The organism is Acidimicrobiia bacterium (assembly GCA_035651955.1).
Taxonomy (GTDB): domain Bacteria; phylum Actinomycetota; class Acidimicrobiia; order IMCC26256; family JAMXLJ01; genus JAMXLJ01.
Genome location: DASRES010000040.1, coordinates 1 through 56,027, shown reverse-complemented (window position 1 = coordinate 56,027; position 56,027 = coordinate 1). Strand labels below are relative to the sequence as shown.

The window sequence follows — 56,027 nt, the reverse complement described above, 5'->3', positions numbered from 1 at the left end:
ACTACGTCGTGGACGGCGACACGGTCGTCTTCCGCACGGTGCCCGGCACCAAGCTCGACGCCGCGCTCACGAACGCGGTGGTCGCGTTCGAGGCCGACAGCTTCGACGGGGAGCGCGAGTCCGGTTGGAGCGTCCTCGTGCGTGGCGTCGCGCGCGAGATCACCGACGAGACCGCGCTCGCGCGCGTCCGACGCCTCCCGCTGCGCTCGTGGGCGTTCGACGGCGACGCCGACCGGTTCGTCAGCGTCGACACCGAGCTCGTCACCGGACGCCGCGTCCTCGCCGCAGCCGCGCACGACGGCTGAGCCGACCCGAGCCCGTCCTCAGCCGACGAGCTCGACCACACGACGGCCGCGGTGCTGCTCCAGCGCGCGTTCGACCTCGTCGAGGGAGCGTCCGAGCGGCACGTGCGCGACCAGCTCGAGCAGCGCCTCCCGGTCCACCGCCTCGCCCGGGACGTCGCGGACGGTCGCCGAGAACGACACGACCGGCGGTCCCGACGCGATCCGGTGGACGGCCGCGGTCACCCGCGCGCCGTCGCGCACGTCGCGCAGCTCGTCGTCGCCGAAGCAGTAGAGGCGCTCGCCCGCGGTCGCGTACCGGACCGCGACGGGCTCGCGCCCGGGCGACGTCACCCAGACCGTGTGATAGCTCGACACCTGCTCGGGCAGCGACACGGGGAGGACTGTGTCATGTCCGCCTCATCCGGTGCCGAGCTGGCGGGCACGCCGCTCGAGCTCCTCGGGGCTCACGTCCTCGATGTGCGTGCTCAGCATCCACTGGTGGCCGAAGGGGTCGCGCAGACGCCCGCCGCGGTCGCCGTAGAACTGGTCGGCGAGCGGGAAGACGACCTCGGCGCCGGCCGCGGTCGCACGCGCCCACAACGCGTCGACGTCGGGCACGGTGATCGCCAGGATCGTCGTCACCTGGCCGTCGTTGCGGTCGGGTGCGATGCCGTTCCCGTCACGGCTGTCCTCGGTCAGGCGCACGACCGAGTCGCCGATCGTGATCTCGGCGTGCACGACGCGGCCGGACGGATCCGCGAAGCGCGCGTCGGTCTCCTCGGCGCCGAACGCCGCCTCGTAGAACTCGATCGCGGCGCCCGCATCGCTCACCACCAGGCGCGGCGTGACGGTGTGCAGGCCTTCGGGGACGGGTTGCGGGTGTGACGGCATGGGCACCTCCGGGTCGCGTGGTCGGACGTCGACGGAGATCGTCCCGCACGACCGGCGGTGCGGCCTTGGACGAATGAGAGGGACCGGCACGACCGCGCCCGCGTGGGCGTGCTCGACCGCGCGCCACGGCGTCGGTGCGCGAGGCTCCTGCGATGCAGGTCCATCTCGTCGACGGCACCTACGAGCTGTTCCGGCACCACTTCGCGCTGCCGTCGCACCGGGACGCCGAGGGTGTCGAGGTCGCCGCGACGCGCGGCGTCGTGTACTCGGTCCTCACGCTGCTCGAGGAGGGCGCGACGCACGTCGGCGTCGCCAACGACCACGTCATCGAGTCGTTCCGCAACGATCTCTGGCCGGGCTACAAGACGGGCGAGGGGGTCGATCCCGCGTTGCGCGGCCAGTTCCCGATCCTGGACGACGCGCTCGCCGCGCTGGGCGTGGCCGTCTGGCCGATGGTCGAGCAGGAGGCCGACGACGCGCTCGCGGCCGCGGCGCGCGTCGCGGACCTCGACGCGCGTGTCGAACGCGTCGTCATCTGCACGCCGGACAAGGATCTCGCGCAGTGCGTCGTCGACCAGCGGGTCGTGCAGCTCGACCGGCGCAAGCGGCAACTCCGCGACGAGGCGGGTGTGATCGAGAAGTTCGGCGTCCGGCCCGAGTCGATCCCCGACTGGCTCGCGCTCGTCGGTGACAGCGCGGACGGCTTCCCGGGCATCCCCGGCTTCGGCGCCAAGAGCGCCGCCGCGGTGCTGAGGCGCTACGGCCACGTGGGCGACATCCCACGCTTCGGGCACGAGTGGGACGTCCCCGTGCGTGGCGCGACGGCGCTCGCGACCGCGCTCGAGGACAACCGCGAGCTCGCCGATCTGTTCCTCGTGCTCGCGACGCTGCGGACGGACGCGGCGGTCGGCACGGTCGACGACTGGGAGTGGGCGGGCCCACGGCCCGAGCTGCACGAATGGGCGGACCGGCTCGACGCGAAGCGGCTCGTCGAGCGGGCGGAGGACCTCGCCGAGAAGCGCGGGCACTGAGCACGGGAGCACACGGCATGGCAGGTCTCGACGGACGGGTCGCGCTCGTCACCGGCGGGGGTCGCGGGATCGGGCGCGCGATCGCGATCGCGCTCGCGCGCGACGGCGCGGACGTCGCGGTGAACTACCGGCGCGACGAGGACGCGGCCCGCGACACCGTGAAGGAGATCGCGGCGCTCGGGCGACGCGGCGCGACGTACAAGGCGTCGGTCGACTCCGTCGAGGACGACGAGGCGATGGCGCGCGCGGTCCTGGACGACTTCGGCGGGGTCGACATCCTCGTCCACAACGCGGGGATCGCGAGCCGCGGGCTGTCCGTCGCCGACACCGACCCGGCCGAGATCGAGCGCGTGTGGCGCACGCACGCGTTCGGCGCGTTCGTCCTCAGCAAGCTGCTCGTCCCGGCGATGCGATCGCGTCCACGCGGCGACGTCGTGATGATCTCGAGCTACGCGACGAGCGCATGGGGGCCCAACTCGTCGCCCTACAACATGGCCAAGGCGTCCCTCGAGGCGCTCGCCTGGACGCTCGCCAAGGAGGAGCGCCGCCACGGGATCCACGTGAACGTCGTCGCGCCCGGCCTCGTGGAGACCGAGATGGGACGGCGCCTCGTGAAGGGCGCGATGGGGGTCGCGGACATTCACACGCTCGACGCCCGCTCACCGTTCGGGCACGTCTGCCGGCCCGAGGAGGTCGCCAGCGTCGTCGCGTTCCTCGTGTCCGACGCCGCGGGCTACGTCACCGGCCAGAAGATCCAGGTCGACGGGGGCGGCGCATAACGGACGTTCCCGGCCACTGCCGGCCGGCGACCGGGCGTCGCCCCAGGTCAGCGAGCATCCCGTTCACTGTCACACCCCCCCGTCACAATCCTGGGCATGGTGATCGTCGCAGTGATCCTCGCCCTCCTCGCCGGTGCCGGCCTCGCCGCGGCCGGCGTCACGGCCGCCGCCCGGCGCCGCGAGGCCGACCTCCTCGCCGAGCACGACGAGCTCGCCGCCGAGCTGGCCGCCGTCCGCGAGCAGCTCGCCCGGGCCGGGGCCGAGCTCGAGCGGGAGCGCGCCGTGAGCGCGGAGCGGCTCGCGGCCCGTGAGGAGGCCGAGGCGCGGCTGGCCGAGCGGTTCACCGCGCTGTCGACCGAGGTCCTCGAGCGCAACAACCGGTCGTTCCTCACGCTCGCGCAGCAGCAGCTCGCGGGCGCGCAGCAGCGGGCCGCGCACGAGCTGGAGGGCAAGAAGTCGCTGATCGACCAGCAGCTGGAGTCCATGGTCGGCGAGCTCGGCAAGGTGCGCGACCTCGTCGGCGAGCTCGAGCGCGACCGCCACGCCAAGTTCGGTGCGCTCGCCGCACAACTGCAGCGCAGCAACGAGGGGATGGCCGCGCTGCAGGAGGTCACCCAGGGCCTGCGCCAGGCGCTGTCGAGCACGAAGGCACGCGGTCAGTGGGGCGAGCGCATGGCGGAGGACGTGCTGCGCCTCGCCGGGTTCATCGAGAACGTCAACTACCGCAAGCAGCGCGCCATCGACGGTGGCGGCATCCCCGACTTCACGTTCCTGCTGCCGCAGGACCAGTCGCTGTTCATGGACGTCAAGTTCCCGCTCGACAACTACCTGCGCTTCCTGGAGGCGGAGTCCGAGCTCGACCGCAAGCGCTACCGCGACGAGTTCCTGCGCGACGTCCGCCACCGCGTCAAGGAGCTCGCGGCCCGTGACTACGCGAGCCGGACGGGCGCCGCGCTCGACTGCGTGCTCCTGTTCATCCCGAACGAGGCGCTCTACGCGTTCATCCAGGAGCACGACGCGTCGATCCTGGAAGAGGCGCTGCGCCACAAGATCGTGTGCTGCTCGCCGTTGACGCTGTTCGCGGTGCTCGCCGTGATCCGCCAGGCCGCCGACAACTTCCGTCTCGAGCGCACCTCGAACGAGATCCTCGGCCTCCTCGGCGCGTTCGACAAGCAGTGGCACGCGTTCGTCGACAAGATGGACAAGCTGGACCGGTCGCTCACGACCGCGCGGAAGGACTACGAGGAGCTCGTCGGGACTCGGCGCCGCCAGTTGGAGCGCCCGCTCGAGCAGATCAAGGCGTTGCGACGCGAGCACTCGCTCTCGGCCGCCGACGACCACGACGACGGCGACGGCGGCATGGGCCGGCTCGCGTTGGAGGCCTGAGCGTGTCGCGCTCGGTCCACCGCTAGCCTGGAGCAGTGATCGCGCTCCTCGTCGTCGTGTTCATCGCGATCCCGATCGCCGAGATCGCGGTGATCATCAAGATCGGGTCGCTGCTCGGGATCGGCGAGACGATCGCGCTGCTCCTGCTCGTCTCGGTCTGCGGCGCGTGGCTCGTGAAGCACCAGGGGCTCGGCGTGCTGCGCCGCATCCGCGAGCAGATGAACCTCGGGCGCGTGCCTGGCGCGGAGCTGGTCGACGGCGCGCTCATCCTCGTCGCCGGCGTGCTGCTGTTGACGCCGGGCTTCATCACCGATGCCGCGGGACTGCTGCTCCTCGTCCCACCGGTGCGGACCGGGATCCGGCGGCTCACGCGGCGGCGGCTGGCACGGCAGGTGACCCGTCGAATCGAGATCCGGCGCTGGAACGCCTGACCGCGCGACCGCCGTCAGCCCACACGTAACAGCTCGGGTGCGACCGGGCACTCGGCGTGCCGGGTCGCCAGGGACGGCGCCTCCAGGCCGGCCGGGCCCGCCACCGCGTCGAGGAGGCCGAGCGTGACCGTCTCGACCGCGGCGTCGTCCTCACCCGCGTCGACGAACGGGTCGGGACGCGCCCGCATGCGCTCCACCATCGCGTCGAACAACCGGTCGGGGAGGACCCGTCCGAGGCCGGCGACGAGCCAGACCTGCGCCGCGCTCTTCGACAGCGCGTGCAGCACGGGCGGCGCCCCGACGGGCACGAACGCCTCGCTGTGTCCCACCGCGACCGCCTCGACGAGGAGGTGGGTCACGCCGAGCGCGTTCGCCTCGAAGTCGGGGACGAGGCGGACGGGGCGATCGGCCCGTCGGATCCGCGACGTGATCGACCGGTTGCCGGGCAGCCGAACCGCGACGACGTCGAGGTCGGCGCGGGTGGCGACCGCGTCCGCGATCGCGTCGCTCCACCCGACGACCGCGATCGGCTCGTCGTGCGGGAACGGGAGCGCGTCCGCGAGCCGCGCGCCGGTGCGGTCGTCCTGCAACAGCTGGACGGCCTCCCACGCGGCGTCGGCCGCGTCCGACGCGCACAGCACGCGCGAGCACAGCCACCACAGCGGACCCGACCCGGGATGATGCGCGAGCAGGCGCCGGCACGCGACCACGAGGCCGGCCGGGTCGTCGGCGAACCCCGCGAGGCAGTCGGCCGCCTCCGCGACCAGCGCGTCGTCGTCACCGGCCCACCGGGCCAGGTACCGCAAGCGCTCGAACGGCTGCACCACTTCACGGTAACGCGGCGCACGCGTCAGTCGTACGTGGTCGTCTCGCGCACCGCGTCGAAGCCGTGCTCGAGCGCGGCGAGCGCGCGCGCGGCAGCCGTGAGCCGATCCACGCGACCGCCGACCTTGAGCCCGCCGGACGCGAACGCACGCTGCGCGTTCGTCTCGCCGCGAGCCAGGGCGCGCGCGATCGGGTAGTCCGCGGTCAGCACGACGTCCGCGTGACCGGCGTGCGGTCCCGCGGTCACGCGGACGTCACCGTTCTCGACCGTGACGACATAGACGACGTCGCCGCCGGGCACGCCGACGACGCGCTGCTCGACGACCAGCGTCACACCCGCGAGGTCGCGACCGAGCTCGCTCGAGCGTTCACGCGCGGCGTCGTCGAGCGCGGCGATCCACTCCGGCGAGAGGTAGCGCGGCACCGCTGCACGATAGAAGCCTCTGCCGCGCACACCGGCTCCCGCGTGCCCGCATGGGGAAACGGCGCGCACCCCGCGTACGCTCGGTCCGTGACCCCCGACGCGACCGCGGCAACCGGCGCACGTCCCGCGCTCGCCGACGCGCTGACCGACGCCCCGGGCGACACGAGCGCGCCGGCGAGCCTCGCCGTCGTCGGCGACCGGGTGGCCGCTCGCGTCACGGAGATCCTCGACGCCGAGGTCGAGCGGTGGACGCCCGTCGATCCCGCCCTGCGCGAACCGCTCCTCGCGCTCCGTGACCTCGTCGTCGCGGGTGGCAAGCGGCTGCGTCCCGCGTTCTGCCACTGGGCGTACGTCGGTGCGGGCGGTGACGCGACCTCCGAGGTGATCGTCGACGCCAGCGCGGCGCTCGAGCTGCTGCACACGTTCGCGCTCGTGCACGACGACGTCATGGACGGCAGCGACCGTCGACGGGGCGTGCCGTCGATCCATCACGACTTCGTGACGCGTCACCGGGACCGGAGCTGGCACGGCGAGCCACGCCGCTTCGGCGAAGGCGTCGCGATCCTCGTCGGCGACTTCGCGTTCGTGTACTCGGACATCGTGTTCCCGTCGACCTCGGCGGCAGCGCGTCGCGTGTTCGACGAGCTGCGCATCGAGCTGTCGGTCGGTCAGTACCTCGACCTCGTCGGCACGGCGGGCGGCAGCCGCGACGCCGCGGCCGCGCGCCGGATCGAGCGCTACAAGTCCGGCAAGTACACGGTCGAGCGGCCCTTGCACCTCGGCGCGGCGCTCGCAGGACGGCTCGACGAGCTCGACGAGTCGCTGAGCCGCTTCGGACTCCCGCTCGGGGAGGCGTTCCAGCTGCGCGACGACCTGCTCGGCGTGTTCGGCGACCCGGAGGTCACCGGCAAGCCGGTCGGCGACGACCTGCGCGAAGGCAAGCTCACGCCGCTCGTCGCGGCCGCCGCGGCGCGGGCGCGAGGCGCGGACGCCCGGCTGCTCGCGCGCCTGGGTGACCCGTCGTTGCGCGACGAAGACGTCGCTGCGCTCCAGGGCGTGCTCGTGGCGACGGGCGCGCGCGCCGAGATCGAGGAGACGATCGAGCGGCTGGTCGATGACGCGCTGCGCGCGCTCGCAGACGTCCCCGTCACCGCGGAGGCGCGGCACGCGCTCCAGCAGCTCGGCACGTTCGTCGCATGGCGCGACCGATGACGCGCGCGACACGCGCGACGCGACCGGCGGGGACGACCGTTCCCGCTCCGGTCGGTGCGGAAGGCCTCCGCTATCGTCCGGCCGCGATGGGAGGCACGTCCGGCCCGGCGATCGAGGTCATCGACCTCCACAAGCGCTACGGCTCCATCCGGGCGGTCGACGGCCTGTCGATGACGGTCCGGCGCGGCGAGGTCTTCGGTCTCCTCGGCCCGAACGGCGCGGGCAAGACGACGACCGTCGAGACGCTCGAGGGCTACCGCGAGCCGGACTCGGGGACCGTGCGCGTGCTCGGGCTCGACCCGTGGCGTGACGGGCCGCGCCTGCGTCCCCGCATCGGCGTGATGCTGCAGGAGGGCGGCCTGTACCCCGGCGTGAAGCCGCTCGAGGCGCTGCGCCTGTTCGCGTCGTACTACGACGACCCCAACGATCCCGACTGGTTGCTCGACCTCGTCGGCCTGCGCGAGGTCGAGCACACGATGGTGCGCCGCCTCTCGGGCGGGCAGACGCAACGGCTGTCGCTCGCGCTCGCGCTCGTCGGCCGTCCCCAGCTCGTCTTCCTCGACGAGCCGACGGCAGGCATGGACCCGCGTGCGCGCGTTACGACCTGGCAGCTCATCCGCGACATGCGCACGTCCGGCGTGACCGTCGTGCTGACGACGCACGCGATGGACGAGGCCGAGCACCTCTGCGATCGCCTCGCGATCGTCGACCACGGCCGGATCGTCGCGTCCGGCACTCCGGCCGAGCTGACCGCGCTCGACACCGACGAGGAGCTCCGGTTCCACGCACCCGCCGGTCTGGACCACGACGCGCTCGCGCTCGCGTTGCGCGTGGACATCGGCGCGCTCCGCGAGCCGCGACCCGGCGAGTACGTGGTGCGCGCGCAGGCGACACCCGAGCGGATCGCCGACCTGACCGCGTGGCTGCGCGATCGCGGCGCGGCGCTCGGCGAGCTGAGCACGGGCCGCCGGTCGCTCGAGGACGTGTTCCTCCGCCTCACCGGCGAAGGGCGCGCGTGACGATGTCCGCACGTGCGCTCGTGGCCCAGGCTCGCGTCGAGCTGGTGCTCACGTTGCGGCGCTCCGAGAGCCTGCTCGTCACGCTCGGGATCCCGATCGGGATCCTCGTGTTCTTCGCGAAGGTGAACGGCATCAGCGACCTGAAGGACCCGGTGCAGTTCCTCGTCCCCGGGATCCTCGCGCTCGCGGTCATGTCGACCGCGATGGTGAGCCTCGGCATCGCGACGGGCTACGAGCGCCACTACGGCGTCCTGAAGCGCCTGGGCGCGACCCCACTGTCGCGCTCGGGGCTGCTGGCCGCGAAGACGCTGAACGTCCTCGCGATCGAGGTGATCCAGGCCGTCGTCATCATCGTCACTGGGCTCGCGCTCGGGTGGGACATCACGACCGGCGTGCTGCCCGCGCTCGGCCTGCTGCTGTTGGGAACGGTCGCGTTCGCGGGCATCGGCATGCTCATGGCGGGGACGTTGCGCGCCGAGGCGAACCTTGCGCTGTCGAACGGCCTCTTCCTCGTGCTGCTATTCCTCGGCGGGATGGCCTACCCCCTCGTGAAGCTCCCCGGGTTCCTGCAGGGCGTCGCGAAGGCTCTGCCTGCGGCGCCGCTCGCGGAGACCGTGCGCGACGTCGTCGAGAAGGGACACAGCTTCCCGGTGGGCCTGCTCGCGGTGCTGATCGCGTGGGCCGTCGTCGCCCCGCTCGCCGCGGCCCGCTGGTTCCGCTGGGAAGAGGAGTAGCCGGCGAACCGTGCCGAACCGGCCGCGAAATGCGGCATCCACGTACGGATTCCGTACGTGGATGCCGCATGTTCAGTGCAGGATCAGGCTCAGGCCGGTCTGCAGCGTGGCCGACGTGAGCTGCGACAGCTCGCGGCGCGCGATGGTCCCGTCGCGACGGATGAACATCGTCTGCGGCAGACCCCGCACGCCGTACGCGGTCTGGGCGGCGCGGTCGCCGTCGACGGCCATCGGCCACGACGCGTGCTCCTGCTCGACGAACTGCCGCGCGTCGGACGGGATGTCCTGCGACACGACGCCGATCATGACGAGCCCGTCCTTGTGGTGTCGCGCGTACGCGCTGCGCAGCAGCGGGAACTCCTGGCGGCACGGGTAGCACCAGGACGCCCAGAAGTTCACGACGACGGGATGCCCCGCGAACTGGCGGAGCGAGATCGTCTTGCCGTCGAGCGTCGTCAGCCGGAAGTTCGGCGCGGCCGTCCCGCCGCTGATCGCGCCGGGCAGGGTCATCTGCGTGACGCGCGGGTCGACCTGCTTCGTGCTGCTCCCGCTCGACGACGTGACGGCGACGGCGAGGATGCCCGCGACGGCGAGCAGGACGACGAGCGCCATCGCGCCGATGAGGACGCCCCGGCGGCGCGACGCGCTCATGGCCTCAGATGCGCGCGTGGACGAGCGTGTCGACCGCGATCGCGGCGAACAGCAGTGCGAGGTATGTGTTCGAGAACACGAACAGCTTCAGCGCGCGTTCCGCGGACGCGTCGCGTTCCAGACGCACCGCCTGCCACACGAACAGCGCCCCGAGCGCGACGGCCGCGACGAGGTAGACCCAGCCCATCGAGCCGACGGCGACGAGCGCGAGCGTGATCGCGACGACGACGAGCGAGTACGCAACGATCTGCCGCGCTGCGGCGCGGGTGCCCCGCACGACCGGCAGCATCGGGATCCCGGCGCGCGCGTAGTCGTCGCGGTACTTCACCGACAGGGCCCAGAAGTGGGGCGGTGTCCAGCAGAAGATGATCGCGAACAGCACCCACGCCGGCGCGCCGAGCCGGCCCGTCACGGCCGCCCACCCGACGAGCACCGGGACCGCGCCGGCGGCGCCGCCGATCACGATGTTCTGCGGGCTACGGGGCTTCAGCCAGATCGTGTACACGAAGACGTAGAAGAGCATGGCGCTCACCGCGAGCGCGGCCGACAGCAGGTTCACGGTCGCCCACAACCACGCGAACGCGAGCACCTCGAGCGTGATCCCGAACACGAGCGCGCGCACGGGCTCGATCTCGCCCATCGGCAGCGGACGGCCGTGCGTGCGCCGCATGACCTGGTCGCGGTCGCGCTCGATCCAGCAGTTCATCGTGTTCGCGCCGCCCGCCGCGAGCGCGCCGCCGAGGAGCACGGACAGGATCAACCACACCGACGGGAACCGGCCCGCGGCGAGGATCATCGCGGGCACGGTCGTGACGAGCAGCAGCTCGATGACGCGCGGCTTCGTCAGTCGGAAGTACGCGCCCGCGGTATGGAGCCTCGACGTCAACGCCGGGACCCGACCCGCCGAGACGCTGCCCGCCGCGACCGCGGCCGTTGCGGGGATCTCGGGCGGCGGGGACGGCACGAGGCAGCAGGCTCCTGGGAACGCGTGCAGGGGGCCGGTCGGCCGGGCGAATCTACCGCGCACGTTCGCCGATCCGGGCATCAGGCGACGCCGCGCGGCACGCATCGGGCGCGGCGAGTCGCCCCGCTAACCTGCGACGCCATGCCGAGTGCCGACGACGTCCGCGGCGACGTCAAGCAGGCCATTCGCGTCACGACCGACCGATTGCTCGTGGCGCCGTCGAAGGAGGTCGGCGAGCGCAAGTCGCGCGCCGGGATCCTCATCCCGGCGACCGCCAACGTCAGCCGCCGCCTCGGCTGGGCCGAGGTCGTGCAGGTGGGGCCGACGGTCCGCAACGTCGAACCCGGCGACCTCGTGCTGTTCGCGCCCGACGCCGGCTTCGAGGTCGAGATCCGCGGCGAGGAGTACCTCATCCTGCGCGAGCGCGACGTCCACGCGGTCGCGTCCGAACGTACCGAAGGCCAGACGGGCCTCTACCTGTGACGGACCGACGGGAGGGCGAGTGATCGATCCGGCCAAGGCGTTCCGTCTCGACGGCAAGACCGCGCTCGTGACCGGCGGTACCCGGGGAATCGGTCGCGCGATCGCGGAGGCCTACGCGGCGGCGGGCGCGTCCGTGTGCGTGCTCGCGCGCAAGCAGGACGAGCTCGACGAGACCGAGCAGGCCCTGCGCGCGATCGGCGCCGACGTGGCGGTGTACGCGGGGTCGGCCGGCGATCCGGAGGCGATCGAGGCTGCCGTCGCGCTGTGCAGGGACCGGCTCGGCCGTCTCGACGTCCTGGTGAACAACGCCGCCGCGAACCCGACGTTCGGCCCGCTCATCAAGATCGAACCGCGCGCGATCTCGAAGGTCCTCGAGGTTAACGTCGTCGGCCCGCTGCTCCTGAGCCAGCACGCATGGCGCGCGTGGATGCACGACAACGGCGGCACCATCGTCAACATCACGTCGACGGGCGGCCTGCACGCCGCGCCCGGTCTCGGCATGTACAACGTGTCGAAGGCCGCGATCGCGCACATGACGAAGCAGCTCGCGCTGGAGCTCGGCCCGAAGGTGCGCGTCAACGCGATCGCCCCCGGACTCGTGAAGACGGACTTCGCCCGGGTGCTCTACGAGTCCGCCGAGGAGCAGATCGCGTCCGCGTACCCGACGCGCCGGCTCGGCGTGCCCGACGACATCGCGGGTGCCGCACTGTTCCTCGCGTCCGACGCTTCGAGCTGGATGACGGGCGAGGTCGTCCTCGTCGACGGCGGCTCGCTCCTCGTGTGACCACCGCGGTGCGCGACGCGCTGCGACGTGCGCTCGACACCGCGCTGAAGGACCGCGACCGCACCGCGATGCGCGCGTTGCGGACGGCGCTCGCGACGTTGGACAACGCGGAGGCGGCCGACCCGTCCGCGGCGCCCGCCGTCGAGTCGGGTGCCGTCGCCGGTGGCGTCGCCGGTCTCGGCGCCGGCGAGGTGAGCCGTCGCGAGCTCACCGATGACGCGTGCCGCGACCTGCTCCTCGCCGAGCTCGCGCGGTGGCGCGCGCTCGCCGACGACTTCGACCGCGCGGGACGCCCTGCGGAAGCGGCCGAGCAGCGCGCGCAGGCCGACGTGATCGCGACGGCGATCGGGACCGCGACCGAGTTGACCTAGAGCTCTCCGCTCAGGTGCGGCTCTCCGCGCGTGCGTCTAGCGTCGTTGCTGATGCGTGTGGGCATCTCGTTGTGGCCGTAGGGGCCGACATGGCGGCAGCTGTGCGCAGCGGCGGTCGAGGTCGACACGCTCGGCTTGGATTCGTTGTGGCTGTACGACCATTTCGTGTCCCTCGGCGCGGACGAGACGCTGCCGGTGTTCGATGGTTGGACCGGGTTGGCTGCTCTGAGCGCGTTGACGTCGAGGGCGCGCCTCGGTGTGCTCGTCACCGGCGTGACATACCGGAATCCTGCAATTCTCGCGAAGATGACCGCGACGCTGGATCACATCTCGGGCGGGCGCGCCGTCCTGGGGCTCGGCGCGGGCTGGCACGAACGCGAGCATCGCGCCTACGGAATCGAGTTCCCGTCGGCGGGCGAGCGGATCTCGATGCTCGACGAAGCCTGCACGGTGATTCGATCATTGTTCGAGAACGACGTCACCGATTTTCACGGCGCTCATTACGTCCTGCGCGACGCCGTCCTCGTCCCGAAGCCGCTCCAGCGTCATCTGCCGTTACTGATCGGCGGGGGCGGCGAGCGCAAAACCCTTCGGGTCGTCGCGCGTCACGCAGATCTGTGGAACGCGTTCGGGACGCCGGAAGTCGTCGTGGGCAAGCGAGCCGCGCTTGACGGGCACTGCGTCGCAGTGGGGCGCGACCCCGCGAACATCGGGGTGACCGTCAATGTCGGAGTCATCGTGCGAGACCGCCCAGGACTGGTGGAGGACCGCCTCAACGAGATCGGTGAGATCGCAAACTTCCCGGACTACGCCGCCTCGAATCGGCCGTGGGGACCACCCGACGTCGTCGCGACGCGCCTCGCCGAGTACGCCAACGCAGGTGCCTCCGAGATCATCGCCGTCATGCCGGCACCCTACGATCACCAAACGATCGAACGCCTTGCGACAGAGATCGCGCCGCGCCTCCGCCAGCTCACCCCGTCAAAGCACCCAACGCCATGACTGCCGTTCCGCGCCCGGCCCGCCACAGGTCGGCCCGCCATGACGTGCGTCCACGATGCGCCGGTACAGGACAGGGCGAACGTTGCCTGACGCGGCATTAGTCGCGCAGCCAGCGCATCCCGTCGCGGTGGCGCTGCGCGAGCTCCGCGTACGCGGCCGGGTTCGTCTGCACCCACAGCTCGGCGGGCGAGCCGACGACGGGTCGCTTGATCTGCGCGGGTGCACCCGCCGCGAGCATGTTCGGCGGGACGACGAAGTTCGCGGACACGAGGGAGCCGGCGGCGACGAGCGCGCGATCGCCGACGCGTGCACCGTCGAGGACGACCGCGCCGTTGGCGACGAGACACTCCTCGCCGAGGACCGCGCCGTGCACGACGCAGTTGTGCGCCACCGTCGAGCCCGGCCCGACCTCGGTGTGAAGGCCGGGCGGTCCGTGCAGGACCGCGCCGTCTTGGACGTTCGCGCCGCGCCGCACGATCACCGGCGAGTAGTCGGCCCGCAGCACCGCGCCGTACCAGACCGACGCGCCCTCCTCGACCACGACGTCGCCGACGAGCGTCGCCGTGGGCGCGACGAACGCCCCCGGGTGCACCTGGGGCTCGAGACCCTCGAACGAGAACTGCGGCACTCGTGATCCCCCTGACCGGCTAGCGCGCGCGCTTCCCGCGCGTCGGACCGAGCGCGACCGGCGTCTGCGCGGGATGACGGGCCGGCGCGGGATCGAGCACGCGCGCGCGCCGGTCGAGGTACGCGGCGAGCTGCTCGTACAGCTCGTCGCCGATCATCCGCCGGAGCTCGGGCTCCTGAGTGCGGTACACGGCGTCCGTCGCCGTGAACGCCTCGGGTGCCTCGGTGCACCACCACGCGAAGTCGTCACCGCCCGGGCCCCACCCGTCGCGCGCGTACTCGGTGAGAACGGACGTGACGGTGCCGTCGTCCTCCTCACGGTCGATGCGCCGGAGTGGCAGCTGCCAGCAGACCTCGGGCTTCCAGTCCGCGAAGTGCTCACCGGCGCGCATTGCGTGGAGATGGAACGCGCAGCCGGGACCCGCGGGGAAGCCGACGCGGTTCAGGAAGATGCACGCGTCCTCCACGAGGCGCGTCCGCCAGCTGCTCGGCCCGAGCGTCGCGACGACCCCGCGCCGGCGGCCGGTGTCGTGGAACTGCCACTCGTCGGGCGACAGCTTCTTGGCGAGCCGCACCGTGCGGTCGCGGTCCTTCTTGTCGGAGAAGTGGGCACCGTACGAGCAGCAGCCGAGGACGAGCTCGGGGGTCGGCTCCGTCAGCACGCCCTGGCAGCCGCAGCCGAACAGGCACCGCCATCGCGACAGCATGAACGTCACGTCCACCTGCCAGCGCCGGCCCTCCTCGTTGGGGTCGTCGAACGTCACCCACTCGCGCACCGGTGCGGCGGGCGGTGCCGGCTTCCTGCCGTTCGCGCGCCCGTTGGCGCGCGCGTCTCGCGTCGTCATCGCTTCCTTCCGACACTCTCGGTCGTCGCGGTCTCGCTCGCGGCGAGCTCGTCCCACAGCTCGCCGGCGGCGAGGACACCGCGCCACAACTGGTCCAGCACGATCCGCTCGTTCGGACCGTGGATCCCGTCGTCGGGCAGCCCGACGCCGAGGAACACGACGGGCGCGTCGAGCACGCGCCCGAGCGCCTCCTCCGGCCCTGATCCGCCTTCGCGCGTGTACAGCGGCGCGCGTCCCCACACTCGCTCGATCGCGGCCGCGGCGGCGGTCACCGCGGGGTGGTCGACGGGCGTGAGCGCGGGAGCGACCGCGCCCTGGCGGGTGCACCGCACGTCGACGCCGTCGGGAACGCGCGCGCGCACCCACGCCTCGCACGCGTCGAGGATGCGGTCCGGCTGCTGGTCGGCGACGAGCCGGCACGTCAGCAGGAACTGCGCGACCGCGGGAACGATCGTCCGCGCGCCCGAGGGCGACCACCCGCTCTGCAGCGCGACGACCTCCGCGGTCGGGCGCGCCCAGATGCGCTCGAGCGTCGACATGCCCGCCTCGCCCACGAGCCGTGTGGTGCCGGCGTCGCGGAGGAACGCGCGCTCGTCGAACGGCACCGCGGCGAGCATCGCACGCTCCCGCGCGGTCAGCGGGCGCACGTCGTCGTAGAAGCCGGGGATCGTCACCCGCTGCTCGTCGTCGTGGAGTGCCGCGATCAGCTCCGCGGCGACGTGCGCGGCGTTGAGCACGGCACCGCCGTAGCTGCCCGAGTGCAGGTCGGTCGCGGCCGTGCGCAACTCGACGGCGAGCTGCACGAGCCCGCGCATGCCGGTGCACATGGACGGCACGTCGGGCGCGAGCATCCCCGTGTCGGAGACGACGACCGCGTCACACGCGAGCCTCTCGCGCTCGCGCGCGAGGAGCGCGTCGAAGTGCACGCTGCCGATCTCCTCCTCGCCCTCGACGAGCAGCTTGACGTTGACGGGCAGCGAGCCGTCGCCGATCTCGAACATCCCGCGCAGCGCCTCAAGGTGGTACAGCACCTGACCCTTGTCGTCGACCGCGCCGCGCGCGAAGAGCTGGCCGTCGCGCACGGTGGGCTCGAACGGGGGCGACACCCACTCCTCCAGCGGCTCGACGGGTTGCACGTCGTGATGGCCGTAGACGACGACCGTCGGCGCGCCCGGCGCATGCAACCAGTCGCCGTACACCGACGGGTGACCGTCGGTCTCCAGCAACGCGACGTGCTCCAGCCCGGTGCTCGTCATGCGGTCCGCGCACCACTCGGCGGACGCGCGGACGTCGCGGGCCCGCGACGGGTCGACGGAGATCGACGGGATGCGGAGCCACGCGTCGAGCGCGCGGAGCACCGCGTCCCGCTCGCGCGCGAGGAACTGCTCGAGGCGGAGGGCCACCGGAGCGAGCATAGGCTTGCGCACCGTGAGCGGCGTGCAACCTCTGGTCGCGGATCTCCAGGCCGCGCTGGGTCCCGACCGCGCCCGCGCGGAGCCCCTCGAGCTCGCGCTCTACGGCCGTGACGCGGGCGTCGCGCGTGGCAGCGCGGCCGCGGTGTGCTTCCCGTCCGACGGCGACGGTGTGGCGGCCGCGGTGCGCGTCGCGCGCCGTCACGGGCGCGCGTTCGTGGCGCGAGGGAGCGGGACGGGGCTCGCCGGTGGCGCCACGCCGGTGGACGACCCGCTCGTCATCGTCACGACCCGCATGAACCGCGTGCTCGAGGTGGACGCCGAGGAACGGGTGGCGTGGGTGGAGCCCGGCGTGCTGAACCTCGACCTCAGCCGGGCCGTGCGCGAGCTCGGGCTGCACTACGCGCCCGACCCCTCGTCGCAACAGGCGTGCTCGATCGGCGGGAACGTCGCGACGAACGCCGGTGGACCGCACTGCCTCGCGTCCGGGGTCACGAGCACGCACGTGCTCGCGCTCGACGTCGTGCTCCCCGACGGCGAGCTCACGCGCCTCGGCGGTCTCGAGCCCGACCAACCCGGCTACGACCTGCGCGGCTGCTTCGTCGGCAGTGAGGGGACGATGGGGATCGCGGTCCGCATCGCCGTGCGCCTGAGCCCGAACCCGCCCGCGGTACGCACGCTGCTGCTCGACTTCACGTCCGTGGACGACGCCGCCGCGACCGTCAGCGGGATCATCGCGGCGGGGATCGTCCCGGCCGCGCTCGAGATGATGGACGCCGAGATCACCCGCGCCGTCGAGGACTACGTCGGTGCCGGCTACCCGCGCGACGCCGCGGCCGTCCTCCTCGTCGAGCTCGACGGCCTCCCCGACGGCGTCGCCGCGCAGGTCGACGCGGTGCGCGACGTCGGGACGCAGCACGGTGCCCGGCACGTCCGGGTCGCGGCGGACGAGCACGAGCGCGCGCTCCTGTGGAAGGGACGGAAGTCGGCGTTCGGGGCGATCGCCCGCATTGCGCCCGACTACTACCTGCACGACGCCGTGGTGCCGCGCACGCGTCTCGTCGACGTGCTGGAGCGCGTGTACACGATCGCGGCCGAGCAGCGCCTGACGATGATGAACGTCTTCCACGCCGGTGACGGGAACCTGCATCCGCTGATCGTGTTCGACGCGCGCGAGCCCGGCATCTGGGAGCGCGTCCACGCGGCCGGCGACGCCATCCTGCGCGTGTGCGTCGACGCCGGAGGTGTGCTGTCCGGAGAGCACGGCATCGGCTTGGAGAAGCGCGACGCGATGCCGATGATCTTCACCCCCGACGACCTCGACGCGCAGGCCCGGCTCCGCGACGCGTTCGATCCCGACGGTGCCGCGAACCCGGAGAAGGTCCTCCCCGCGGGTTCGCGCTGCGGCGACGTCGCGCGCATACCGGAGGGCGCATGGATCTGACGGATACCGGAGGGCGCATGGATATGACGCGTGCCGGCGGGTGCATGGATCTGACCGAGCTGCGCGCGACCGTGCGTGACGCGGACGCGGTCGTCGCCGTCGGTGGCCGCACGCAGTGGGAGGTCGGCGGCGCGGTCGCGGCCGACGCGGTCGAGGTGCGTGCGCCCGCGGGCGTCATCCGCTACGAGCCCGCCGACCTGACGATCACGGTCGGCGCGGGGACGCGCGTCGCCGACCTCGACGCCGTCCTCGCCGAGCACGGGCAGGAGTGCCCGCTCGACCCGCGCGACGCGGACGCGACGGTCGGCGGCGTGCTGAGCGCGGGGTTGTCGGGATTGCGGCGACTGCGTCACGGCCCGGTGCGCGACCGCGTGCTCGAGGTGCGCGTCGTCACCGCCGACGGCCGTGTCGTGAAGGGCGGAGGCCCGACCGTGAAGAACGTGAGCGGGTACGACCTGCCCCGCCTGCTGGTCGGGTCACTGGGGACGATCGGCGTGCTCGCCCAGGTCACCTTGCGGGCCCAGCCCCGCCCGGCGACGAGCACGTGGGCGACGACCCGCGACTCCCCGTCCGACGTGCGCGCCCGGCTGTTCCGGCCGTCGTGCATCGCCTGGGACGGATCACGGACCTGCGTGCTGCTCGAGGGCCATCCGGCCGACGTCGACGCTCAGCTGCGGGCCGCGGGACTCACGCCGGTCGACAAGCAACCGGCCCTCCCGGACGGTCCCCATCGGGGGCGGATCTCGATCCCGCCCGGCGGGGTCGCCGCGCTCGGGCCCGAGCTCGACGTGGCCGGGGTCCGCTGGCTGGCCGAGGTCGGGGTCGGGACGGTTCACGTGGCCGCCGAGGACGAGGCCGCGCTCGCCGCGGCCCGTCGTTGCGCGGCCGGCGCGGGCGGCTGGCTGCTGCGCGAGGCGGGCGCACCGGGCCTCGACCCGTTCGGCCTCCCGTTCCCGAACGGCGCGCTGCTGACCCGGATCAAGCGGGCGTTCGACCCGACCGGGAAGCTCGGACCAGGGCGTCTGCCCATCGCCGGGCCGTACTCTCGACCTCCACTGGAGGTCGAGAGATCGTGACTCTCGGCCTCGATGCGGACGAGCTCGCGGCGTGTGTGGCGTGCGGGCTGTGCCTCCCGCACTGCCCGACGTACCGGGTGACGGGCCTCGAGACCGCGTCGCCGCGCGGCCGGATCGCCGCGATGCGGGCCGTCGAGTGGGAGGGCGCGGCGGTCGACGCGTCGTTCGAGCGGTACATGGAGGAGTGCGTGCAGTGCCGGGGCTGCGAGGCCGCGTGCCCGTCCTCGGTGCCGTTCGGCCGGCTCATGGAGGGAGCGCGGGAGGTGCTTCAGCACGAGCGGCGGACCAGCCGCCCGTGGCACCGCCGCGCGGCCGAGTGGCTCGGGTACGAGCTGCTGCTCCCGCGTCACGGCCTGCTGATCGCGTTCACCTGGGTGCTCCTCGTCGCGCAGCGGTCGCATCTCGTGCCCCGGCGGTTCGCGCTCCCGCGCCTGCGCGCCCGGTCGCTCGCGACCCCGTTGCAGCCGTCCGCCGCCTCGGCGCACGACGCCGACGTGTGCCTGTTCCCGGGCTGCGTCATGGACGCGTGGCAGCGCGATGTCCACCGAGCCGCGCAACGCGTGATGGAGGCCACCGGCGCCCGTGTCGCGCTGCCCGCGCGCGGCGCGGACTGTTGCGGTGCGCTCCACGCGCATGCCGGTCGTGTCGACGAGGCACGCGCGCTGGCTCGACGGGTCATCGCGTCGATGCCCGGCGACGCGCCGGTCGTCGTCGACAGCGCCGGGTGCGGCGCCGCGATGAAGGACTACGGCCGCCTCCTCGGCACCGACGACGCGCGCGCGTTCTCGGCACGCGTGCGCGACTTCGGCGAGTGGGCCTCCGAGCATGACCTCCCGGTCCACGCGACGGGCCGCCCGCTCGTCGTGCAGGAGCCGTGCCACCTCCGCCACGTGCAGCACGCCGCCGAGCCGACGCACGCTGTTCTCGCACGCGCGTACGACGTCACGACGACCGACGACGACGGCCTGTGCTGCGGCGCGGGCGGCGCGTACACCGTCATGCAGCCGGCACTGTCGCGGGAGATCCGCGACCGGAAAGCCGACGCGTTGCGGCGCGCGGCGCGCGGCCGCAGCGCCCCGCTCGTCGTCGCCTCGGCCAACCCGGGCTGCATCCTCCAGTTGCGGTCCGCGGGCCTCGACGTGCGCCATCCCGCCGAGCTGCTCGCGGACGCGCTCGACCCCGACCGGCAAGGAGCACGGTGAGATGGACGGACGTCTCGAAGAGCTCGCCGAACGCCTCCGCTCCATCGAGGAGGAGCTGCGCGACCTCGCCTACGACCGGCTGCGCGAGGCGGCGAACGGCGACGACGCGGCGAAGGCGGACGAGCGCCGCCTCGGCCAGGCGCGGCGTGCCGTCGAGCGCGCGATCAACGCGCTCGCACCCCGCGGCGACACGTTCGACGAGTGACGCCGGGCGCGCCGGGGCCGGCTACTCGATCGTGTTCAACGTGTCGATCAGCTCGCGCAGGCGCGCCCAGTCGTGGCGGTCGAACCGGAACGCGATGCGCTCGAGGTCCACGTGGTCGTCGTCGGCACGCTCCGCGGGCGTCGTCTCGATCCGCTCGATCTCGCCGCGCACGACGATGTCGGCGAACTCCTCGTTGAGGCGGGCGAGCATCTCGTCGTCCGGGGCGCGCAGCATGCGCATCACCAGCCGGCCCTCGACGAAGCGCAGCGACTGGTAGTTCGCGTAGAAGCGCGTCATCTCCTCGATCGCGACCTCGACGTCGTCCGTGATCTTCAGCAGGCTCATGTCCCGTTTGGAGATGTAGCCGCGCGCCTCGAGCTCCTCCTCGACGAACCCGCGCCACCCCTGCCAGTACGTCCCGCCGGGGACGTCGAGCAGGATCACCGGCGCGGGTTGCGCCTTGCCCGTCTGGAGCAGCGTCAACAGCTCGAACGCCTCGTCGAGCGTGCCGAACCCGCCGGGCAGCAGCGCGAACGCGTCCGACTCCTTCACGAACGTGAGCTTGCGGGTGAAGAAGTAGCGGAAGTTGACGAGCTTCGGGTCGTCGACGATGAACTGGCTCGTCGTCGCCTCGAACGGCAGGCGGATGCCGACGCCGAACGAGTTGTCGGGCCCGGCACCCTCGATCCCCGCCGTCATGATCCCGGGACCGGCGCCCGTGATGATCATCCAGTCGTTCGCGGCGAGCGCGGTCGCCAGCCGGCGGGTCTGGTCGTACAGCGGGTCGTCCGGCAACGTCCGCGCCGAGCCGAAGATCGCGACCTTGCGCGCCGAGCGGTACGGCGAGAAGACGTGGAACGCGTAGCGCATCTCCTTGAGCGCGGCGTTCGCGATCTTCAGGTCGCCCCGGTCGGCGCCGTCACGGGCGAGGCGCAGCGCGGAGACGATGAGCTCGTAGATCAGGTCGTCGTCACGCGTCGCACCCGAGCGCGCGACGAGGTGCGCGACCGCGTGGTCGAGATCGGGATCACCGGTTCGGTACCTCGGCGTGCGCGCCATGGCGCATCAGGGTACCGGTCAGGCGAGGCCGTTCCGTGCGGCGAGCTGCGCGAGCGACGTCGCCGGACGCGGCCCGAGATGCGCGATCACCTCGGACGCCGCGAGCGAGCCGAGCCGGCCGCACGTCACGAGGTCCCGGCCGTGCGTGAGCCCGTAGAGGAACCCGGCGGCGTACTGGTCGCCGGCTCCGGTCGTGTCGACGAGCTGCTCGACAGGCACCGACGGGACCTCCTGCACGCCCTCGCCGGTCACGATCACCGATCCTCGGGCGCTGCGCGTCAGTGCCGCGATCTCGGTGTGTGCGCGCACGCGCGCGACGGCGTCGTCGAACGCATCCGTCTCGTACAGCGAGAGGATCTCCTCCTCGTTCGCGAAGAGGAGGTCGACACCGTGCTCGACCAGCTCGGCGAACTCGGCGCGGTGGCGGTTGACGCAGAACGGGTCGGACAGGGTCAGCGCGACCTGCCGTCCGGCGCGGTGCGCGGTCTCGGCGGCGGCGCGGAACGCGGCCTTCGCGGCGGGCTGGTCGAACAGGTAGCCCTCGAGGTACGTCACGGCCGCGCGCGTCAGCAGGTCGGCGTCGACGTCGGCGGGCGTGAGATCGCTCGCGACCCCGAGATACGTGCACATCGTGCGCTCGGCGTCGGGCGTCACCATGATGTGACAGCGGCCCGTCGCGCGACCGTCCGTGGCTGGCGGCGTCGCGTACCAGACGCCGAGCGCGCCGAGGTCGTGCGCGAACACCTTCCCGAACTCGTCGTCCGCGACCTTGCCGACGAAGCCGACCGCCGCGCCGAACGACGCCAGGCCCGCGATCGTGTTCGCCGTCGATCCGCCGGAGAGCTCGGTGGTCGTGCCCTGCGCGGCGTAGATGCGCTCGACGTCGCCGTGCTGGACCATCGTCATGACGCCCTTGGCGAGCCCGAGGCGCGCGATGACGGCGTCGGTCTCGTGGCTGAGCACGTCGACCAGCGCGTTGCCGACGCCGACGACGTCGAGCCGTTCGGGGAGCTCGGCTCGCTCGGTCACGTCGTCACGCCGGCCGGGCGCGGCCGCAGCTCGACGGGGACGGGCGCGGCGTCGTCGACCGGACGCAGGCGCCGACCGACCGTCGTGACCCGCCCGTACAGAGTGGTCCGCTGCTCGAGACGCCGGCCGAGCGGCTCCACGATCTCGCGCAGCTCGGTGTCGTCGAGCTCCTGACCGTGGCTCGCGCCCGCCGCGCGCGAGATGTTCTCGTCCATCAACGTGCCGCCCATGTCGTTGCACCCGGCGAGGAGCGCCTGGCGCGCGCCGCGCACCCCCATCTTCACCCACGACACCTGCACGTTGTCGATCCACCCCCGGTACGCGATGCGGCCGACCGCGTGGATGAGCAACGCCTCGCGGAACGTCGGCCCGGGACGCGCCTTGTGCTGCAGGAACAGCGGCGTCGCCATGTGCACGAACGGCAACGGCACGAACTCGGTGAACCCGCCCGTCTCCTTCTGCAGCGCACGTGTGCGCACGAGGTGACGGGCGACGTGGACGGGTCGCTCGACGTGGCCGAACATGATCGTCACGTTGGATCGCAGCCCGACCTCGTGCGCGGTGCGGTGCGCGTCGAGCCACTCGTCGGTCGTCACCTTGTCGGGACAGATGACGGCTCGTACCTCGTCGTCCAGGATCTCGGCCGCGGTGCCGGGCAGGGTCGAGAGCCCGGCGTCCTTGGCGAGCACGAGGTAGTCGCGCAGCGGCATGCCGAGACGGCGCGCGCCCTCGGTCACCTCGAGCGCGGTGAAGCCGTGCACGTGGATCTGCGGCGCGACCTCCTTCACGGCGCGCGCGACGGCGAGGTAGTAGTCGCCGTCGAAGTCGGGGTGGATGCCGCCCTGCAGGCACACCTCCGTCGCGCCGCACTCGACGGCCTCGACGACGCGCCGCTGGATCTCCTCGAGGTCGAGCAGGTACGGGGTCCCGCGCAGGTTGAGGGAGAGCGGGCCCTTCGAGAAGGCGCAGAACCGGCACTTGAACGTGCAGACGTTCGTGTAATTGATGTTGCGGTTGCGGACGAACGTCACCGCGTCGCCCACGGTCTCGCGACGCAGCTCGTCGGCGACCGCGCACACCGCCCGCACGTCGCTGCCGCGCGCGCCGAGCAACGTGACGATCTCGTCGACACCGACCTCCTCGCCGCGCGTCACGCCGTCGAGGACCTCGGCGACCGGTGTCGCGGCGCGCCCGTGCGAGCCGAGCAGCGACGGCGGCGGCACGTCACCTCCCGACACCCACGCGCTGTCGCGTGCGAGACCTTCGGCGTCGGACCGCACGAGCACCGCGAACCGCACGTCGGGATGCAGCCACGTCTCCGCGTCGGCCACGTACTCGGGGTAGACGGTGAGCCGCGGCGCGAGCCGCTTGCCGGCGGCTTCGGTCGCGTCGCGCAGCACGTCGAGCGCGGGCCACGGACGTTCGGGGTTCACGTGGTCGGGCGTGACGGGCGAGATTCCGCCCCAGTCGTCGATGCCCGCCGCGACCAGGGCCGCGAGCTCGTCGGGCGCGGACAGGTTCGGCGGCGCCTGCAGGTGCGCGTGCGCGCCGAGCACGAGGCGCGCGACCGCGATCGTCCAGAGGAGCTCGTCGCGGTCGCATGCCGGTGCGCGGTGCATCGCGGTCCCCGGCTTGGGCAGGAAGTTCTGGACGATCACCTCCTGCACGTGACCGTGGCGCTCGTGTGCGTCTGCGATCGCCCGCAACGCGTCGAGCCGCTCCTCCCGTGTCTCGCCGATCCCGACCAGGATCCCGGTCGTGAACGGGATGCGCGCGGCGCCCGCGGCGTCGAGGGTCGCGAGCCGCCGTTCCGGCGTCTTGTCGGGGGCGGCGTGGTGGGGACCACCCGGCTCGCCGAGGCGCGCGGCGAGCGTCTCGATCATCATCCCCTGTGACGGGCTGACGACCCGGAGGCGTTCGAGCTCGTCGCGTGCGAGCGCGCCGGCGTTCGCGTGGGGGAGCAGACCGGTCTCGTCGAGGACCGCCTTCGCCGCGGCGACGAGGTAGTCGACCGTCGACGTGTAGCCGTGGCGCGCGAGCCAGTCGCGCGCCACCGGGTAGCGCGCCTCGGGTGCTTCACCCAGCGTGAACAGCACCTCGTGACAGCCCTGCGCCGCGCCGTCGCGCGCGATCGCGAGCACGTTGTCGAGCTCGAGGTACGGCGACTCGATGCGCGCCGGTGCCTTCGCGAACGTGCAGTAGCCGCAGCGGTCGCGACAGAGCATCGTCAGGGGGACGAACACCTTCGGTGAGAACGTCATGCGCGCGCCGTGCCCGGCGTCGCGGAGCCGCGCCGCCTCGCGCATCAGGTCCTCGAGCGGCGCGTGCAGCAGCTCCTGGACGTCCGAGTCAGCGAGCATGCAGGCGAGACTACGCGCCGCACGAGCCCTCCCGGTTGCTCGCGGGGCTCTGGCTAGAGTCGGCGCTCGCGCCACAGGCGAGCGAGCGAAGTCGAGCGAGCGGGCGGAGTGAGCGAAGCGGTGAGGCGAAGCCGAAGTAGCGGAGCGGAAGCGAAGCCATAGGTATGGACGTCACCGCGCTGGCCGAGGAGCTGGCACGCGAGCTGGGGGAGCGGGCGGCCGAGGTGGACCGCGAAGGACGCTTCCCGACCGAGAACGTCGAGCTGCTCAAGGAGCGCGGCTACCTGACGTTGCCCGTCCCCGCGGAGCTCGGCGGGATCGGCGCCGATCTCGAGACCGTGTGCAACGCGCAGCGGATCCTCGCGGGCGGCTGCGCGTCGACCGCGCTCGCGGTGAACATGCACCTGTTCGGGCTCGGCGCCGCGGCCGAGTCCCTCGCGGAGGGCGCACCCGAAGCGGAGATGGTCCTGCGCCTCGCGGGCCAGGGAGTCGTGGTCGGCGGCAGCTTCACCGACGCCGCGACGGGTCTGAACGTGCGCGCGTCCTCCACTCCGGCGGAGCGCGTCGACGGCGGCTACCGCATCAAGGGGCGCAAGGCGTTCTGCTCGCTCGCCCCCGTCCTCGACGTGTTCTACGGGACGGCCGGGCTCACCGACGGCTCCGGGCTGCTGCTGTTCGCGATCGGGCGGGAGGCACCCGGCCTGTCGTTCGTCGACACCTGGGACACGATGTCGATGCGGGGCACCGGCTCGTGGGACGTCATCTTCGACGACGTGTTCGTGCCCGAGGTGATGGGCCAGGTCGGCGCGCCGTGGTCAATGTGGGACCGGCGCAGCGAGGCGATGCTGTCGTGGTTCGCGTGCACGCTGTCGGCCGTCTACCTCGGTCTCGCCGAGGCCGCCGCGCGCTTCACGTTCGGCTACGTCGCGAACCGCAAGCTCGCGGGCATGGAGCACCCGCTCGGCCGGCAGCCGGGCATGATCTTCGGCGCCGGTGAGGTCGAGACACAGCTGCGCGCGGCGCGCTCGTTGCTGTTCGAGACGATCCGGCGCCGGCGCGGCGAGGTGCTGCCACCGGCCGACGTCGTCGCGGTCAAGTACTTCGTGACGAACGCGGCCGTCGCGGCCGTCGACCGGTGCTTCCGCATGGTGGGCGGATCCGGCGTCTACCGCCGCCTGCCCATCGAGCGGATGTTCCGCGACGTGCAGGCCGGACCGCTGCACCCGCCCCCCAACGACCTCGCGCTCGAGGGCCTCGGTCGCGACGCGCTCGGCATCGAGCCCGAGTCGCTCCCGCGCTGGGGCGACTGACCGAGGCGTTCATGCGTCGTTCGACGTCGTAGAGCAACGCTCAGCGACGCATGGACGCTGGGGTCGGCTCAGCGGCCGAGCGCGGCGTCGTCGCCGAGCCAGATGACGCGCTCCGCGCGGATCCGTGCGCCGGGCAGGTCCTCGCCCGCGCGGATCCGCGCGATCGCCTCGCGCTTCTCGTGCCCGTCGACGGTGACGACGACGAGCCGCGCGCGCTCGATCGCGGGGAACGTGAACGTCAGACGAGGGTGCGGGTGCAGGTTGTCGCCGTTCGTGACGACGAAGCGGTCGCGCACATCGACGGCCCGCGTCCCGGGGAAGAGCGACGCCGTGTGCCCGTCGGGCCCGAGGCCGAGGTGCACGAGATCGATCGCAGGTGACGTTCGGATCAGGTCGTCGTATGCGTCCGCGGCGGCGTCGATCGTGTCGCCGGCGTGCCGGAGCGAGAACACCTCGCGCGGCTCGACGGTGTCGACGAACGCGAAGCGGGCCATGCCCTCGTTGGAGTCGGGATCGCTGACCGGCACCCAGCGCTCGTCGCCGAAGTACACGTCGACCGACCCCCACTGGACGTCGGCGACCGCGAGCAGCTCGTAGCAACGGCGGGCGAGGTCGCCGCCGGACAGCGCGATCGACCGGGGCGCCTCCTCGGCGACGAGCGCCGCGAACGACTGCGGCACGTGCTCGACGACGCGCACCTCGCCGGGCAGGCCACTCTCCTTCACGGGACGCGCCAGGTGTCGTCGCCGGCGAGGAGACCGTCGGCCTCGCGGGGACCCCACGTACCGGCCGGGTAGAACGCGATCGGCAGCGCGTCATCCCGGAACGCGTCGATCAGCGGCTGGACGACGCGCCACGCCTGCTCGACCTCGTCCTCACGGATGAACAGCGTCGGGTCCCCGAGCAGCGCGTCGAACAGCACGCGCTCGTACGCCTCGGGCGCGACCTCCGCGAACGACCGTCGGTACGAGAAGTCGAGCTTCTGCGTGCGCACCCGGAACGGCGATCCCGGCACCTTGGCCGCGAACGACAGCTCGATCCCCTCGTCGGGCTGGATGCGCAGGATGATCTCGTTCGGGTGGACCGAGTCCACCGCCGTCTTCGGCAGCGGCAGGAACGGCACGTTCTGGTACCGCAACGCGACCTCGGTGACGCGACGGGCCAGACGCTTGCCCGTACGCACGTAGAACGGCACGCCGGCCCACCGCCAGTTGTCGATCTCGAGCTGGAGCGCGAGGTACGTCTCGACCTTGCTCTCGCGCCCGACGCCTTCCTCCTCGCGGTACCCGGGGACCGCCTCGCCGTCGACGACGCCCGCGCTGTACTGCGCGCGCACGACGCGATCACGCAGGCCGACGCCGTCGAACGGCCGGATCGCGCGCAGGACCTTGACCTTCTCGTCGCGGATCGGATCGGCGTGGAACGACGCCGGCGGCTCCATCGCGGTCAGCGCGAGGACCTGGAGGACGTGGTTCTGGACGATGTCGCGGAGCGCGCCGGCCTGCTCGTAGAACGTCCCACGGTGCTCGACGCCGAGCTGCTCCGCGACCGTGATCTGCACGTGGTCGACGTAGCGGCGGTTCCACAGCGGCTCGAAGATCGCGTTCGTGAACCGCAACGCGAGGATGTTCTGGACGGTCTCCTTCGCGAGGTAGTGGTCGATCCGGTAGATCTGGTGCTCCGCGAAGACCTCGTGGAGCTGCGTGTTGAGGTCGAGCGCGGACTGCAGGTCGTGCCCGAACGGCTTTTCGACGATGATGCGCGAGAACGCGCCGGACGGCTCGTCGGCGAGGCCGACGGCGCCGAGCCCACGGGCGACCTTCACGAACAGCTGCGGCACCGTCGCGAGGTAGAAGAGCCGGTTCGCCGCGATGCCGTGACGCTCGTCGACCTGGTGCAGGACGTCCGCGAGGCGCGTGAACGTCGACGGGTCGTCGAAAGACCCTGCGACGTAGCGGTAGACGATGTCGAGGTTCTCGAACGCCTGCTGCTCCGACGGGTCCTTTCCCGCGGCGACGACCGCCTTGCGCACCTCGTCGCGGTAGTCGTCGTCGTCCATCTCGGTGCGCGCGTTGCCGATGACCGCGAAGCGCCGCGGGAGCTGGTGCCGTGACGCGAGCGAGGCGAGCGCGGGATACAGCTTGCGGTGCGCGAGATCGCCCGTCGCACCGAACACGACGAGCGCCGCGGAGTACGCGACGCTCCCACCGTCGGCGACCGTCATCGCACGCGATGATACGGGTCGCCCGAACGAGCAGCGTTCATAGTTGGGCTCCGCCGTGGATCGCACGACCGTCGACGTCTACGAGCAACGTGCCGCGGAGTGGCACGCCCGCCGGCCGCCGCGCCTCGCCGACCGGGCCCGCGCGTTCGCGCGGCGAGTGGCGCGCGGCGAGCTGCGTGCCGACCTCGGATGCGGACCGGGCTCGTACACCGCGCTCGTCGGCGAACCGGCTGTCGCGCTCGACGCGGCGCGCGCGATGCTCGACCTCGTCCCCGAGCAGGCGCCGCGCGCGTTGCGCGTCCAGGCGGATCTCGAGGCGCTCCCGTTCCGGCGCGGCACGCTGCACGGTGGTTGGGCACGTGCGAGCTACCTGCACGTGCCCCGGCAACGCTTGCCCGTCGCGCTCGCGCACCTGCACCACGCGATGGTCGTCGGCGCTCCGCTCGAGATGACGATGCACCGCGGCGACGACGAGTTCGCGACGCTCGAGCGCGACGACTTCCCGGGCCGGTCGTTCGCGGGGTGGGATCCCGACGCGCTCCGGGACGTCGTCGTCGGGGCGGGGTTCGCGGTGGACGACCTGTCGGCCGACCCGGAGTGGATCACCGTCCGCGCCCGGCGGGCGCGCACGCTTCCCGACATCGTCGGCCCCGGGATGCGCGTCCTCGTCTGCGGCTTGAACCCCAGCCTCTACGCGGCCGACGCGGGGATCGGCTTCGCGCGTCCGGGCAACCGGTTCTGGCCCGCGGCGACCGCAGCCGGGCTCGTGACGCGTCCGCGAGAGCCGTTCGCGATGCTCACGGTCGACCACGTCGGCATGACGGACCTCGTGAAGCGCGCGACCGTCGGCGCGGCGGAGCTGCGCGCCGACGAGTACCGCGACGGGCTCGCCCGCGTGACCCGTCTCGTGCGGCGGCAGCGTCCGCGGGTCGTGTGCCTCGTCGGCCTCGCGGGTTGGCGCGCCGCGGTCGACCGCACCGCGGTCGCGGGCGTGCAGGCGGCGACGCTCGACGGCACGCCGGTCTACGTCATGCCCAACACGAGCGGCCTCAACGCGCACGCGCAGATCCCTGACCTCGCGCAGCACCTCCGCAACGCCGCGGCCCTCGCCGACCCCTGACACCCCGTTGGTACACAAGTCGCGGTCATAGGCGCGACTTGTGTACCAACGCGCCGACGGTGGTGACGCGCTACGCGCTGCGCAGCTCCTTGCGGCGCTTGTCGAGGGTGGCGAGGCAGTCCAGGTAGGAGCGTTCGAACGCGTCGACGCCCTCGCGCTCGATCGTCGCGGTGAGGTCGTCGTAGTCGACGCCCGCGTCGGCGAGGTCGCGCATCACCTGCTCCGCGCCTTCGACGTCCTGCTCGACCGTGTCGGGCTTCGGGTTGCCGTGGTCGCGCAGCGCGTCGATCGACGCCTGCGCGAGCGTGTTCACGGTGTCGCGGCCGACGAGCTCGTCGACGTACAGCGTGTCGGAGTACGCCGGGTTCTTCGTCGACGTCGACGCCCACAGCGGACGCTGGAGCCGTGCGCCCTTCGCGGCGAGCGCGTCCCAGCGCTCGCCCGAGAACCGCTCGCGGAACAGCTTGTACGCGAGCTTCGCGTTCGCGACCGCGACCTTGCCGCGCAGCGGGCTGCCCTCGGGCAACCTGCGGTCCGCCTCGGTGTCGACGCGGCTGACGAAGAACGACGCGACCGACGCGATCCGCGCGAGCTCGCCGCCCGACTCGGCCAGCTTCTCGAGGCCACGGAAGTACGCGTCGATCACCTCCGAGTAGCGGTCGAGCGAGAAGATCAGCGTGATGTTCACGCTGTGACCGGCCGCGATCACCGCCTCGATCGCCGGGATCCCTTCCTTCGTGGCCGGGATCTTCACCATCACGTTCGGGCGGTGCAGCCGCGAGTGCAGCCACAGGGCCTGGTCGACGGTCGGCTGCACCTCGTGGGCCCGGTCGGGCGCAACCTCGACCGAGACGAACCCGTCGCCGCCGTTCGCGTCGTCGTAGACGGGCCGCAGCGTGTCGGCGGCGTTCGCGATGTCGTCGGTGACGAGGTCCCAGTAGATCGCGTCGATCGCGGCGCCCTGGCGGTCGAGGTCGGCGAGCTGCTCGTCGTAGCCCTCGCCACCCGCCATCGCCTTCTCGAAGATCGTCGGGTTGGACGTCATCCCGCGGATGCCGTCCTCCTCGATCATCCGGGCGAGCCCGCCCGACGTGACGAGCTGGCGGGTCAGGTTGTCGTACCAGGGGCTCTGTCCGTAGTCGTTGAGACGCGCGATCGCGTTGGGCGTCGTGCGCTTCTTCGCAGCGCTCATCGTGCACCTTCCTGCGCGGCGAGCAGCTCGAGGGCGCGCGCCGCGACGTTCTCGGGGGTGAAGCCGAGCTCGGTGAGGACGACCTTGCCGGGCGCGGACGCACCGAACCGGTCGATGCTCACCGACGCGTCGGCATACCGCTCCCAGCCCAGTGACGTACCCGCCTCGACCGCGAGCCGCGGGACGTGGCGGGGGAGCACCGCGCGCTGCGCGTCCTCGGGCAGCGCGGCGAACAGCTCCCAACAGGGCATGGACACGACTCGCACGGACAGCCCGCGCGCGACGAGCAGCTCGCGCGCGCCGACGCACACCGAGACCTCGGACCCGGTCCCGATGAGGACGAGGTCGAGACGACCCGGGTCCTCGTCGACGAGCGTGTACGCGCCACGCGCGACGCCGACGGGCGCGCGCTCGGCCGTCCCCTCGAGCACGGGGACGGCCTGGCGGGTCAGGATCATCGCGGTCGGCCCGTCGCCGTCGATGTGGATCCGCCATGCCTGCGCGACCTCGTTGGCGTCGGCGGGACGGATGACGCGCAGCTTCGGGATCGTGCGCAGCGACATCACGTGCTCGACGGGCTGGTGCGTCGGCCCGTCCTCGCCGAGACCGACGGAGTCGTGCGTGAACACGAACGCGACCTTCGCGTCGGACAGCGCGGCGAGACGGACCGCCGGTCGCTCGTAGTCACTGAACACGAGGAACGTGCCCCCCGCGGGGAGCGTGCCGCCCGTGAGCGCCATGCCGTTCATGACGCTGCCCATCCCGTGCTCGCGCACGCCGAAGTGGAGCTGGCGCCCCGCGTACTGCCCGGGCTCGATCGCTTCGACGTTCTTCAGCTCGGTCCCGGTGTTCTCGGTCAGGTCCGCACCACCCGCGATCAGGCCGGGCACGACGTCGAGCACCGAGTTGAGGACGGTGCCGGACGCGGCGCGCGTCGCGATCGAGTCGCCGGGCGTGAACGCGGGCAGCTTCGTCTCCCACCCGCTGCGGGCGCGGCGGTGGAGGCACAGCTCGAAGTCGTCGGCGCGTTCCGGCTCGCGCTGGCGCAGCACGCCGACACGGCGCTCCCACGCCTCGCGGTGCGGACGTCCGCGCACGCCCGCCTCCCGGTAGAGCGCGAGGACGTCGTCGGGCACCCAGAACCGCTCGTCGGCGGGCATGCCGAGGATCTCCTTGACCGTCCGCACCTCGTCCTCGCCGAGCGGGCTCCCGTGCGCGTGCGCGGTGTCCTGCCACTTCGGCGACGGGTACCCGATGTGGCTGCGCAGCACCAGCAGCGTCGGCCGTTCGGTCTCGGCGACGCCTTCCCGGAGACCGCGCTCGAGCGCGTCGAGATCGTTCGCGGCCTCGCCGAGCTGGATCACGCGCCAGCCGTACGCCTCGAAGCGCTTCGGGACGTCGTCGGTGTACGCGAGCTCGGTCGGACCGTCGATCGAGATGTGGTTGTCGTCGTAGACGTAGACGAGACGGCTCAGCGCGAGGTGGCCGGCGAGCGACGCGGCCTCGTGGCTGACGCCTTCCTCGAGGTCGCCGTCGCCGCAGAACGCGAACACGTGGTGGTCGCACACGTCGCTGCCGAAGCGCGCGCGCAGGTGCGCCTCCGCGATCGCGATGCCGACGCCGTTCGCGAAGCCCTGACCGAGCGGACCGGTCGTCACCTCGATGCCGGGCAGCTCGTGGTGCTCGGGGTGACCGGGCGTGCGCGAGCCCCACTGGCGGAACCGCTTCAGGTCGTCGAGCTCCAGCCCGTACCCGGTGAGATAGAGCATGGCGTAGAGCAGCATCGACGCGTGCCCGTTCGACAGGACGAAGCGGTCGCGGTCGGGCCAGTCGGGTGCCGAGGCGTCGTAGCGCATCACGCGGGTCCAGAGCACGTGCGCGAGCGGCGCGAGCGCCATCGGCGTACCCGGGTGGCCCGAGTTGGCCTGCTGGACGGCGTCCATGGCGAGCCCGCGGATGACGTTGATCGCCCGGCTCTCGAGGTCCGTTGCGAGATCTGTTGACGCCACGATCGCGGCCCCTTGCTCGTCGTCCGGCTGTTCTCCGTCCCGCCCGGCGAGCCTAGAAGGGGTACGACGCCGAGCCGGGGACGGATCGAGCGCCGCCCCGCCCGCCTACTCGGGGAAGAGCGCCAGACTCGCGGTGAACCCGTGCAGGAAGTTCTGCCCGCCGACCGGCCCGATCTCACCCGCGCAGAAGGCGCCCGCGAGCGGGATCGGCCCGAGCAACCGCTCCACCAGGCCAGCGTCGTGATCGGGAACGCCGAACAGGTTGCGGCCGCGACCGTTGCACGTGAACAGGAGACACGCGCGCGCGTCGACGCCCGCGAGCAGCGCGCGCAGGTCCTCGTCGGCGGCCGACGCGTCACGCACGTGGAACTGGAGCGTCTGGCCGACCGAGACCTCGTCACCGACGGCGATCGCGCCGGTCGTCTCCTGCGCGCCGAGGAGGTTGCGCACGAGGAAGTCGCCACGCCCGAAGTCCGTCTTGTGCTCGTCGACCACGAGGCCGACGTGGAGCCCGCGCTGCATGAGCGTGCGCTCCTCCTCCGTCGCGCCCGACGCAAGCTCGCGGAGACGCTCGAGCGCGGGCCGGCCGCCGAGCTCGTAGACGAGGCTGCCCTCCGCGCGTGTCACGGTGAACGGGCTGCCGACTGGCCGGCACCCCTGCGACACGACGGTGTGCACGTCGACGTCGGCGTCGACGAGAACACCGACCGCGCCGTCGCTGCGCACGCGCCCGTCGAGCACGAGACGGTTGCCGCCCGGACCGCGCGCGGCGGACGCGAGCCCGCCCAGCACGCGCAGCCGGAGGCCGTCGTCGTTGAAGCGGCGCAGCAGGCCGTCCACCGGGAAGCTGAACGGATCGGCGAGCAGCAACAGGGTGCGACCGTCGACGGACTCGTCGGGCCACCCGACCACCGCCGGACCGTCGGGCGTCTGCACGAGCTCGAGCTCGACCGACGTGAGCGCGACGTCGTCGAAGCGCGCGGCCCACGCGGCGATCGCGGGCCCGTCCTCGACCTCGTGCGCGCCGCCGATCACCGAGACCGCGGTGCAGCCGATCAGGACCTCGGGTTCGAGCACGCTCCGCAGCACACCGGTCAGGTCCTCGAACGTCCCGACGTGGTGCGGCGACGCGAAGCACACCACGAGATCGGGTCGCTCGCCGCCGAACCGCTCGAGCAGCTCGCCCGCGACCTCGCCGACGGCGGACACGGCAAGCGGGTGCTGCGACAGTGCCGCCTCGTACTGGGCCGCCTCGTACTGCGCCATCGCGACGAGGCTAGAAGAGGCGGCGCGCGCGCCGGGCGGCGGCCGTCAGCCCGTCGCGGACGGCATCGCCGGCCCGCAGTGCTGCACACCGTCGAGCCACACGCCGCGCGGGGCGAGCGTCGTCGCGTCGAGCGCCACGAGATCGGCGCGTCCACCGGCGCCGCGCGCGCCGAACGTCTCCAGGCCGAGCACCCGTCCCGGGATCGACGACGCTGCTTCGATCGCGCGTGCCAACGGGACACCGACCCGGACGACGTTGCGCACGGCGGTGTCGAGCAGGACGACCGCGCCCGCAAGCGTCCCGTCCTTCAGGTGCGCCGCTCCGCCGCTCACGTCGAGGCCCGCCGTCGAGACCGCGTCGCTCACGAGCACGACGTCGCGCTTGCACGTGAACGCCAAGCGGACCATGACGGGATGGACGTGGACGAGGTCGGCGATGACGGTCGGTGTCAGCCGGTCGTCGTCGAGCGCGGCACCGGCGACGCCCGGCGCGCGGTGGTGCATCGGCCCCATGCCGTTGAAGAGGTGAGTGACGAGCCGTGCGCCCGCGTCCGCGGCGGCGACGACCTCCTCGTAGTCCGCCGTGGAGTGACCGACGGCGACAACGACGCCGCGCTCCGCGAGCAACCGAGTCGACCGGTACCCCGGATCCGCTTCTGGGGCGAGCGTGACGATCCGCACGACGCCCGGCCGTCGGTCGAGCTGCGCGGCGAGCCATTCGGCGCTCGCGTCGCGCAGGAGCTCCCGAGGATGGGCCCCGGGCGCGCCCCCGAGGAACGGGCCCTCGAGGTGCGCGCCGACGATCTCGGGGAGCTGGTTCGTCGCGGCATCCGCGCGCGCCGCGGCGACGCGCTCGAGCACAGGACCGTACGCGTCGAGCGGCGCGCTCACGATCGTCGGGCAGTACGACGTCACCCCGTGGTCGAGCAGCCGACGCCCGGTCCGCTGCCACTCGTCGGCGTCCGCGCTCGCGAAGTCGACGTCGTCGACGCCGTTGACCTGGAGATCGACGAACGCCGGCGCGAGGACGACGTCGCCGAGATCGAGCGCGTCCGGCGCACGTCCCGCGCCGGTCTCCACGACGCGGCCGGCCTCGATCGCCACCCAGCCGGGCTCGTGGACGGTCGCCGGGCCGCCGTCCGCGCCCGGGACGGCGACGCCCGCCGCGGTGAGGACGTCCGCCACGTCAGCGGGGCGCGCGGCCGAGCGCGAGACGCAGCCGCACGAGGCCGAGGAGCGTTCGCGGGACGCGCCGCATGATCGGCGTCCGTGACGGCCGCCGCTCGACGACCGTGACCGGCACTTCTTCGATCCCGAGCCCGGCCCGCTCCGCGCGGATGACGAGCTCGGTGTCGAAGAGGTCCGGACCCGCGCGGCAGATGACGGCCAGGTCGCGGACCGGTCCGCGGCGCAGGACCTTCATGCCGTGCGTGTCCGACACGTGCACGCCGAAGACCGCGCGCAGGATCGCGTCGAACACCGCCGTCGCGACGCGGCGCAGGCGTGGCCGTTCGTCGCGCGCACCGGCCGCGCGCTTGGACGCGACGACGATGGCGACCTCGCCGGCCGCCGGTCCGCCGTGCCCGTCGAGCAGCGTGAGCGCCTGCTTGAGGAAGTGCAGGTCGTAGTAGTCGACGTCGAAGGTCGCGACGACGTCGCCGCGCGCGTCGAGGATCCCCGCCCGCAGCGCGTCGCCGTAGTCGGGGTCCCGGAGGTGCAGTGCCCGCACCTCCGCGGTCGACGCAGCCAGCGCGTCCGCGATCGCGGGCGTGCCGTCGGTCGAGCCGTTCTCGACGATGCACACCTCGAAGTCCTCGCCCCAGCCCCGCAGCCCGTCCACCACGTCGCGCACGCTCGCCTCGAGCAGCTCGCGCTCGTTGTACGCGGGCATGACGACCGACAGCATCGTCACGCGGGACGCACGGGGGGAACGGGGAGGGCCCGCGACACTTCGGTAGGCTACCGGCGCCTCGACGACGGAGTGGGCGCGACGGGCGCGGCTCTCGCGCTGCGAGGCGCTGACGGGGGAGCTGCACATGGCGTCGACGCCGGACCCGCTGGCACTGCACGCGCAGAGCAGACCCGACGCGCCCGCGGTGATCGTCGACGCCTTCGGCGGCGCGCACGCGTCGGTCACCACCTTCGGCGAGCTGGACCCGCTCGTGAACCGGGTCGCGCACGCCATGCGCGCGCTCGGCGCCGAGCCCGGCGACCGGATCGTCTGGTGCGGGCCCAACTCGCTCGAGGTCCTGACGACGATCCACGCGGCGCGCAAGGCCGGCCTCGTCGCCGTCCCGCTGTCGTACCGCTTCAACGGCGACGAGATGGCGTACGTGATCGACAACTCGGACGCGACGCTCGTCGTCGTCGACGCCGAGCAGGCGCCGACGGTCGCATCCGTGCGCGACAGGTGCCCGAAGGTGCGCGGCGTGGTCACGTTCCACGCGCGCGAGGAAGACCGCGCGGGCAGGGCCGTCCCGGACGGGTTCCGGGACTGGGACGAGGTGGTCGCCGCCGCGCCCGACGACGAGCCCGAGGTCCCCGACGCGTCGGAGGTCGGCGCGCAGATGCTGTACACGTCGGGGACGACCGGGAAGCCGAAGGGCGCGCTCCGCACGTCGAGCGACCGCGGCATCGTGTTCGCGCTGCTCACCGAGCTCGGCCTTCCGCAGCCCGACGACGTGCATCTCACGACGGGGCCGCTGTACCACTCGGGTCCCCTCGCGTTCGCGTCGCTGTCGCACACGCTCGGCGCGCCGATCGTCGTGCTGCGCCGCTTCGACCCGCACGCGTGGCTCCGCCTCGTGCAGGAGCACCGCGTCACGAACACGTTCTCCGCGCCGACGCAGCTCAAGCGGATCGTCGCGCTGCCCGACGACGAGCTCGCCGCCGCCGACCTGTCGTCGATGCGGTGCCTCATCGCGAACGCCGCGCCGGTTCCGTACGCGCTCAAGCAGGAGGTCGTCGCCAAGCTCGGCGACGGGTTCCTCTACGAGGTGTACGGCTCGACGGAGCTCGGGATCGTGACCGTCCTCCGACCGGAGGACCAGCTCCGCAAGCCCGGGTCGTGCGGGAAGGTGTACGGCGGCATCGGCGTGCGGATCGTCGCGGACGACGGCAGCGACGCGCCCGTCGGCGAACCCGGTGAGCTGTTCATCTCGACCGGACTCGCGATGGACGGGTACCACCGCACCGAGGAGCAGCTCACTTCGCTGGACCCCGTGTGGAAGTCGGTCGGTGACGTCGCCTACGCGGACGACGAGGGGTATCTCCACATCTGCGACCGCAAGAGGGACATGATCATCTCCGGCGGCGTGAACATCTATCCGGCGGAGATCGAAGCGGTGATCCACGCGCATCCCGACGTCCTCGACGCCGCGGTGTTCGGCATCCCCGACGACGAGTGGGGTGAGAGCGTCTACGCGATCGTGCAGCCGAAGGCCGGCGTGACGCTCGACGTCGACGCGCTGCGTGCGTTCGTCGACGAGCGCGTCGCCGGTTACAAGCGGCCCCGCGCGTACGAGGTCCGCGACGAGCTGCCGCGCACCGACGCCGGCAAGCTCCTGAAGCGAGTCCTGCGCGACGAGTTCTGGCGCGACCGCGCGTCGCGGGTGTGACCGGCGGCGTGACGACCCTCTCCGAAGCGGACTCCAAGGCATTGCTCGCCGCGTACGGCGTGCCGGTGCTCGACGAGCGCACCGTCGCCGACGCCGACGCTGCCGTCGACGCCGCCGCGGCCGTCGGCTTCCCGGTCGTCGTGAAGCTGTGCGGTGATCGCATCGCGCACAAGACCGAGCGCGGGCTCGTCCGCCTCGGGCTGCGAGACGGCGCCGCGGTGCACGACGCCGCGACCGCGCTCCTCGCGGCGGCAACGCCCGAGGACGGCGCCGTCGGCCTCCTCGTCGCGCCGATGGTCCGCGCGACCCGCGAACTCATCGCGGGCGTGCACGTGGACCCGCAGTTCGGACCGACGGTGATGGTCGGTGTGGGTGGCGTGCTCGCGGAGGCGATCGCCGACGTCGCGTTCCGCCTCGTGCCGCTCGAGGCCGTCGACGCCGACGAGATGGTCGACGACCTCACGACGGGCAAGCTCCTCGACGCGTTCCGCGGCGAGCCGCCCGTCGACCGCGCTGCGCTCCGCGACGTGCTGCTGGGCCTGTCGCGCGCCGCGCAGGACGAGCCCGGCCTGCGCGCCGTGGACGTGAACCCGCTCGCGATCGTCGACGGACGGCCCGTCGCGCTCGACGCGCTCGTCGAGGTCGAGCGGTGAGACCCGCGTTCGACGCGCTGTTCGACCCGCGTGGTGTGCTCGTCGCGGGCGCGTCGACGCACCCTGGCAAGTTCGGGTTCGTCGCGCTCCACAACATCCTCGCCTCCGGGTATGCGGGGCGGGTGTTCGCGACGAACCTCGAGGGCGGCGAGATCCTCGGTGTGCCGGTCGCGACGTCGGTCGACGACCTCCCGGACGGCGCGATCGACCTGGCCTTCGTCTGCACGCCGCCCGCCGCGAACGTCGAGCTGCTCGAGGCGTGCGCGCGGAAGGGTGTGCGCGCCGCGTTCGTCACGACCGCGGGGTACGGCGAGGCGGGACCGGACGGCAAGGACCGCGAGAAGGAGCTCGTCGCGACGGCCGAGCGGCTCGGCATCCTGCTCGCGGGCCCGAACGGCCAGGGCGTGGTGTCGACGCCGTCGTCGCTGTGCGCGCAGATCGTCGCTCCGTTCCCGCCGCGCGGCGCGATCGGTCTCGCGAGCCAGTCGGGCAACTTCGTCTCGTCGTTCCAGAACTACGCGGTGCAGACGGGCATCGGGATCAGCCGCGCCGTCTCGGCCGGGAACGCCGCCGCGGTCGGCGTCGTCGACTACCTCGCGTATTACGCGGACGACCCTGAGACCGCGGTCGGTCTCGCGTACGTGGAGGGCATCGGCGGCGACGATCTGGCGCCCGGCGCGGCGCTGTTCCGCCGCCTGCGTGAGATCACCGAGCGCATGCCGCTCGTCGTGCTCAAGGGTGGCGCAACGGCCGGCGGTCAGCGCGCGGCCGCGTCCCACACCGGCTCGCTCGCGGCCGACGACCGCGTCTTCGACGGCGCGTGCCGGCAGGCCGGCGTGACGCGCGCGGCGACGGTGGAGGAGGCGTTCGAGGCGGCGGCGACGTTCGCGACGCAACCGCTGCCACGCGGGCCGCGGGTCGCGGTCGTCACGACGGCCGGCGGCTGGGGCGTCGTCACCGCCGACGCGATCACGCGCTCCGAGCTCGAGCTCGTGCGCCTGCCCGACGACCTGCGCGCCGCGATCGACGCGAAGCTGCCTCCCCGTTGGAGCCGCAACAACCCGATCGACCTCGCCGGCGGTGAGACCCGTGACACCATCCCCGAGGTGCTCGAGCTCGTCGCGTCCCATCCCGACGTCGACGCCGTCGTGTACCTCGGCCTCGGGATCCAGTCGAACCAGGCCCGGATGATGCGCGAGGGACCGTTCCATCCCGACCACGGGCTCGAACGGATCGTCGCGTACCACGAGCGGCAGGACGCGCGGTTCGCCCGCGCGGCGGCGGACGTCTCGCAGGCGACGGGCAAGCCGGTGCTCACGGCGACGGAGCTCGCGGTCGCGTCGCCCGACAACCCGGGCCCGCGTACCGTCCGCGAGACGAACCGGCTCTGCTACGCGGCATCGAACCGTGCGGTGACCGCGCTCGAGCACCTCTGGCGTCACGCGCGTTGGCGTCTGCGTCGCGATCTCACGTGACCCGCCGCGCGCTCGCGCTCGTCCTCCTCCTTCTGCTCGCGGCCGCCGGCTGCGTCGTCGCCGGGCTCCGCGACACGCGGCGCGTCGCGCACGCGTCCACGCCGAGCGCGACGCCCGCGACCACGCCGATGCTCTCCGCGCGCCGCACGCCCGCGCTCGTCGTCGACCAGGTCGCGACGACGCGGCTCCAGCAGCAGCTCGCGACGACGACCGCGGGCGTCAGCGCCTGCTACGACGTCGTGAGCGACGCCGGAGCACCGCTGGCGTCCGCCGGTGCCGAGCAACCGCTCGCACCGGCCTCCACGCAGAAGCTGCTCACCGCGACCGCGGCGTTGACCGTGTTCGGCCCGCAGTACCGCTACACGACGAACGTGGTCGCCGCGGCGAAGCCGGACGACGGTGTCGTCGAGCGCGTGTGGCTCGTCGGGAGCGGCGATCCCGTCCTCTCGACGCCCGCGTACCAGACCTACCTCGCCGGCCAGGCGTTGACGCGCGGCGACGTCACGACGCCGCTCGCGCAGCTCGCGGACGGGCTCGTCGCCGCGGGGGTGCGTGCGATCCCGGGCGGCATCCTCGGCGACGACCACCTCTTCGACACCGACCGATCAGTACCCAGCTGGCCCGCGCGCTACCTCGCGGACGGGAACGTCGGGCCACTCGGGGCGTTGACGGTCGACGACGGGCTCGCGGCGCCGAGGTTCGCGCAGACGACGGATCCGGCCGTGAACGCGGCCGCGCAGCTCAGCGCGCTGCTCGTCGCGCGAGGTGTCGCGGTCGGGCCCGCGGGCCGCGGGAACGCGCCCGCGAGCGCGACGACGCTCGCGTCCGTGACGTCGCCGACGTTGCACGACATCGTCACGTCGATGCTGAGCTCCAGTGACAACAACACCGCGGAGCTGCTCACGCGCCTGCTCGGCACCAGGGTCGCGACGCCGGGCACCACGCAGGCGGGGACGACCGTCATCGCGGCACAGCTCACGAAGCTGGGCGTCGACACGACCGGCCTCCACCTCGTGGACGGCTCGGGCCTGAGCCGCGACGACCGCACCACGTGCACGACGCTGTTGCAGGTGTTGCGCCTCGCGTCGACGCGCCCCGACCTGCGCGCGCTCACCGACGGTCTCCCGGTCGCCGCGCAGCGCGGGACGCTCGCAACGGTGTTCCAACGCACGCCGCTGGCCGGGAAGCTGCACGCGAAGACCGGGTCGCTCGACGGCGTGACCGGGCTGGTCGGCGACCTCGACGTGCACGACCCGCTCGAGTTCGCGTTCCTCGCCAACGGCTCGTTCCCGGAGTCGAGCGGCATCACGCTGCGCGAGCGCGTCGCGGGCGTTCTCGCCACGTATCCGGACGCGCCGTCACCGAGCGCGCTCGTCCCCGGTCCGTGACGGACGCACCTCGTCCGAAGGCTCGAATACGGCGTCGGCGAGCCGGGCAGAAGCTTGCGTGCCCCAGCAGGCCGAGACGAGACTCCCGCCGATGCCCGACACCCGACCGTTGCCCGAGGTCGCGACCGAGCTGTACGAGCTCGTCGTCGCGTACTTCAAGCAGGAGACCGTCACCCCGCTCAAGCAGCTCGGGCGCTACGTCGCGTTCGGCACCGCGGGCGCGCTCCTGCTCGGCGTGGGCGTCGTGTTCCTGTCGATGAGCGGCCTGCGGGCGTTGCAGACCGAGACCGGCGACACGTTCACGGGGAACTGGTCGTGGCTGCCGTACCTGATCGTGACGTCCACGTTGCTCGTCGGCGCGGGGCTCACCTGGCTCGCCCGGGGTCGCAGGAGGGCGCGGACGTGATGACGTCGTCGTACTCCCCGCCGAAGCACGTCACGCGCGACGACATCGAGGCGAAGCTCGAGGAGCTGCGCGGCGGCGTCGACGAAGGTGTCGACCAGGCCCGCAACATCGGGACGATCGTCGCCGTGGTCGCGGTCGGCGCGCTGGTCGTCGGCGCGTTCCTGCTCGGCCGGCGCCGGGGGAAGAAGCGCCAGACGATCGTCGAGATCCGGCGCGTCTGACGCGCCGCCGTGCCATGGCCAACCTCCTCCGAACGCTCGCCCGTCTCGGGCTCCGCCGCGGGCTGCTCGGCGGCTCCCGCCGCTGGCTGATCGTCGGCGTCGTCGCGGCGAGCCTGCGGCTCGCGGGCCGCCTCGCCGCGCGCACCCCCGAGGTCGTGTTCACCGGTGAGCTGTCGCCCGGCGACCGCATCCAGATCCGCGCGATCCCGCCCGAGGAGCGTTGAGCGAGCGTTGACGCTGCATCGCGGCCGGTACCCTGTGGCCGCGATGAAGGTGCTCCTGCGCAACCCGCGCCGCGAGGTCGACGTCGAGGGACCGACGACCGTCGCCGCGCTCCTGGGCCGGCTCGAGCTGAATCCCGAGTCGGTCCTCGTGATCTGCGGGGACACGCTCGTCACGCGCGACGCGCGTCTCGCCGACGACGACGTCGTCGAGATCCGGCCCGTCATCTCCGGAGGCGCCGGGTCGTGAAGTGCCGCCGGTGCCGTGCCCCGGCGGTCGTCGACGTCCGCCGCCACAACGCGGCGTTCTGCCGCGACTGCTTCCTCCACCACACGCGCGAGCAGGTGAAGCGCGCGATCGCGGAGCACGACATGATCCGACCGGGCGAGCGCGTCCTCGTCGCGGTGTCGGGCGGGAAGGACTCGCTCGCGGCGTGGGACCTGCTGCGCGAGCTCGGCTACGACGCCGACGGCCTGTACCTCGGGCTCGGCATCGGCGACTACTCCGACGAGTCGGGTCGATACGCGCGCGCCTTCGCCGCGTCGCGGGCGCTCGAGCTGCACGAGATCGACCTCGCGGGCGACTACGGCTACGACGTGCCGGGCGCGGCGTACGCGACACGACGCGCACCGTGCGGCGCGTGCGGCCTGTCCAAGCGGCACCTGTTCAACCAGGTCGCGCTCGACCTCGGGTACGACGTCGTCGCGACCGGTCACAACCTCGACGACGAGGCCGCCGTCCTCCTCGGGAACGTGTTGCGATGGGAAGAGGGCTATCTCGGTCGGCAGTACCCGGTCCTCGCCGCGTCGGACGGCTTCGTCCGCAAGGTCAAGCCGCTCGTCCGCCTCGGTGAACGCGAGACGGCCGCGTACTGCGTGCTGACCGGGATCGACTACATCGTCGAGGAGTGCCCCATGGCGGCGGGCAACCGCCACCTCGGGTACAAGGAGCTCCTCAACGCGCTCGAGGACCGCTCACCCGGCTCGAAGGCCGCGTTCCTGTTCGGCTTCTTCGAGCGCGCGCACCCCCGGTTCGAGGACAGCGCCCGAGAGGAGCGCGCCGAGCTCCGCGCGTGCCGGTCGTGCGGCGCGCCGACGACCGGCGAGGTGTGCGCGTTCTGCAGCCTGCGCGAGCGGGCGACGGTCGGGGACGAGCAGATGCTCGCGGCCGTGATCCGGCGGAAGCGCTGACGCCGTGGCACGCCCGTTCGCGGCCGGCGACCGCGTGCTGCTCGTCGACTCGAAGCGCCGCCGTCATCTCGTCACGTTGAGCGAGGGGGGCGCGTTCCACAGTCACAACGGCGTCGTCCAGCACGCGGACCTCATCGGTCGCGACGAGGGCGTGACCGTCCGCACGTCGATGGGCGCGCGGCTCGTCGCCGTGCGGCCGACGCTCGCCGAGTACGTGCTGAAGATGCCCCGCGGCGCGCAGGTCATCTATCCGAAGGATCTCGGGCCCATCCTGATGCTCGCAGACGTCTTCCCGGGTGCGCGCGTCCTCGAGTCGGGCGTCGGATCGGGCGCGCTCACCACGACGCTGCTGCGCGCGGTCGGCGCCGAAGGTCACGTGCTCGGCTACGAGGTGCGCCCGGAGTTCGCCGACCGCGCGGTGCGCAACGTCGAGGGATTCCTCGGCGCGGGCCAACCGCTCACCGTCGAGGTGCGCGACACCTACGAGGGGATCGACGCGAGCGATCTCGACCGCATCCTGCTCGACCTGCCCGAGCCCTGGCGCGTCGTGAAGCACGCGCAGGCCGCGCTGCGTCCGGGAGGGATCCTGCTCGCGTACCTGCCGACGATCGGTCAGGTCATGCGCCTGCGCGAGGAGCTCGCGACGTCCGCGTTCGGCATGGTCGAGACGGTCGAGGTGCTGCAGCGGCCGTGGCACGTCGACGGCCAGTCGGTGCGTCCGGACCACCGCATGGTCGGGCACACGGGCTTCCTGACCCACGGCCGTCTCCTCGAGCCGTAGTGGCGTGACGGCAGGGCGCGCACGATGAACGTCCTCGATCTCGCGATCTTCGTCGGGATCATCGCCGCGGCCGTCGGCGGGTACCAGCTCGGCTTCCTCGCCCGTGTCCTGTCCTGGGCCGGGTTCGCGGCGGGGATCGCGATCGCGGCGCGGCTCGCGACCGACCTCGTGCACACCATGAACGGCGGCGACCCGCGCACGCGACTGTTCGCCGCGCTCGCGTTCCTGTTCGGCCTCGCGATCCTCGGGTGGGCACTCGGCCTCGCGATCGGCTCGATGCTGCACGCCTCGCTGACGTTCGGCCCCGGCATGCGGACCATCGACCGCGTCGCGGGTGCCGTCGTCGGCTGCCTCGGCGTCCTCGTCGCGGTGTGGCTCCTCATCCCCGCGCTCGCGCTCACGCCCGGCTGGTCCGCGCGAGAGGCGCGTGACTCCGTGATCGTCCGCGCGATCGACGACCTCGCGCCCTCACCACCGAAATCGGTGGAGCAACTGGCGCGGCGCGTCAGCGGCGACGCGTTCCCCGACGCGTTGGGCCGTCTGACGAGCCCGCCCGACGCAGGCTCCGTCCCGACGCAGTCGCTGCCGACCGCGATCTCGACACGTGTCGACGACTCCGTCGTGAAGGTCGAGGGCCGGGCGTGTCGTGAGATCACCGACGGCAGCGGGTTCGTCGTCGGTCCCGACCTCCTCGTGACGAACGCGCACGTGGTCGCGGGGGAGCGCGCCACGCGCGTCCAGACCACCGACGGCCGCGACCTTCCGGTGACGGTCGTCGCGTTCGACCCCGCGCGCGACCTCGCCGTCCTGCACAGCCAGGTGCCGCTCGGGCTGCCCGCGCTCCCGTTGACGTCACACGTGCAGGACGGCGACGTCGACGCGGTGTTCGGCCATCCGCAGGGCGGGACGTTGCGCGAGTCGCCCGCACGCGTCGCGCAGCAGATCGACGCGACGGGAACCGACATCTACGGCAACCAGAACACGCGCCGTCAGGTCATCGTGCTCGCGGCGGACGTCCGCCCCGGCGACTCGGGTGGTCCGCTCATCGACCAGCGCGGGCGCGTCGCGGGGATCGCGTTCGCGACCGACCGGGGCGGCGCGCCGATCGGCTACGCGCTGAGCACGAACGAGCTGCGTCCGGTGCTCGACACCGCCGGCTCGTTCGCGGTCGGCACCGGTCCGTGTGTGAGCGGGTGACGGGGCGGCGGACGGATGGAGTTCCAGGACGTCGTCCGGCGGCGGCGCATGGTGCGCAGCTTCGAGTCCGAACCGGTCCCGCGTGAGGCGCTCGACCGCGTCCTGGCCAACGCGCTGCACGCGCCGTCGGCTGGGTTCACGCAGGGCTTCGCGTTCCTCGTGCTCGAGGGTGCCGACGAGACCGCACGCTTCTGGGACGCGACGTTCCCCGACCGCGCGCGGCGCGCGACCTTCCGGTACCCGCGCCTGTTCGACGCGCCCGTGATCGTCGTACCGCTGTCGAGCGAGCAGGCGTACCTCGACCGCTATGCGGAGCCCGACAAGGGCGTGACCGACCGCCGCGCGTCGTTCTGGCCGGTGCCGTACTGGCATGTCGACACGGGGTTCGCGACGATGCTGATGCTCCTCACGGCCGTCGACACCGGACTGGGCGCGTTGTTCTTCGGCATCTTCCCCGACCACCTGGCCGCGTTCCGCGAGGCGTTCGCGGTTCCGGACGAGTACACGCCGATCGGCGCGGTCGCGCTCGGCGTCCCCGCGCGCGACGACCCGCCGTCACCGTCGTTGCGCCGCGGCCGCAAGCCGCTCGACGCGGTCGTGCACCGCGGGACGTGGGGCCGTCGGTGACGCAGGACGCGAACGACGGGCGGGGCCGGCCCATGGCACCGGGCTGGTACGTCACCAACCTGGGCGGCATGGTGAGCTACGGCGTGATCGTCGCGTCGCCGTCCGCGCGGGCTGCGATCGCGCGCGCGACCAAGGGGCGCGTCGGCTCGACCGTCCTCCGTGCGGGGTTCGCCGCCGCGGTGGCGCTGCATGTCGGGGAGGCGGTCGCGACGGTCGTGGTCGCCCGTCGCCGCGGGGTGCGGCCCGGGTCGGCGGCAGCGCTGGCGCTGCGGACGCTCGCCGTCGGCTTCCCGTCGTTGCAAGCGCTCGCCGGCTGACCCCGGCACGTGCTCGACGCTACGGATGCGCTCGCCGCCGCTCGGTCGCGAAGATCTCGCAGTGGTCCGTCGGCTCGACGCGGGCTGGCACGGCGATCCTCACTGGTTGGTGGAGGAACGGAGCTCGTCGCAGCGCTTCAGCCTGCGCGCCGTCCGGGTCGGCCGTGCGATCCGCTGGGAGGAGCCCGCCGGCACACGCCGTCCGTCGTCGCCGCGCAGCTCGACGCCGTCGACGCCATGGCCGGCGCGGGTGTCCCGTTCATGCGACGTGAGGCCGGTCCGCGGGTGGTCGACGGTTGCGTCGTCGTCCTCTTCACGTGGCTGCGCGGGGATCCCGCGGCGGCCTCCGACGTCCCACACGCGACGGCGATGGGTGCACTGCTGCAGCGGATGCACGCTCTGCGCCTGCCGGTCGACGACCAGCTGCCGGTGCACGGCCTCGTCGCCGGCGCCGAGCGAAGCATCGCCGAGCTGCGCGACGTCGCCGGTCGCGACTTCCTGTCGATGGCGCGAGAAGCAGTGGCTCGTGTCGTGAACGGCGCGCCGAGCCCGTCGTCGTGCACGGTGATCTCAACTTCCCGAACGTGCTCTGGGTGGCCGATCACGTCACCGGCATCGTCGACTTCGACCAGATCGGCGCCGGCGACCCGCACGAAGAGCTCGCGCGGGCGATCAAGTGGTGGTCACGCCGTGGTCCGATTGGAACCCTCGAGCACGACGCCGCGCTCGCTGAAGCCGTCCTGCGCGGCTACGACGGCGACGTCGATCGCGAGGTGCTGGCCGCGCGGCTCTGGATGACCAGCTGCCTGAACGGCAACTCCGTCCTCCGCGTGCAACGCGCGGCACCGCGTGAACGGGGGCGGCTGCTGGACGCGCTCCGTGCGCGCGCCGATCAGCTCGCCGGCGCGATCTGAGCGACGCGGCGCGACGCGACACAGCGCGCGAAACGGCCCGGCCGGAGCCGGGCCGCTGGGAGCAATCAGGCGTTCGGGACGATCAGGACTCCGTCTCGATGAAGATGCACTCGCCCGGGCACTCCTCGGCCGCCTCGATGACCGCTTCCTCCATGCCGCCCGGCACGTTCGCCATCCCCTCCGAGCCGCCCGGGTCGTTCATGACCTTGTCGCCTTCCTTGACGTAGGCGAGGCCGTCGTCGAGGAGTGTGAACACGTCCGGCGCGATCTCCTCGCACAGGCCGTCGCCGGTGCAGAGGTCCTGGTCGATCCAGACCTTCATTTGCCCTCACTTCTCGGTGGCAGATGCCGACACTGTCATGACGAACCGGTTCCGACCCGTCCGATCGGCAGGCCGGGCCCGTTCTCGAACCGAATCGTGGCAACGGATCGCTCGAAGGGCGTCGCCGGTCGAGCCGTACCGATGGGTCTCCGGCAGATCGATCGCCGGAGGCGGGCGACGCCGCACGCGTGACGGGTGTTCCCGGCAGGCTAGGGGCGCCACTCGCGTACCGTCAATTTATCAAGCAGCCATGGGGTAAATGCGCACCGGCTCGCCGAGAGGGTGGGTAAGGTGCGCGGGAACGGCGTCCGGGCGACCCCCCGTCCCGGGCAGAGGGGAGGAGGTGGTCATCGTGGCTTCGGAGCACGAGCGACGCCTCGACGAGTACGAGCGTCAGGTCGACGACCTCCAGGCGCAGATCAAGACGCTGGAGGAAGAGGTCGTGGTCCTGCGCCGCCGCCTCCAGGACGCGCCCAAGCGCGTCCGGACCCTCGAGGAGCGGCTGCTCGAGACCAAGGGCCAGCTCGCCCAGGCGGTCTCGCAGAACGAGAAGCTGTCCGCGACCCTGCGCGAGGCGCGCGAGCACATCGCCGCGCTGCGCGAGGAGGTCGAGAAGCTCACGATGCCGCCGTCCGCGTACGGCACGTTCCTCGCGCTGAACGACGACGGCACCGTCGACATCTTCACCGCGGGCCGCAAGATGCGCGTCGCGGTCCACCCCGAGCTCGACGTCACCGAGCTGCAGCGCGGCCAGGAGGTCGTGCTGAACGAGTCGCTCAACGTGGTGCTCGCCCGGGGCCCCGAGCTCGCCGGCGAGGTCGTGACGTTCAAGGAGCTCCTCGGCGACGGGGCGCGTGCGCTCGTCGTCGGGCGCGCCGACGAGGAGCGTGTCTGCGAGCTGGCCGACCCGCTCATCGGGCACCGGCTGCGCGCAGGCGACCACCTGCTGATGGAGACGCGCTCCGGTTTGCTCGTCGAGCGACTCCCGCGTCCCGAGGTCGAGGAGCTCATCCTCGAGGAGGTCCCGGACGTCACCTACGACGACGTCGGCGGTCTCGACGACCAGATCGACCAGATCCAGGACGCGGTCGAGCTCCCGTACCTCTACGCGGACCTGTTCTCCGAGCACGACCTGCAACCGCCCAAGGGCATCCTGCTGTACGGCCCGCCCGGCTGCGGCAAGACGCTGATCGCGAAGGCGGTCGCGAACTCGCTCGCAAAGCGCGTCGCGGAGAAGACCGGCAACGCGAGGACGCGCTCGTACTTCTTGAACATCAAGGGGCCGGAGCTCCTGAACAAGTACGTCGGCGAGACGGAGCGCCAGATCCGCCTGATCTTCCAGCGCGCGCGCGAGAAGTCCGAGGAAGGCGTGCCCGTCATCGTGTTCTTCGACGAGATGGACTCGCTGTTCCGCACGCGCGGCACCGGCATCTCGTCGGACATCGAGAGCACGATCGTCCCGCAGCTCCTCGCCGAGATCGACGGCGTCGAGAGCCTGAAGAACGTGATCGTGATCGGCGCGTCGAACCGCGAGGACCTCATCGACCCCGCGATCCTGCGTCCCGGCCGGCTCGACGTGAAGATCAAGATCGAGCGTCCGGACGACGCGAGCGCGAAGCAGATCTTCGCCCGGTACCTCGTCGCGTCGTTGCCGATCGCGCCCGACGAGGTGAAGCGCGCCGGCGGCAAGAGCGAGAAGGCCGTTGCGAAGATGATCGACGACGCGGTCGCGCTCATGTACTCCACCGACGACGACAACCGGTTCCTCGAGGTCACGTACCAGAACGGTGACAAGGAGGTCCTGTTCTTCAAGGACTTCTCGTCGGGCGCCATGATCGAGAACATCGTGCGGCGCGCGAAGAAGCTGTCGATCAAGCGCCAGATCAACGGCGGCGCGAAGGGGATCTGCACGCAGGACCTGCTCGACTCCATCAAGCAGGAGTTCCGCGAGCACGAGGACCTGCCGAACACGACCAACCCCGACGACTGGGCGAAGATCTCGGGCAAGAAGGGCGAGCGGATCGTCTACGTCCGCACGCTGATGTCCGAGGGCGACACCGAGGCCGGCGGCCGCCAGATCGAGCGCGTCACCACCGGGCAGTACCTGTAGTAGCGCGTTCCGCGACGCGGCCGTAACGTCCGCGGGTATGGCGAAGCGCGTTGCGTTGATCGTGGTCGTCGCCGTCGCGTTGGTGGCGGGTGCATTGCCGGCATCCGCCGACGACGTGCACGACCGCGGCGCGCACGGTGCGGCAGTGGTCCGCGCCGGTGCCGCTGCGGTGGACGTCACACCCCCGCTCGCGTCGTCCGGGGTGCCGAACCCCGCTGCGTGCGCGGGCGCGTCCGCGTTCCACGGGCCGCACCTGCTGTCGCTCGAGGAGCCGTACACCGACACGAACGGCAACGGTCACTACGACGTCGGTGAGCCGTTCCTCGACTGCCCGACGCCACGTGCGGACGGCACTGTCGCACCGCCGGACGGGCGGTGGGACGGCATCTACCTCGGCGGCGGCGACTGCTGCGACCGCCAGCCGACCGCGGTGCTCGACCCGATCTGGGCCCGCACGGTCGTCGTGTCCTCCCGCGGGAAGACCGTCGCGTTGACGAGCGTCGACAACGAGGGCGTGTTCAAGGAGATCTGGGACCGGGTGCGCGCGAAGGTCGCGGCGGACGGCGTGCGCGGGCTCGACGGCATGGTGTTCAGCTCCACGCACGACGAGTCGGCACCCGACACCATCGGCATCTCCGGTCCCGACGAGACGACGTCGGGAACCGACCCGTTCTACGTCGAGTACCTGATCACGCGCACCGCGCAGAGCATCGAGCAGGCCGCGTCGCGCGTGCGGCCGGCGACGCTGCGCTTCGGGCAGATCCGTCCCGACGACATGACGACGTGCTGGTCGTCGTATCCGTTCTACGCGGACGAGCAGATCGGGGTCATGCAGGCGCGCGACCTGCGCGGCCGGCCGATCGTCACGCTCGTCAACTACGGCATCCACGCCGAGGAGCTCGGCTTCTCGTCCGACGCGCAGGACAGGCTGCACCTCTCGTCGGACTGGCACAACTTCGCGCGCCGCGCGCTCGAGGCGCGCTACGGCGGCATGGCGATGACCGTCGCCGGATCCGTCGGATCCGTCGAGATGCCGCAGGTGTACCCGACAGCACGCGACCTCACGCCGGTCGGTGTGTACAGCTCACAGGGCAACGGTGGTTGCCGCACGATCTACCGAACCGACACGACGCGCGTGCCGTACGGGTACCTGCTCTCCACGAAGGCGCGCGGCGAGCGGATCGCGACGTGGGCCGAGCGCGCGCTCGACCGCGGTGCGTATTCGCGTACCGGTGTGGTCGCCATCGCGACGAAGTCGTTCTTCGTGCACCTCGACAACGCGCTGTTCGCGTTCGGGAGCGCGATCGGCGTGATCAACGGGAAGGACGCGTACCTCGACGGGAAGCGGCTCGACCGCGCCGCGAACGGCGCGACGATCGGCGGTGTCGGGAACGAGTTCCTGACCGATGTCGCCTGGTTGCGCATCGGAGACGGCGAGTTCGTGACGGGACCCGGCGAGGTGTTCCCGTTCACCTACGCACGGGACTTCTCGGGACCGGACGACCTCGCGATCCCGGGGACCACGCCGGTGCCGAACTGGATCATGGCGCAGATGTCGCAGCCGTGGCGCTTCGTCGTCGGGCTCGGCGACGACATGATCGGCTACATCTTCTCGAGCACGAACGCAGTCGGTGTGCCGACCTCCTTGAACGTCCCCGACGACCACGACCGATTCGGCTGCGCGCACTCCGACGACGCCGAGGCCGCGTCCGCGAGCGCGGGAGACGTCGTGACCGCGCAGCTCGCCGCGTTGCTCCCGGGGCCGCCGGCCGACGCGCAGATCGTCACAGGGCGCTACGTGTGGCGCGACGGATCGCTGCACCGCAGCCCGCTCGGTGACGGCGGGCAGGCGTGCACCGGTCCCGGCAACGTCTTCCATCCAGCTCCCGGGGGGAGCGCGGTCGCGGTGCGGTCCGGGAACCGGACCATCCGCGTCGACGGCGACGAGTGGCGGTGGATGGACCTGCGCGGTCGCCCCGAGCCGCACGCGTCGACGCAGACGAGAGGCGTGATCGACGACCACGGCCACCGTTTCTGGCTCGATGTGTTCGATCCTGTCTGACGCGCTCGCTGCGGGCCGGGATACCCGGCCCGCGGACGCTCGCCGCTGTGGCCGCCAACAGCTCCTTACATTGGAGGTAGCTCTTCCAACGGGAGGCGCAAGCGGTCATGTGGTCGTGAGTGCGCCGGGTAGGCTCGGCCCGTGGCCGTGCCGAAGGTCTGTGGAGTCGAGACCGAGTACGGGGTCGCGCTGCGCGGTGCCGCGGACGCGAACCCGGTCCTCGCGTCGTCGATGCTCATCAACGGCTACGTCGAGCACCGCAAGATCGGGTGGGACTTCGACGACGAGTCGCCCGGTCGCGACGCGCGCGGGTTCGCGCGCGACGGCGCCGCACCGCCCGAGGTCGAGACCCACCTCGTCAACACGGTCTTGACCAACGGCGCGCGTTACTACGTCGACCACGCGCATCCCGAGTACTCGACGCCGGAGTGCGCGGACGCGCTGGAGCTCGTCTGCGCGGACAAGGCGGGGGAGCGCGTCCTGTCGCGCTCGATGAAGGCTGCACGCAGGCTGCTCCCCGCGGGGCAGGAGATCGTCGTCTACAAGAACAACTCGGACGGCAAGGGCAACTCGTACGGGTGCCACGAGAACTATCTGGTGGACCGCTCGCTGCCGTTCGCGTCGCTCGTGCGTCACCTGCTCCCGTGGTTCGTGACGCGGCAGATCTTCACGGGCGCCGGCAAGGTAGGCGCGGAGAACGGCGCCAACGCCGTCGACTTCCAGATCAGCCAGCGGGCGGACTTCTTCGAGGAGGAGGTGGGCCTCGAGACGACGCTCAAGCGCCCGATCGTCAACACGCGCGACGAGCCGCACGCCGATCCGCAGAAGTACCGGCGGCTGCACGTCATCGCGGGTGACGCGAACCTCTGCGAGGTCGCGACGTTCCTGAAGGTCGGGACGACCGCGATCGTCCTCGCGCTCATCGAGGACGACTTCGTCGACAAGGACCTCTCCGTCGTCGGGCCGGTCGCCGCGATCCGCGTCGTGTCGCACGATCCGACGTGTCGCGCCACGATCGAGCTCGCCGAGGGCGGCACGTGCACCGCTGTCGAGCTCCAGTACGAGTTCCTCCGGCTGGCGCGCAAGTACGCGGACGAGACCGGCCTCGAGGCGTGCGGCGGCGAGACCGTCGGCGGGATGGTCCTCGACCGGTGGGAGACGGTGCTCGGCGCGCTCGAGCGCGACCCGGCGGCGCTCGAGGGTCAGCTCGACTGGGTGACGAAGCTCGAGCTGCTCCGCGCATACGTCGAGCGCGACGGCATCAGCTGGGACGATCCGAAGCTGTCGTTGCTGGACCTCCAGTACCACGACATCCGACCCGAGCGGTCGCTCTACGAGAAGCTCGTGCGGGCCGGGAAGGTCGAGCGCCTGGTCGACGAGGACGACGTCGTCGAGGCGATGACCGAGCCCCCGGGCAGCACGCGCGCGTTCTTCCGGGGCCGATGCCTGGCCCGCTGGGCGGACGCGATCGTCGCGGCCAACTGGGACAGCCTGATCCTCGACGTCGGATCCGACCCGCTGCGGCGGATCCCGATGATGGAGCCGCTGCGCGGAAGCAGGGCCCACGTGGAAGCGTTGTTCGAGGAGTGCACGACGCCGGCCGAGCTCGTCGCCCGGCTCGCGTCGTGAGGCGGCGCGCAGGACGCCGCCGAGGAGGATCCTGATGCCCGAACGGGAGCAGAAGAAGAAGCCGGCGCCCAAGGAGCGCGAGGCCGAGGCCGCCGAGGTGGAGGCCCCGCCCAAGCAGGGCGAGAAGATCAAGGAGGAGCTCGACGACCTCCTCGACGAGATCGACTCCGTGCTCGAGGAAAACGCAGAGGAGTTCGTTCGCAACTACGTACAAAAGGGAGGGGAGTAGACAAATCGGGCCGGACCCGGTGTTGTCACACCTCGCTCATACGATTCCGAGCATGAAGCGTTGCCCGGATTGCGGCGAGAGGAAGCCACCCGAGGAGTTCCCGCGCAACAAGCGGACCAAGGACGGGTTGGCGGCGTACCGCAAGCTGTGTGACAACGCGCGTAGTCGCGAGTCGCGACAGCGCCTTCACGGGGGAGCCCGCCACTACCACCTCACACGCCGGTATGGGACGGCGCGCAAGAGGTCGATCGTCTCATCAGGCAGCAGGGCGGCAAGTGCGCAATCTGCGGTCGACCGGCCCCACGACACGTCGACCACGATCACGCGACAGGCTTCGTTCGAGGGATCCTCTGCTTCAACTGCAACGGCGGACTCGGGCAGTTCAGCGACGACATCAGGCGCCTCGAAACGCGATCGCCTACCTGCGGCTCGCTCGCTTGAATGCCGTCCGTACGTCGCTCGCGACACAGCTGCTCGCGTAGTGACGCGGTCACGAGTGAGGGAGTTGGTGCGCGCGGGGTCCGTGTAGGCTCGCTCGTCGATGACCGAACCGTCGTTGCCGTTCTTCGGGCCCGGACTCGATCCGGGCCCTTCGTTCGCCGACCTGCTGCGACGCGTCGCCCCGCACGCGCTCCCGGGCGCGTCACTCGACATCGATCACGTGGGCGGCGCGCCCTTCGAGATCACCCACGCGACGACCGTCCTCGCCGTCCGGTTCGAGGGCGGTGTCGTCATGGCCGGCGACCGGCGCGCGACCGCGGGCTACACGATCGCGAGCCGCCGGATCGAGAAGGTCTTTCCCGCCGACGACCACTCCGGCGTCGCGATCGCGGGCGCGGCCGGGCCGGCCGTCGAGATGGTCCGCCTCTTCCAGACCCAGCTCGAGCACTACGAGAAGGTCGAGGGCGAGCCGCTCAGCCTCGAGGGCAAGGCGAACCAGCTCGGGCAGCTCGTCCGCGCGAACCTCCCCGCGGCGATGCAGGGCTTCGCGGTCGTCCCGCTCTTCGCGGGCTTCGACGAGCGCCGGCAGCGGGGTCGCGTCTACAGCTTCGACGTGACGGGTGGGAAGTACGAGGAGCTCGACTACCAGGCCAACGGGTCCGGCAGCGTGCACGCCCGCAACTGGATCAAGGCAGGCTGGCGCGACGGGATGGACCAGGGCGCGACGGTCGCCCTCGCGCTGCGCGCGCTGTTCGCGGCGGCTGACGAGGACGTCGCGACCGGAGGCCCGGACCTCGTCCGGCGCATCTTCCCGACCGTCGCCGTGATCGACGGCGACGGCTTCCATCTCCTCGACGACGACGACGTCGCGCAGCGCGCCCAGGAGGAGATCGGTGGGCGAGAGGAAGGAGCAGGGCTGTGAGCATGCCCTTCTACGTCTCGCCCGAGCAGGTGATGAAGGACCGGGCCGACTACGCCCGGAAGGGCATCGCCCGCGGCCGGAGCCTCATCGCGCTCGAGTGCGCAGAGGGCATCGTCATCATCACCGAGAACGCGTCGCGCACGATGTTCAAGATCAGCGAGATCTACGACCGCATCGCGTTCGCGGGCGTCGGCCGCTACAACGAGTTCCAGATGCTCAAGATCGCGGGTGTGCGCCTCGCCGACTTGAAGGGCTACCAGTACTCGCGGGAGGACGTGACCGCGAACTCGCTCGCGAACGCGTACGCGCAGACGCTCGGCCAGGTCTTCACCCACGAGATGAAGCCCTACGAGGTGGAGATCCTCGTCGCCCAGGTCAGCTCGGAAGCGGACGGCGACAACGAGCTGTTCCACATCATGTACGACGGCACGGTGATGGACGAGGAGGGCTTCACCGTCCTCGGCGGCCAGGCCGACACGATCGCGCAGACCCTGAGGGACGAGTACGAGGCCGGCATCAGCGAGCCCGACGCGATCCGCCTCGGCGCCAAGGTCCTGAGCTCCGACGAGGAGCGCCTCGCGGCCGACCAGCTCGAGGTCGCCGCGCTCGAGCGGGCCCGCGGCCAACGCGCGTTCCGGCGGATCAAGGGCGCGGAGCTCGAAGGGATCCTCGAAGCCGCGTCGTGAGGTGCGCGGCGCTGCTGCGCGGCGTGAACGTCGGCCGGAAGAACCGCCTTCCGATGCCCGCGCTGCGCGACCTGCTCGCGGGCCTCGGCTTCACCGACGTCGAGACGCTGCTCCAGAGCGGCAACGCGGTCTTCGGCGCAGGACGGGCGTCACCTGCGAAGGTCGCGGCGCGCATCACCGACGGCTTGCGGGAGGAGCTCGGCCTCGACGTCGCGGTCATGGTCCGCACGCACGCGCAGCTCGCGTCGATCGTCGACGGCAACCCGTTCGCGAAGGAGGCCGCCGGGGAGCCCGGGAAGGTGCTCGTGAGCTTCCTCGCGCGGCCGCCGGCACGCGGCCGCCTCGACGACGTCGATGCCGCCGCGCTCGAACCCGAACGGTTCCGGCTCGTCGGGAGCGAGCTGTACCTGTGGTGTCCCGGTGGCGTCGGCCGGTCGCGTCTCGTGCAGACGTTGTCGGACAAGAGGCTCGGCGTCGCCGCGACGGCGCGCAACTGGAACACCGTCGCGAAGCTGCTCGAGCTGACGGCCTGACCGGAACGGTCAGTCGTCCTCGCTCGGCGCGACCACGCGGCGGATTCGTGCGAGGTCGCGCAGATGGTGCGCGCCCTCGTGGGCCGCGTGCTGCACGATCCACATCACCGGACGCGTCACGCCGTCGACGTCGAACGTCCGCTCCCACGCGAGCGTCGACGTGCGCTTGCCACGCGCAGCCAGGCCGGCCGCGGCGTCGTCCAGGGCGTCGAGCTCGCGCCCGATCTCACGCGGGTCCAGCTCGCCCGCGTCGCTCGTACCCGCCGCGACGTCGGGCAGCCGGGCGTGGTGGGTGTCGAGCGCGACGTCGAGCGCGGCGGCGAGCAGCTCCAGCGTCTCGCGGACGTGCACGACGACGTCAAGCATCGACGGCCCGCCGTCGGGCCGCTCGGCCAGCGCGAACGAGGGCACGCCCGCGACCGCCTCGCGGTAGC

At 72.2% G+C, this 56,027-nt stretch carries 62 protein-coding genes (1 of these 62 running past the window's edge); 40 read left to right on the top strand and 22 right to left on the bottom strand.

All coding sequences use genetic code 11. The features are described 5' to 3' along the window. Positions 1–305: the 3' portion of a pyridoxamine 5'-phosphate oxidase family protein gene (locus tag VFC33_09335; protein HZR13442.1), read on the top strand. It extends 118 nt beyond the left edge of the window; 305 of the gene's 423 nt are visible here — the last part of the coding sequence; its start codon lies off the left edge, out of view; its stop codon occupies positions 303–305. Positions 306–323: 18 nt separating this feature from the next. Here VFC33_09335 and VFC33_09330 read toward each other — a convergent pair whose 3' ends face one another. Next, the gene (locus VFC33_09330; protein ID HZR13441.1) at positions 324–677 is read right to left on the bottom strand and encodes a hypothetical protein; all 354 of its coding nucleotides are present in this window, start codon (positions 675–677) and stop codon (positions 324–326) included. Between the two features lie 24 nt (positions 678–701). After that, positions 702–1,175, bottom strand: a complete 474-nt coding sequence (locus VFC33_09325; protein HZR13440.1) for a VOC family protein — start codon at positions 1,173–1,175, stop codon at positions 702–704. A gap of 152 nt (positions 1,176–1,327) precedes the next feature. On the opposite strand from VFC33_09325, the gene VFC33_09320 reads away from it, so the two are divergent. From VFC33_09320 to VFC33_09305, 4 genes are all read left to right on the top strand, one after another. Further along, positions 1,328–2,206, top strand: a complete 879-nt coding sequence (locus VFC33_09320) for a 5'-3' exonuclease H3TH domain-containing protein (GenBank protein HZR13439.1) — start codon at positions 1,328–1,330, stop codon at positions 2,204–2,206. A gap of 17 nt (positions 2,207–2,223) precedes the next feature. Next, entirely contained in the window at positions 2,224–2,985 is a 762-nt protein-coding gene (locus VFC33_09315) for an SDR family oxidoreductase (GenBank protein ID HZR13438.1), read from the top strand. Between the two features lie 96 nt (positions 2,986–3,081). After that, positions 3,082–4,371: a DNA recombination protein RmuC gene (locus VFC33_09310; protein HZR13437.1), complete on the top strand. Its 1,290-nt coding sequence runs from the start codon at positions 3,082–3,084 to the stop codon at positions 4,369–4,371. Between the two features lie 35 nt (positions 4,372–4,406). After that, complete coding sequence (locus VFC33_09305) at positions 4,407–4,802, top strand: FxsA family protein (GenBank protein HZR13436.1); 396 nt, start codon at positions 4,407–4,409, stop codon at positions 4,800–4,802. A gap of 14 nt (positions 4,803–4,816) precedes the next feature. Here the strand turns inward: VFC33_09305 and VFC33_09300 are convergent, their stop codons facing one another. Further along, positions 4,817–5,626 carry a hypothetical protein gene (locus VFC33_09300; protein ID HZR13435.1) on the bottom strand — a complete coding sequence of 270 codons (810 nt, stop codon included), beginning with the start codon at positions 5,624–5,626 and terminating at the stop codon, positions 4,817–4,819. 26 nt (positions 5,627–5,652) lie between these two features. Continuing rightward, positions 5,653–6,051 (bottom strand): SCP2 sterol-binding domain-containing protein, encoded by a 399-nt coding sequence (locus VFC33_09295; protein HZR13434.1) that lies wholly within the window; start codon positions 6,049–6,051, stop codon positions 5,653–5,655. A gap of 87 nt (positions 6,052–6,138) precedes the next feature. Between VFC33_09295 and VFC33_09290 the strand changes: the two genes are divergently transcribed. From VFC33_09290 to VFC33_09280, 3 genes are all read left to right on the top strand, one after another. Next, positions 6,139–7,263 (top strand): polyprenyl synthetase family protein, encoded by a 1,125-nt coding sequence (locus VFC33_09290; GenBank protein ID HZR13433.1) that lies wholly within the window; start codon positions 6,139–6,141, stop codon positions 7,261–7,263. 86 nt (positions 7,264–7,349) lie between these two features. Next, positions 7,350–8,282 carry an ABC transporter ATP-binding protein gene (locus VFC33_09285; GenBank protein ID HZR13432.1) on the top strand — a complete coding sequence of 311 codons (933 nt, stop codon included), beginning with the start codon at positions 7,350–7,352 and terminating at the stop codon, positions 8,280–8,282. A 2-nt stretch (positions 8,283–8,284) separates the two neighbouring features. Then, positions 8,285–9,016: an ABC transporter permease gene (locus VFC33_09280; GenBank protein HZR13431.1), complete on the top strand. Its 732-nt coding sequence runs from the start codon at positions 8,285–8,287 to the stop codon at positions 9,014–9,016. Positions 9,017–9,088: 72 nt separating this feature from the next. Here the strand turns inward: VFC33_09280 and VFC33_09275 are convergent, their stop codons facing one another. Then, positions 9,089–9,667, bottom strand: a complete 579-nt coding sequence (locus VFC33_09275; GenBank protein HZR13430.1) for a redoxin domain-containing protein — start codon at positions 9,665–9,667, stop codon at positions 9,089–9,091. Between the two features lie 4 nt (positions 9,668–9,671). Beyond that, the gene (locus tag VFC33_09270; protein HZR13429.1) at positions 9,672–10,631 is read right to left on the bottom strand and encodes a heme o synthase; all 960 of its coding nucleotides are present in this window, start codon (positions 10,629–10,631) and stop codon (positions 9,672–9,674) included. 141 nt (positions 10,632–10,772) lie between these two features. On the opposite strand from VFC33_09270, the gene VFC33_09265 reads away from it, so the two are divergent. From VFC33_09265 to VFC33_09250, 4 genes are all read left to right on the top strand, one after another. After that, positions 10,773–11,114, top strand: coding sequence for a co-chaperone GroES (locus VFC33_09265; protein HZR13428.1), 342 nt, complete (start codon positions 10,773–10,775; stop codon positions 11,112–11,114). Positions 11,115–11,133: 19 nt separating this feature from the next. Next, complete coding sequence (locus tag VFC33_09260) at positions 11,134–11,898, top strand: SDR family oxidoreductase (protein HZR13427.1); 765 nt, start codon at positions 11,134–11,136, stop codon at positions 11,896–11,898. Continuing rightward, complete coding sequence (locus tag VFC33_09255) at positions 11,895–12,269, top strand: hypothetical protein (GenBank protein ID HZR13426.1); 375 nt, start codon at positions 11,895–11,897, stop codon at positions 12,267–12,269. Before VFC33_09260 ends, VFC33_09255 begins: the two co-directional genes overlap by 4 nt. Positions 12,270–12,368: 99 nt before the next feature. Continuing rightward, positions 12,369–13,271: a TIGR03560 family F420-dependent LLM class oxidoreductase gene (locus VFC33_09250; protein ID HZR13425.1), complete on the top strand. Its 903-nt coding sequence runs from the start codon at positions 12,369–12,371 to the stop codon at positions 13,269–13,271. A 97-nt stretch (positions 13,272–13,368) separates the two neighbouring features. Here VFC33_09250 and VFC33_09245 read toward each other — a convergent pair whose 3' ends face one another. Genes VFC33_09245 through VFC33_09235 form a run of 3 tightly spaced genes read right to left on the bottom strand, consistent with a single transcriptional unit; the run spans position 13,369 to position 16,146 of the window. Further along, positions 13,369–13,899 carry a gamma carbonic anhydrase family protein gene (locus VFC33_09245; GenBank protein ID HZR13424.1) on the bottom strand — a complete coding sequence of 177 codons (531 nt, stop codon included), beginning with the start codon at positions 13,897–13,899 and terminating at the stop codon, positions 13,369–13,371. A gap of 19 nt (positions 13,900–13,918) precedes the next feature. Further along, the gene (locus VFC33_09240; protein ID HZR13423.1) at positions 13,919–14,743 is read right to left on the bottom strand and encodes a hypothetical protein; all 825 of its coding nucleotides are present in this window, start codon (positions 14,741–14,743) and stop codon (positions 13,919–13,921) included. Beyond that, positions 14,740–16,146, bottom strand: coding sequence for a dipeptidase (locus VFC33_09235; protein HZR13422.1), 1,407 nt, complete (start codon positions 16,144–16,146; stop codon positions 14,740–14,742). Before VFC33_09235 ends, VFC33_09240 begins: the two co-directional genes overlap by 4 nt. A 25-nt stretch (positions 16,147–16,171) precedes the next feature. Between VFC33_09235 and VFC33_09230 the strand changes: the two genes are divergently transcribed. Genes VFC33_09230 through VFC33_09215 form a run of 4 tightly spaced genes read left to right on the top strand, consistent with a single transcriptional unit; the run spans position 16,172 to position 20,082 of the window. After that, complete coding sequence (locus tag VFC33_09230) at positions 16,172–17,599, top strand: FAD-linked oxidase C-terminal domain-containing protein (GenBank protein HZR13421.1); 1,428 nt, start codon at positions 16,172–16,174, stop codon at positions 17,597–17,599. A 17-nt stretch (positions 17,600–17,616) separates the two neighbouring features. Beyond that, complete coding sequence (locus VFC33_09225; protein ID HZR13420.1) at positions 17,617–18,675, top strand: FAD-binding protein; 1,059 nt, start codon at positions 17,617–17,619, stop codon at positions 18,673–18,675. Beyond that, positions 18,672–19,877 carry a heterodisulfide reductase-related iron-sulfur binding cluster gene (locus VFC33_09220; protein ID HZR13419.1) on the top strand — a complete coding sequence of 402 codons (1,206 nt, stop codon included), beginning with the start codon at positions 18,672–18,674 and terminating at the stop codon, positions 19,875–19,877. Before VFC33_09225 ends, VFC33_09220 begins: the two co-directional genes overlap by 4 nt. Position 19,878: 1 nt before the next feature. Then, complete coding sequence (locus VFC33_09215) at positions 19,879–20,082, top strand: hypothetical protein (GenBank protein ID HZR13418.1); 204 nt, start codon at positions 19,879–19,881, stop codon at positions 20,080–20,082. A gap of 21 nt (positions 20,083–20,103) precedes the next feature. On the opposite strand, the gene VFC33_09210 is transcribed toward VFC33_09215, so the two are convergent. From VFC33_09210 to cofH, 3 genes are read right to left on the bottom strand one after another with little or no spacing between them, the layout of a single operon-like run. Next, complete coding sequence (locus VFC33_09210; GenBank protein HZR13417.1) at positions 20,104–21,141, bottom strand: LOG family protein; 1,038 nt, start codon at positions 21,139–21,141, stop codon at positions 20,104–20,106. Positions 21,142–21,159: 18 nt separating this feature from the next. Beyond that, positions 21,160–22,170 carry an adenosine kinase gene (locus tag VFC33_09205; GenBank protein HZR13416.1) on the bottom strand — a complete coding sequence of 337 codons (1,011 nt, stop codon included), beginning with the start codon at positions 22,168–22,170 and terminating at the stop codon, positions 21,160–21,162. Then, complete coding sequence (gene cofH / locus VFC33_09200) at positions 22,167–24,530, bottom strand: 5-amino-6-(D-ribitylamino)uracil--L-tyrosine 4-hydroxyphenyl transferase CofH (GenBank protein ID HZR13415.1); 2,364 nt, start codon at positions 24,528–24,530, stop codon at positions 22,167–22,169. The genes VFC33_09205 and cofH overlap by 4 nt, the downstream gene beginning before the upstream one ends. A 164-nt stretch (positions 24,531–24,694) precedes the next feature. Between cofH and VFC33_09195 the strand changes: the two genes are divergently transcribed. Continuing rightward, the gene (locus tag VFC33_09195) at positions 24,695–25,840 is read left to right on the top strand and encodes an acyl-CoA dehydrogenase family protein (protein ID HZR13414.1); all 1,146 of its coding nucleotides are present in this window, start codon (positions 24,695–24,697) and stop codon (positions 25,838–25,840) included. Between the two features lie 68 nt (positions 25,841–25,908). Here the strand turns inward: VFC33_09195 and pgl are convergent, their stop codons facing one another. Next, positions 25,909–26,565: a 6-phosphogluconolactonase gene (pgl, locus tag VFC33_09190; GenBank protein ID HZR13413.1), complete on the bottom strand. Its 657-nt coding sequence runs from the start codon at positions 26,563–26,565 to the stop codon at positions 25,909–25,911. Then, positions 26,562–28,064 carry a glucose-6-phosphate dehydrogenase gene (gene zwf, locus VFC33_09185; protein HZR13412.1) on the bottom strand — a complete coding sequence of 501 codons (1,503 nt, stop codon included), beginning with the start codon at positions 28,062–28,064 and terminating at the stop codon, positions 26,562–26,564. The genes pgl and zwf overlap by 4 nt, the downstream gene beginning before the upstream one ends. Positions 28,065–28,119: 55 nt before the next feature. Between zwf and VFC33_09180 the strand changes: the two genes are divergently transcribed. Next, positions 28,120–29,184, top strand: coding sequence for a uracil-DNA glycosylase family protein (locus tag VFC33_09180; GenBank protein ID HZR13411.1), 1,065 nt, complete (start codon positions 28,120–28,122; stop codon positions 29,182–29,184). Positions 29,185–29,254: 70 nt separating this feature from the next. Here VFC33_09180 and tal read toward each other — a convergent pair whose 3' ends face one another. From tal to VFC33_09155, 5 genes are all read right to left on the bottom strand, one after another. Then, complete coding sequence (gene tal / locus VFC33_09175; protein ID HZR13410.1) at positions 29,255–30,376, bottom strand: transaldolase; 1,122 nt, start codon at positions 30,374–30,376, stop codon at positions 29,255–29,257. Then, on the bottom strand, positions 30,373–32,385 hold the full coding sequence (gene tkt / locus VFC33_09170) for a transketolase (GenBank protein ID HZR13409.1): 2,013 nt from the start codon (positions 32,383–32,385) through the stop codon (positions 30,373–30,375). Before tkt ends, tal begins: the two co-directional genes overlap by 4 nt. A gap of 105 nt (positions 32,386–32,490) precedes the next feature. After that, positions 32,491–33,651 (bottom strand): FIST N-terminal domain-containing protein, encoded by a 1,161-nt coding sequence (locus VFC33_09165; protein ID HZR13408.1) that lies wholly within the window; start codon positions 33,649–33,651, stop codon positions 32,491–32,493. A gap of 45 nt (positions 33,652–33,696) precedes the next feature. Next, positions 33,697–34,836 carry an amidohydrolase family protein gene (locus VFC33_09160; GenBank protein HZR13407.1) on the bottom strand — a complete coding sequence of 380 codons (1,140 nt, stop codon included), beginning with the start codon at positions 34,834–34,836 and terminating at the stop codon, positions 33,697–33,699. 1 nt (position 34,837) lies between these two features. After that, positions 34,838–35,557: a glycosyltransferase family 2 protein gene (locus VFC33_09155; protein ID HZR13406.1), complete on the bottom strand. Its 720-nt coding sequence runs from the start codon at positions 35,555–35,557 to the stop codon at positions 34,838–34,840. Positions 35,558–35,687: 130 nt separating this feature from the next. Here VFC33_09155 and VFC33_09150 point away from each other — a divergent pair, with 130 nt between their 5' ends. The 13 genes from VFC33_09150 to VFC33_09090 all read left to right on the top strand — a co-directional run bounded on the left by VFC33_09150 (position 35,688) and on the right by VFC33_09090 (position 45,745). Then, positions 35,688–37,268, top strand: coding sequence for an AMP-binding protein (locus tag VFC33_09150; protein HZR13405.1), 1,581 nt, complete (start codon positions 35,688–35,690; stop codon positions 37,266–37,268). Positions 37,269–37,276: 8 nt separating this feature from the next. Further along, positions 37,277–37,921 carry an acetate--CoA ligase family protein gene (locus VFC33_09145; GenBank protein ID HZR13404.1) on the top strand — a complete coding sequence of 215 codons (645 nt, stop codon included), beginning with the start codon at positions 37,277–37,279 and terminating at the stop codon, positions 37,919–37,921. Then, complete coding sequence (locus tag VFC33_09140) at positions 37,918–39,396, top strand: CoA-binding protein (GenBank protein ID HZR13403.1); 1,479 nt, start codon at positions 37,918–37,920, stop codon at positions 39,394–39,396. Before VFC33_09145 ends, VFC33_09140 begins: the two co-directional genes overlap by 4 nt. Then, positions 39,393–40,784 carry a D-alanyl-D-alanine carboxypeptidase/D-alanyl-D-alanine-endopeptidase gene (gene dacB / locus VFC33_09135; GenBank protein ID HZR13402.1) on the top strand — a complete coding sequence of 464 codons (1,392 nt, stop codon included), beginning with the start codon at positions 39,393–39,395 and terminating at the stop codon, positions 40,782–40,784. The genes VFC33_09140 and dacB overlap by 4 nt, the downstream gene beginning before the upstream one ends. 91 nt (positions 40,785–40,875) lie before the next feature. Next, complete coding sequence (locus tag VFC33_09130) at positions 40,876–41,190, top strand: phage holin family protein (GenBank protein HZR13401.1); 315 nt, start codon at positions 40,876–40,878, stop codon at positions 41,188–41,190. Next, a complete protein-coding gene (locus VFC33_09125; GenBank protein HZR13400.1) occupies positions 41,187–41,411 on the top strand; it encodes a hypothetical protein in 225 nt (74 codons plus the stop codon). The genes VFC33_09130 and VFC33_09125 overlap by 4 nt, the downstream gene beginning before the upstream one ends. Positions 41,412–41,425: 14 nt before the next feature. After that, positions 41,426–41,635: a hypothetical protein gene (locus VFC33_09120; protein ID HZR13399.1), complete on the top strand. Its 210-nt coding sequence runs from the start codon at positions 41,426–41,428 to the stop codon at positions 41,633–41,635. A 43-nt stretch (positions 41,636–41,678) separates the two neighbouring features. Next, entirely contained in the window at positions 41,679–41,882 is a 204-nt protein-coding gene (locus tag VFC33_09115; GenBank protein HZR13398.1) for a MoaD/ThiS family protein, read from the top strand. Beyond that, entirely contained in the window at positions 41,879–42,823 is a 945-nt protein-coding gene (locus tag VFC33_09110; GenBank protein HZR13397.1) for a tRNA(Ile)-lysidine synthetase, read from the top strand. Before VFC33_09115 ends, VFC33_09110 begins: the two co-directional genes overlap by 4 nt. 4 nt (positions 42,824–42,827) lie before the next feature. Next, positions 42,828–43,604: a tRNA (adenine-N1)-methyltransferase gene (locus VFC33_09105; protein HZR13396.1), complete on the top strand. Its 777-nt coding sequence runs from the start codon at positions 42,828–42,830 to the stop codon at positions 43,602–43,604. Between the two features lie 24 nt (positions 43,605–43,628). Further along, a complete protein-coding gene (locus VFC33_09100) occupies positions 43,629–44,801 on the top strand; it encodes a MarP family serine protease (protein HZR13395.1) in 1,173 nt (390 codons plus the stop codon). 15 nt (positions 44,802–44,816) lie between these two features. Beyond that, entirely contained in the window at positions 44,817–45,428 is a 612-nt protein-coding gene (locus VFC33_09095; GenBank protein HZR13394.1) for a nitroreductase family protein, read from the top strand. Continuing rightward, the gene (locus VFC33_09090) at positions 45,425–45,745 is read left to right on the top strand and encodes a DUF4499 domain-containing protein (GenBank protein ID HZR13393.1); all 321 of its coding nucleotides are present in this window, start codon (positions 45,425–45,427) and stop codon (positions 45,743–45,745) included. Before VFC33_09095 ends, VFC33_09090 begins: the two co-directional genes overlap by 4 nt. Before the next feature lie 99 nt (positions 45,746–45,844). On the opposite strand, the gene VFC33_09085 is transcribed toward VFC33_09090, so the two are convergent. Beyond that, on the bottom strand, positions 45,845–46,180 hold the full coding sequence (locus tag VFC33_09085; protein HZR13392.1) for a hypothetical protein: 336 nt from the start codon (positions 46,178–46,180) through the stop codon (positions 45,845–45,847). Between VFC33_09085 and VFC33_09080 the strand changes: the two genes are divergently transcribed. Next, positions 46,063–46,659, top strand: a complete 597-nt coding sequence (locus VFC33_09080; GenBank protein ID HZR13391.1) for a phosphotransferase — start codon at positions 46,063–46,065, stop codon at positions 46,657–46,659. The genes VFC33_09085 and VFC33_09080 overlap by 118 nt on opposite strands. A gap of 82 nt (positions 46,660–46,741) precedes the next feature. Here the strand turns inward: VFC33_09080 and VFC33_09075 are convergent, their stop codons facing one another. After that, positions 46,742–46,981, bottom strand: a complete 240-nt coding sequence (locus VFC33_09075) for a ferredoxin (GenBank protein HZR13390.1) — start codon at positions 46,979–46,981, stop codon at positions 46,742–46,744. 352 nt (positions 46,982–47,333) lie between these two features. On the opposite strand from VFC33_09075, the gene arc reads away from it, so the two are divergent. The 8 genes from arc (at position 47,334) to VFC33_09035 (ending at position 55,593) form a co-directional block, all read left to right on the top strand. Further along, a complete protein-coding gene (arc, locus tag VFC33_09070) occupies positions 47,334–49,091 on the top strand; it encodes a proteasome ATPase (protein ID HZR13389.1) in 1,758 nt (585 codons plus the stop codon). Positions 49,092–49,128: 37 nt separating this feature from the next. After that, a complete protein-coding gene (locus VFC33_09065) occupies positions 49,129–51,153 on the top strand; it encodes a hypothetical protein (GenBank protein HZR13388.1) in 2,025 nt (674 codons plus the stop codon). Positions 51,154–51,294: 141 nt separating this feature from the next. After that, on the top strand, positions 51,295–52,782 hold the full coding sequence (gene dop / locus VFC33_09060) for a depupylase/deamidase Dop (GenBank protein HZR13387.1): 1,488 nt from the start codon (positions 51,295–51,297) through the stop codon (positions 52,780–52,782). A gap of 34 nt (positions 52,783–52,816) precedes the next feature. Then, positions 52,817–53,011: a ubiquitin-like protein Pup gene (locus VFC33_09055; protein ID HZR13386.1), complete on the top strand. Its 195-nt coding sequence runs from the start codon at positions 52,817–52,819 to the stop codon at positions 53,009–53,011. A gap of 255 nt (positions 53,012–53,266) precedes the next feature. Beyond that, positions 53,267–53,452 carry an endonuclease domain-containing protein gene (locus VFC33_09050; GenBank protein HZR13385.1) on the top strand — a complete coding sequence of 62 codons (186 nt, stop codon included), beginning with the start codon at positions 53,267–53,269 and terminating at the stop codon, positions 53,450–53,452. 100 nt (positions 53,453–53,552) lie between these two features. Beyond that, positions 53,553–54,374 carry a proteasome subunit beta gene (prcB, locus tag VFC33_09045; protein HZR13384.1) on the top strand — a complete coding sequence of 274 codons (822 nt, stop codon included), beginning with the start codon at positions 53,553–53,555 and terminating at the stop codon, positions 54,372–54,374. A gap of 2 nt (positions 54,375–54,376) precedes the next feature. After that, positions 54,377–55,060 (top strand): proteasome subunit alpha, encoded by a 684-nt coding sequence (gene prcA / locus VFC33_09040; GenBank protein HZR13383.1) that lies wholly within the window; start codon positions 54,377–54,379, stop codon positions 55,058–55,060. Next, positions 55,057–55,593: a DUF1697 domain-containing protein gene (locus VFC33_09035; protein ID HZR13382.1), complete on the top strand. Its 537-nt coding sequence runs from the start codon at positions 55,057–55,059 to the stop codon at positions 55,591–55,593. Before prcA ends, VFC33_09035 begins: the two co-directional genes overlap by 4 nt. Before the next feature lie 9 nt (positions 55,594–55,602). On the opposite strand, the gene VFC33_09030 is transcribed toward VFC33_09035, so the two are convergent. Further along, the coding region (locus VFC33_09030; GenBank protein HZR13381.1) for a hypothetical protein at positions 55,603–56,027 on the bottom strand (425 nt) is incomplete at its 5' end.

What these genes read in the sequence shown, in the direction of transcription:
- VFC33_09210 (HZR13417.1), bottom strand. Translation starts at nt 21,141, where the DNA reads ATGGCGCGCACGCCGAGGTACCGAACCGGTGATCCCGATCTCGACCAC.
- VFC33_09315 (HZR13438.1), top strand. Translation starts at nt 2,224, where the DNA reads ATGGCAGGTCTCGACGGACGGGTCGCGCTCGTCACCGGCGGGGGTCGC.
- VFC33_09115 (HZR13398.1), top strand. Translation starts at nt 41,679, where the DNA reads ATGAAGGTGCTCCTGCGCAACCCGCGCCGCGAGGTCGACGTCGAGGGA.
- VFC33_09325 (HZR13440.1), bottom strand. Translation starts at nt 1,175, where the DNA reads ATGCCGTCACACCCGCAACCCGTCCCCGAAGGCCTGCACACCGTCACG.
- VFC33_09320 (HZR13439.1), top strand. Translation starts at nt 1,328, where the DNA reads ATGCAGGTCCATCTCGTCGACGGCACCTACGAGCTGTTCCGGCACCAC.
- VFC33_09265 (HZR13428.1), top strand. Translation starts at nt 10,773, where the DNA reads ATGCCGAGTGCCGACGACGTCCGCGGCGACGTCAAGCAGGCCATTCGC.
- VFC33_09275 (HZR13430.1), bottom strand. Translation starts at nt 9,667, where the DNA reads ATGAGCGCGTCGCGCCGCCGGGGCGTCCTCATCGGCGCGATGGCGCTC.
- VFC33_09225 (HZR13420.1), top strand. Translation starts at nt 17,617, where the DNA reads ATGGATATGACGCGTGCCGGCGGGTGCATGGATCTGACCGAGCTGCGC.
- tal (HZR13410.1), bottom strand. Translation starts at nt 30,376, where the DNA reads ATGAGCGCTGCGAAGAAGCGCACGACGCCCAACGCGATCGCGCGTCTC.
- cofH (HZR13415.1), bottom strand. Translation starts at nt 24,530, where the DNA reads ATGCTCGCTGACTCGGACGTCCAGGAGCTGCTGCACGCGCCGCTCGAG.
- VFC33_09155 (HZR13406.1), bottom strand. Translation starts at nt 35,557, where the DNA reads ATGCTGTCGGTCGTCATGCCCGCGTACAACGAGCGCGAGCTGCTCGAG.
- VFC33_09065 (HZR13388.1), top strand. Translation starts at nt 49,129, where the DNA reads ATGGCGAAGCGCGTTGCGTTGATCGTGGTCGTCGCCGTCGCGTTGGTG.
- VFC33_09165 (HZR13408.1), bottom strand. Translation starts at nt 33,651, where the DNA reads ATGGCGCAGTACGAGGCGGCCCAGTACGAGGCGGCACTGTCGCAGCAC.
- VFC33_09130 (HZR13401.1), top strand. Translation starts at nt 40,876, where the DNA reads ATGCCCGACACCCGACCGTTGCCCGAGGTCGCGACCGAGCTGTACGAG.
- VFC33_09055 (HZR13386.1), top strand. Translation starts at nt 52,817, where the DNA reads ATGCCCGAACGGGAGCAGAAGAAGAAGCCGGCGCCCAAGGAGCGCGAG.
- VFC33_09310 (HZR13437.1), top strand. Translation starts at nt 3,082, where the DNA reads ATGGTGATCGTCGCAGTGATCCTCGCCCTCCTCGCCGGTGCCGGCCTC.
- VFC33_09150 (HZR13405.1), top strand. Translation starts at nt 35,688, where the DNA reads ATGGCGTCGACGCCGGACCCGCTGGCACTGCACGCGCAGAGCAGACCC.
- VFC33_09285 (HZR13432.1), top strand. Translation starts at nt 7,350, where the DNA reads ATGGGAGGCACGTCCGGCCCGGCGATCGAGGTCATCGACCTCCACAAG.
- VFC33_09095 (HZR13394.1), top strand. Translation starts at nt 44,817, where the DNA reads ATGGAGTTCCAGGACGTCGTCCGGCGGCGGCGCATGGTGCGCAGCTTC.
- prcA (HZR13383.1), top strand. Translation starts at nt 54,377, where the DNA reads ATGCCCTTCTACGTCTCGCCCGAGCAGGTGATGAAGGACCGGGCCGAC.
- zwf (HZR13412.1), bottom strand. Translation starts at nt 28,064, where the DNA reads ATGACGGTCGCCGACGGTGGGAGCGTCGCGTACTCCGCGGCGCTCGTC.
- VFC33_09100 (HZR13395.1), top strand. Translation starts at nt 43,629, where the DNA reads ATGAACGTCCTCGATCTCGCGATCTTCGTCGGGATCATCGCCGCGGCC.
- VFC33_09240 (HZR13423.1), bottom strand. Translation starts at nt 14,743, where the DNA reads ATGACGACGCGAGACGCGCGCGCCAACGGGCGCGCGAACGGCAGGAAG.
- VFC33_09120 (HZR13399.1), top strand. Translation starts at nt 41,426, where the DNA reads ATGGCCAACCTCCTCCGAACGCTCGCCCGTCTCGGGCTCCGCCGCGGG.
- VFC33_09280 (HZR13431.1), top strand. Translation starts at nt 8,285, where the DNA reads ATGTCCGCACGTGCGCTCGTGGCCCAGGCTCGCGTCGAGCTGGTGCTC.
- VFC33_09075 (HZR13390.1), bottom strand. Translation starts at nt 46,981, where the DNA reads ATGAAGGTCTGGATCGACCAGGACCTCTGCACCGGCGACGGCCTGTGC.
- VFC33_09195 (HZR13414.1), top strand. Translation starts at nt 24,695, where the DNA reads ATGGACGTCACCGCGCTGGCCGAGGAGCTGGCACGCGAGCTGGGGGAG.
- VFC33_09215 (HZR13418.1), top strand. Translation starts at nt 19,879, where the DNA reads ATGGACGGACGTCTCGAAGAGCTCGCCGAACGCCTCCGCTCCATCGAG.
- prcB (HZR13384.1), top strand. Translation starts at nt 53,553, where the DNA reads ATGACCGAACCGTCGTTGCCGTTCTTCGGGCCCGGACTCGATCCGGGC.